Consider the following 57,671-nt stretch of genomic DNA (forward strand, 5'->3'; position numbering starts at 1 on the left):
GAGGGCAAGGTCATGCCTACGGTGGGCTTTTTGCAGTTCTGCACGGAAAGCTGCCATCTTACGCCACCTCCCCGCTGGTCTGGGTCAGGCTGAGGAAGATGTCCTCAAGGCTCTTTGTCTGTGCAGTCAGTCCAACCACGCCCACGCCGCTTTCGGCAAGGGTACAGACCAGCGCCGCCAGCGCTTCGTCCGGCAGCGGGGGCAGCTGCAGGGTGTCCGGCTGGTCTGCCGGTGCAGCATCCTTTACCCCTTGCCGCTGCAGGACGGCTGCGGCTTTGGGTGCATCCAGCACCCGCAGCAGAATGCCGCCCCGGCTGTGCTTTTGCAGTTGCTGCAAAGAACCCTCGAACAGCAGCCTGCCGTGGTTCAGGATGCCCACCTGATCCACCATCTGCTCAATCTCGCCCAGCAGGTGGCTGGAGATCAGCACGGTGGCTCCGGTGGTCTGGGGCATGGAAGCGATCAGACTGCGCATCTCCTGAATGCCTGCCGGGTCCAGACCATTCGTAGGTTCGTCCAAGATCAGCAGTTTGGGGCTGCCCAGCAGCGCCATGGCAATGCCCAGCCGCTGCTTCATGCCAAGGGAATACTGCCCCACCTTCCGGTCAGCGTCTTTGGTCAGGTGCACGATCTCCAGCACCCGGCTGATGTCCTTCCGGTCTACGTCTTTCAAGTCAGCCACGATGGAAAGATTTTCCCGGGCGGTCAGGTGCAGGTAACCGGAGGGGGATTCGATCAGACTGCCGGTCTGCCGCAGCAGGGCAATGCGGTTTGCTTCGTTCAGGGTGCGTCCCAGCAGTTCCACACTGCCGCCGGTGGGGTGTACAAGCCCCAGCAGCATCTTCATGGTGGTGGATTTGCCCGCACCGTTGGGGCCTAAAAAGCCGTAAACACAGCCCTCCGGGACAGCCAGGTTCAAATGATCCACCACCGGACGGCCATGGTAGCTTTTGCAAAGAGCATGGGTCTCGATCACAGGTTTCATAAAAGGTCTCCTTTCGCATTCATGGATTTCGGAACGATGCCAGAATACACCCGCTGCCTTAAACTGACCGGAAGCGCAGCTTAAATTCCCCTTAAATTTGCAGGCGTTTTCCGCTGCGGCGCAAAAAGTGTGGTATAGTAAAGGCGGGAAAGGAGAACTGCCCTTATGGATACCATTTATGATGCAAAGCTCCTGCTTGTGGACGACAACGCCGAACTGCTGGCACTGCTGTGTGAGCAGCTGCGGGGCGCAGGATATGGCCATATCAGAACCGCCCAAAGCTGCGCCGCTGCCCGCATCTGCTTTGCGGCAGAACAGCCGGAGCTGATGATCCTGGATATCAACCTGCCGGATGGGGATGGATTTTCGCTGTTCCGGGCGTTGCGGGCAAAAGCGGACGTTCCGGCGCTGTTTCTCTCTGCACGGGATGCGGATGCCGACCGTCTGTTTGGGCTGGGTCTTGGCGCAGACGACTACCTGACCAAGCCCTTTCTGATGCAGGAACTGCTGCTGCGGGTGCAGCATATTTTGCAGCGGGCGTACCGGGCAGAGCTGTCCCGTACAAAACCGGCACCTTTGCAGCTGGGGGAGCGGTGCGTAGACCTGAACGATGTCATTGTTACCCTGCCAGAGGGCAAAACACTGGCGCTGACTGCTACCGAGCTGGCGCTGCTGCGGAAATTGGCAGAGAACCGGGGACACATCGTTACCTACGATGCCCTTTGTGCGGCGGTCTGGGGCGCAGATTATTATGGCTACGAGAACAGTCTGGGGGTACATATCCGGCATCTGCGGGAGAAGCTGGAAGCCGAACCCGGTGTGCCGCAGTTTCTGCGGACGGTGCGGGGCATTGGCTATAAGCTGACAAAGGGGGAAGAAGTATGAAAACCTTTGTGCGCCTGATCCGGCGGTATGTGCTGGCGGCGGTGGGCATTGTTCTGCTGCTGTTGTTTTCCGGTGTTGCGGTGCTGGGCTGGCTGGGCTGGCAGGAGAGCTGCCGCCTGCCGCAGCGGGAGTATTCCTCCAGCGAGATAGCGGATTCCATGGTGGAGACCGCCGAAGGACTTGCCTTTGGGGCAGAACGTACCCCGCAGGAGTGGATGAACGGCTACGAGTGGGCGATGGTGCTGGACGATGTGGGAAACATCCGTTGGAGCTACGGCCTGCCGCAGGAACTGAACCATGCCTACACTCCCGGCGATATCGCCAAATTTGCCCGCTGGTATCTGGCGGATTACCCGGTGTTCTGCTGGACAGAACCCTACGGGCTGTTCGTCATCGGGCTGCCAAAGGGGAGCCTGTGGAAGTACAGCATTTACAGCTCACCGGACTTTGCTCTGAGCATGGTGCGGGTGCTCCCGGCGGCAGCACTGGGAATGCTGCTGCTGGGTCTGGCGCTCTGCTTCTGGCTGAGCTGGCGGGGGGCAAAGCGGCTGGAGACCGTGGCAAACGGTCTGGATGCTCTGGCGCAGGGGCAGACCGTCCGGCTGCCTACCGACGGTTTTGCCGGGGAACTGGCAGAAAAGCTGAACCAGACCGGGGCGCAGCTGCAAGCCAAAAACGAGATGCTTTCCCGGCGGGACAACGCCCGCACCCAGTGGATCGCAGGGGTCAGCCATGACGTGCGCACCCCGCTGGCGCTGATCTTAGGCTGGGCGGAGCAGTTGGAACAGGATGCACTTTTGCCGGACAGTTCCCGGCAGAAAGCGGCCGGCATCCGCACCCAGTGCGAAAAGCTGCGCACCCTCATTGATGACCTGAACCTGACCAGTAAGCTGGAATACGGTGCCCAACCCCTGCGCCGGAAAGACCTCCGGGCAGGGCCGCTGTTCCGGCAGTTGGTGGCGCAGTTCTGCGAAAGCCCGCTGGCAGAGCACTGCGAAATCACGCTGGAACAGGAAGACCCGGCAGAGCAGACAGTGCTTTCGGTGGATGAGGCGCTGCTGGCACGGCTGCTGGAAAATCTGCTGAACAACAGTGTCCGGCATAACTCAAAACCGGTGAACATTACCGTGTACACCCGGCGGGCAGGGGAGCGCTTCTGCCTGACCGTGGCAGATGACGGCATCGGCTATCCGGCTGCCGTTCTGGCGGCGCTGAACGCTGTGGAGCCTGCCGAGAATGCGCCCCATATCCTTGGCTTATATGTAGTGCAGCAGATCGCCGCCGCCCATGGCGGCACGGCAGTGTTCGGGCAGAACACCCCCCACGGTGCCAAAGTGGTGGTGTACCTGCCGCTGGGCTGAAAATTGATCGGAATCCTTGCTTTTCCCGGCCGGATTTCTTATACTTTGAACAAAGAAATCTTTTTTGGTGCAAAACACAGGAGGAATCATGGCTGAAATCTCAAGTCTGCTGACATTGCAGGGCCAGCTTGCGCTGCTGACCCTCATTGGCTTTTTTCTGGCCCGCAAGGGCATCATCAACGCGCAGGGACGCAAGTGCCTGACCGACCTGCTCATCAATGTCATCCTGCCCGCGAACATCATCCAGTCGTTTCTGGTGGAGTTCAGCTGGGATGTGCTGAAGAGCAGTGCATCGATCCTTGTGATCTCGCTGGCGCTGCAGATCGGCTGTGTGGTGCTGTGTGCCCTGGGCTACAACTGGCTGCCCTTTGCAAGGCGGAGCGTCTACCAGTATGGCACGGTCTGCTCCAACGGTGCGTTTCTGGGCAGCGCACTGGTGGACGGCATCTGGGGCAGCAGCGGCCTATTGCTCAGTTCCATCTACCTCATCCCCCAGCGTGTGGCAATGTGGTCGGTGGGCGTGAGCTACTTTCTGCAGGACGAAAAGCCCGCTTCCAAAGAGGAGATGCGGGCAGACCGCAGGGCTGTGCTGCGGAAAACATTCACCCACCCCTGCATCCTGGCGGTCGTGGTGGGCATGGTGCTGATGGCCTCTCAGCTGCCGCTGCCCGGCTTTTTGGGCCGCACCGTCAAGAGCCTGAGCAATTGCAACATGGGTGTTTCCATGATCCTGATCGGTGCCATCATCGGCAGCAGCCGGATGGGCAAACTCTGGGATAAGGACTGCTTCCTCTACTGCCTCATCCGGCTGGGGCTCATCCCGGCGGCGGTGCTGCTGGGCTGCAGGCTCTGCGGCGCGGAGAGCCTTGTGACCGGTGTTTCCGTGGTATTGGCCGCCATGCCCATGGGCGGTGTGACCGCCGTTCTGGCGGAAAAGTACGGCGGGGATTCCGCCTTTGCCAGCAAGTGCGTTGCGGTCTCCACGGTGCTCTCCCTCATCACCACACCGCTGTGGTGCATGGTCGTGTAAGGGTGGGGCCGACCGCTGCGCCCGCAGCGGAATGTGAAAAACACCTTGTCAATGGCAATCATGGCCGAAGAATCACGGTTCTTTTTGTCCAATCGGCGAATAGCCTTTGCCGCCGGATGGTGATACAATAGGCAAGGTGTTGCGCGGCGGTGCCGCAGAATGCCATAACATGACAAAAACAAGGAGAGCGCGTGGAAAATGGAACCATTTTATCTGATGCCCGGGCAGGAACGCTGTGAACAGTTTAAGGATGCGAACGGTGTGCCCAAAGTCCGCTACTCCTATTGTTCGCTGAACGGGGCGCTGTTCCGCTGTGTGAGCCGCAGCGTGGAAGAAGCCGAGCGCCTGTGCGAGGACTGGCTGGTGGGTCAGGACCGCTGCTACATCAACTGAAAAATGCACCCTCTGCTCCTTTGCGGAATAAGCTGTAAGAGAATCAGCTTATCGGCAAAGGAGTTTTTTTATATGATGAATGGCATCCTGCGTATCCAGACCTATCGGCCCCGGCAGTCGGCTCCGGTGGAGGGAGTGACTGTTGTGATCACCGGCAGCGGCTTCACGGCTCACCGCATCACCGATGCCGAGGGCAATGCCGAGGATGTGGCCATCTGTGCCCCGGCCTGCGCCCTCTCGCTGGACGAGAACAACACCACGACCCTGCCCTATGCCGTGTGCAGCCTGACGGCCAGAAAGCCGGGCTACCGCACCGTCCGCATCCAGGGCATCCAGATCTTTGCCGGGCAGGTCACGCTGGCCCGGCCTGAAATGATCCCGGACACCGAGGAGGGAAAAGACATTGCCAACCCGCCCGTGATCATCCCCACCCACGCTTTGTTTGCGGGGAACGGCGGCAGCGGCCCGGCCCCCACCGAGCACTGCACCGGCGGCCGGGTGCTGGACCGGGTCATCGTGCCAAAAAATATCACGGTCCATCTGGGCAGGCCCGCCGCCTCGGCCCGGAACGTGACGGTGTCCTTCCGGGATTATATCGCCAATGTGGCTTCCAGCGAGGTCTACCCCACTTGGCCCATTGAAGCGTTGAAAGCGAACATCCACTGCCAGATCTCGCTGGCGCTCAACCGTATTTACACCGAGTGGTATCCCAGTAAGGGCTACACCTTCAATATCACCAATTCCACCAGCTACGATCAGTATTACGTCCATGGCCGCACTGTGTTCGATGTGATGGTAAAGCTGACGGATGATATCTTCAACACCTACATCCGCAAGACCGGCACCGTGAATCCCTACTACTCCGAATACTGTGACGGAAAGTCCGTTACCTGCCCGGGGCTCAAGCAGTGGGGCACGGTCACGCTGGCAAATCAGGGCCGCAATGCCCTGAGCATCCTCAGATATTACTACGGCAGCGATATCGAGATCGTCCGCACCAGCAACATCCAGTCCATCCCCAGAAGCTATCCGGGGTCTCCCCTCCGGCAGGGAGACCGGGGCACGGCGGTGTTCACCCTGCAGCGGCAGCTGAACCGCATCACCAAGGATTACCCCTTCCTCGGCCTGCTGACCGTGGACGGAGTCTTTGGCAGCAGGATGACCGAGACCGTGAAGAGATTCCAGAAGCAGTTCAATCTGACCGCTGACGGCGTGGTGGGGCGGCAGACCTGGTATAAGATCAGCTATATCTATGTTTCGGTGAAAGACCTTGCAGAGCTGACCAGCGAGGGAGAAACGGCCGCCGGCACCCTCTCGGACGGCACCTGGGGCGGCACTGTCCTGCGCGTCGGCTCTTCCGGCAGCGCTGTGGAGCAGCTGCAGTTCTGGCTGAACACTCTGGCCCAGTACGAGAGCAGCATCCCCTCCGTGACAGTGGATGGCGTGTATGGCAGCGGCACCGCCAGTGCTGTCCGGGCCTTCCAGCGAAGATACGGCCTGTCTGTGGACGGTCTGGTGGGCCGCGCCACCTGGACAGAACTCTACGATCAGTTCCGCAGCATCCAGTCCGACAATGGCAGGCCCAACGCTTACCCGGGTACAGCCCTGCGGCAGGGCAGCAGCGGACAGAACGTCCGGCTGGTGCAGTTCTGGCTCAAGATCGCCCGTACGGTGTATCCCAGCCTGAACACCCTGGCCGTAGATGGGAAATTCGGCGCAGGCACGGCGGCGGCAGTGCGGAGATTTCAGAGCTACTTCGGCCTGACCAGTGACGGCGTGGTGGGCCGCACGACCTGGAACAAGCTGTATGAGGTCTACAACGATATCGCCAACCGGCTGCTCACAGCCAGCCTGCGCCCCGGCGAGTATCCGGGCATTCTGCGCCGGGGCAGCACCGGAACGGCAGTGCGGGAGCTGCAGTTCTACCTCTACCTGATGAGCGCTTACGAGAGCAGCATCCCCGCTGTTTCCATCGACGGCAGCTTCGGTGCGGCGACCGAGAATTCCGTGCGGGCCTACCAGCGCTTTGCGAAGCTGACGGTGGACGGTGTAGTAGGGCGCACGACCTGGAATTCTCTCTACGGCAAAGCCAGCATCCTGCGGGTGTCCGGCCCGGTGGTTACGCTGAAGCGCCTGCCCTACCCGGGCACAACGCTGACAGTGGGGGCCTCGGGGGACGCGGTGCTCTACTACAACCTCCTTTTGCAGCGCATTGCCTACTATTTCGACAGCGTGGAAAGCCCGCCCCTGTCTGACCAGTATACCGACGAGACGGCGGCCTCTACCCGCAGTGCGCAGGCCCTGCTGGATCTGCCCGAGACCGGGGTCGCGGATGCGGAGACCTGGACGGCGGTGGAGGCCCTGAGCCTGCAGCTGGCCGCCGTTTCCCCCAACCCTGACCGGGATGCAGGGCAGGCCGATGTTTACCCGGGCCGCGCCATGAAAGAGGGGAGCGTTGGCCCGGATGTGGGGCAGATCGAACAGTGGCTCAATGGACGCTATATGCGGATCTGCGGCGAGGACTATGTGACCGAGAACTTCCGCTTCGGCCCGAAGGAAACAGAAGGGGTCCGGGCAGCACAGGAGCGGGCGGACCTGCTGGTGACGGGCACGGTGAACGAGGAGACCTGGGCTGCGCTCCGTGCCCAGAGCTGCGAATGCGAGGAGGGATGACGGATGGCACGGCTGCTGATCTACGATGCCTATGAGAACAAGGTGTACACCTACAACAGCCTGAACGAAAACGACCCGATGCCTTACAGCACCGAGCGCACCCTGACACTGCGGGAGTTCCGGGGCAAATCGGGGAGCCCGGTGCTCTGGACGACTATCGCCGCCATGGAGGCCTGGAACCTGACCCGCCGCAAGTACGGCAAGGGTATCCCGGTGGGGTATGCCTTCCGGCGCATCTGGGAAGGCGGCCACGGCACCCGCAGCCAGCATTACGCCGGCGTGGCCTTTGATGTGGGCCAGAGCCTGACCCAGAGCCGGCGCACGGCCATCTATAAGGCCGCCCGGTCTACCGGAGCCTGGGGTTATGTGGAGCCCCTGAGCCAGACCCCCACCTGGGTGCACTTTGACCGCCGCTACGGTACCCCGGCCTGCGGCGGCACCACAGCGGGCTACCCCACCCTGCGGCGTGGGAGCCGGGGCTGCTATGTGATGATCCTGCAGGACGCGCTTTCCACACTGGGGTACCAGACCGGCAGCCGCATCGACGGCCTGTTCGGCACCCGCACCGAGGAAGCCCTGAGGGGCTACCAGCGCCGCACCAGCCTGACGGTGGACGGCGTGTGCGGCTGCAACAGCTGGAAAAAGATCACGACAGCAGTGCTCGGCATCGGCAGAACAAAAACGACGATCGACTAAAAACAACCCTCTCCGTCATTGTGAAGCAATGACGGAGAGGGTTGTTTCTTGTTATCTTCTATGGATCTTTCGGTTCGGTCTGCGCCCGTTCCACAGGTTGATGAACACCCACAGGCCGTAGACCGCCAGAGTGAGCAGGGAGAGGACGATGACCACCTTGAGATACAGGCTGTGGAAGAAGGCCTGCACCTTGGAGACCGTGAAAAGCAATGGGTTCTGGTGGACATCCTGCCCGGCAATGAGGTTCACCACGCCGATGGTCTCGCCTGCCAGCTTGAGCTCCACAGTGCCCACCACGTCGCCCTGCTGGATGGGGGCCGTGGCGTAATCGGGCAGGTGGAAATATTTCTGCGTCACCGAGCCATCCCCCGTGGAGGGCAGCAGGGTCATCATGCTGTCGGCGGGGTAGAGCTGCAGGGTGTCGGTATCAGAGGAGTATTTGACCGGGATCTCCGCCAGCGCCTGGTCGGTGTCCAGCGCGGCCTGGATGGAAAAGCTCTCGAACACCCAGTCGATGAGCTTGGTGGTCTCGTACAGAGCAGGGCGGCGGTTGGAATAGCCGTAATCATCGCAGGTGTCGGGGCTTTGCATGATGCAGAAGATGTAGGTGGCCCCGTCCTTGTTGGCCCACGAGACATAGCTCTGATCGCCGCTGTCGTTCTTGTAGGCCATCACGTCGCACATGCCGCCCTGCATGGCGCTGCGGTAGAACCTGCCGCCGCTGGTCTTGTTCAGGGCCACGTTCTGGCTCAGCAGCACAAAGCTCTTGGCGTGCTTTTCCTTGGCCGGCATCGTGAAGGTGGGGGCGGCGGAGATCTCCTTGAAGGCATCAAAACTCATCAGGTAGCGCAGGATCAGGTACATGTCCACGGCGGTGGTGGTGTTGCCGCTGTCCAGTCCGCAGGCATCTGTCCAGGTGCTGTTGGTGGTGCCGATGCGCTGGGAAAGGGCGTTCATCTGGCTCACCCAGCCCGCCAGATCGCCGCCCGAGAGCTCGTAGGCCAGACCCATGGCGGCCTCATTGGCGTTGCGCGTCACCATGGCGTAAAGGGCTTCCCGGTAGGTAAAGGTCTCGCCCGAGCGCATGTCGGCGTTGTCGGTGTTGTGGACATAGTCCGAGATGGCAAAGGGCATCGTGAACGTGTTGTCCAGCTGGTCGGCATAGTTGGTCAGCACCAGCGCAATGGTCATATATTTCGTCAGGCCCCCGGCAGACACCTGCTTCTCGCTGTCTTTTTCGTAGACGATGATGTTGGTGTCGGTGTTCACGATATAGGCGCTCTGGGCCTTGACATCGTAGACCGTGCTGGGGTCAAACATGGCTCCGGCCGTCACGGCAAGGCAGCTGAACAGGACGGCAAGGGATAAAAGCAGTGCAAAAATACGTTTCATGTGGACAATTCCTTCAAAAAGCGATAATATATAAAATACGGGCGCTGCGCCCGGAAATGACAAAGAATGGCGAACAAAGATTCGCTCCTTTAATAATAACAGGTTTGCCGCGCAGAGACAAGGGTTTTGCCACGGTTTCACAAAGCGGCAGGAGGGGACTATGGTATATCTGACAGGCGACACCCACGGCGAGCTTGACCGCTTCAAGCACGGCAGGCTCCGCTGGCTGGGCAAACGGGACATTGTGGTGGTGCTGGGCGATTTCGGCTTTGTGTGGGATGGCAGCAAGGAGGAACAGAAAAAGCTCGACTGGCTGCGCAAGCGCCCCTATACCCTGCTTTTCCTTGATGGTGCCCACGAGAATTACGACCTGCTGGGCCAGTACCCCGTCGAGGAGCGGTTTGGCGGCAGGGTCCAGGCTTTGGGCGGCAATGTGTACCATGTCTGCCGTGGCAGCGTGCTGGAGCTGGAGGGAAAGAAATACCTCTGCTTCGGCGGCACTGAGAGTCCCGACAAGGAAGAGCGGGAGGCCGGATACAACTGGTGGCCGCAGGAGATGCCCAGCGATGAGGAATACGCCGCCTGTGAGACCAATCTCGAAGCAAACGGCTGGCAGGTAGATTATGTGCTGACCCACGATGCCCCAAGCAGATTCCTTGATTTTACTTCCCTCGCGGTGGGCGAATCCAACCGCCTGCACCTGTTTCTTGATAAGGTCCTGCTGAAGCTGACCTACGAAAAGTGGTTCTTTGGCTGCTACCACAAGGATGTGGCCCTTTCCACCAAGAGCCGGTGCGTCTTTTGTGATGTCATCCCCATGGGCGAGCGCCACGCGAAGCGGTAAAAAGAAAAGGTGCCCACGACTTTCAGGCCGGTGGTGTACATCATAAAAAGACGAAGAAGATCGTGAACACTCTATTGGGTTCACCAATAAACAGCAGGAAGCCCCCTTGACAGTGTAATCGTCAGGGGGCTTTCTGCCTGCCAGGGGTTAGTTCTTGAGTGTCTGCGCCTTGCGCCAGATCTGGATCACTTCCCAGTAACTTACAGAAGCATCTGCAGTTTTATTGGAAGGAAGCAGCTGGTTCTCAGAAGCCCAGGTGAGTGCCTTCTGTGCATTGGTGGCATCGTTGTCCAACGCAGCAGCGGGAGCAGGCTTGCCGGCATCATCCCACACCAGTTCGGCAAGTTCGGTGGCATTGGCGGGGATCGCTGCGCCATCGGGGAGAATACGCTTCAGATAAAGCTCCGTACCGATTCGGCAGCCCTGCCATGTCAATACGGCGGCAGCACCAATGACCATAACGGTGCCCAGAATGCCAGAACTACCATCTTCGATGGAAGCATCTTTTGTCATGGCTTCAATCGTTACACCCTTTTCACCTGCGGGCATTTGAAAGCGCAATGGATTTTGTTTGACATCGGTCGAATCGTCCAAACCGCTGACCAACCATTGATCGAACGCAATGGCATCGCTCTGGCTGATGTAGGTGACAGTTACACTGGCGTTTTCAGGCACCTTTGCAACCAGATCACCAATCTCGTTTCTCTCAGCATGAATCTCTTCGCCATCATGCTCAATAAAAACGTCAGCATTCTTAATGGTCAGGGGATAAAGCTCTGCAGTGGGAACAATGGGAGCAGCTTTTTGGCGAATTTCAAACGTGCCTCCGTCCACGATGGCAGAGATCAGATTGGGACTATTGGAATGAATCTTTACCTTTACGGTATACCTGCCTGCTTTTGTGGGAGTGATGACTTCTTCTCCCATATCGTTGAGATAGACAAGCTCAAGTTTGATCTCGTCAGATTGTAAAAGAGCATTCAGCCTGCTGTCTGCCCGGACAGTCACTGTGGCCGTATGATCATTGCCTTCCTCTTCCACAGCATCCGCTGGAAGGGTGACAGCGAGTTCGTTCTGGAAAGTATCATTGGTGATGGTAACGGGGTGGATCGTAATCTTTTCCGGAATGTCGATTCGGACGGTATCACCCTGAATGATTCGCAGGGTGTATGTTCCGGCATCTTTTGGAAGCTCATTGAATTCTTCTTCGTTTGAGGTGCCTGCGTTCCTGACATATCTTACAATGTAATCTGTGATGCGTGTATCCTTGGGCTCGATCCTGATATCGATATTGTCCCCATAGGAATAGTCCGCTAGACCGCTGATGGTGAAATCACCGGTGTCATAATTTGTGTGTTCGACAGTGGTCAGAGTTACGGCTGTATCATCCTGACCTGCAACAAAAGTATAGGTGGTATTGTCTGCACTCACAGTGCCGCTGCCCCCTGCCCAGGTATAACGATCTCTGTACTGGGGATCGCTGACGGTCAATTCCACAGTTTTACCGATCGTGACAATGAATTTGCCATCGTTGATGGGAACGCTGCTGCCATCAACCTTGGCGGTAACGGTACGGATGTCGCTGGTTACCGTAACATCAATAGAACCAGGTGCTACAGGGACATTTTGTAGGCCAGAATTCGTGGAAATAGCGTTCCATTGAGAACGAGAGCCTGAATACTCCACAGTTTTCAAACTTTCACAAGAGGAAAATGCCGACTCGGGAATTTTGGTTACACTGCTGGGAATTGCAATCCGTTTGAGCCGCGCGCAGCCAGCAAAAGCATAATCGGGAATCTGTGTGATACCCTCTGGAATATCGATGCTCTCTAAGCCTATACAGTTTTCAAAAACTGATTCTGGAAGTTCCGTTATCCTGCATGAAAATTCAATGTCGTGTAGCTTTTGACAATTCATAAAGGCACCGGTTCCAATAGAGACCACGGAGTCTGGCATCTTCACAGAGGCCAGATACGAACAACAGTCAAAAGCATGAGTTTCAATTCTTGCCACACCATTGGGTATTTTGAAAGCAGGATCCGCCCTTCGAGAAGGATAACGAATTAAGGCGTAATCGCCATTTGCTGATTTTTCGTACAACACATTGTCTATTGCCGGATAGCTTTCGCTGTCTGATGTGATCGTTGAGAGAGCGAAACATTCGGAAAATGCATCAGTTTCGATCCGTGTCACATTGGCAGGAATATGAATTTGAGTCAATGCAGTTCCGGTAAAAGCCCGCTCTTCAATGGCAGTTATACTATCTGGAAGAGTAACGGTGTGCAAGCTGTAACAATAACTGAACATGCCGTCTGCAACGGATGTTACACCCTCTGGAATGGTGACAGTATCTAATTTTTCGCATTGATGAAAAGATTCTGAACCGATCTCTGTTACAGAATCAAGAATGGAAATATCTGATAATACGCTGCAAAACATAAAGGCCTGGCGGCCGATCTTTTTCACGCAGGATGGTTTATTGTCCTGGATAGTAACGCTTTTCAGTGAGGTGCAATTATAAAAAGCATTGCTGCCAATTTCTGTTACAGTGTCGGGGATCTGGACACTTGTCAGGAAGTACTTGTAATTGCAGAATACCCGGTCTCCGATTTTTGATACAGGATATGTTTGAGTACCTTGTGCTACCTGAACAGGGATCGTGATCCTACGTTCCTTGCCCGTATACTTTGTTATTGTTGCAGTATTGTCAGCATTGAGGATAAACTGATAAGAACCATCTGTATATGCCATAGGGGAATCGCTTGCAAAAACAGTGAAAGTGCCCACAGGGAAAAAGGTCAGCAGCATACTGAATGTCAGAAATAAGCTGAGTAGACGCTTTTTCATAAGAAAATCCTCCTTTGCATTTCGTAAAAGACTTGTCCGATGTGCGTCATAATGCGAATGAATATGACGCTTTACGCAAAATATTTTACAGTAGATGAAAATACAAAGTCAATATAATGGGACATGCTTTGTGAGAGAACACAAAAACAGAGAGTTTTTTTATACGGAAGATACAAAAAGAACCGAGTCCTGTGATATATATGGGCTTTTGCGCACTTCCAGATCAGGGATTCACGGGCATTGGGGGAGTGATTGGTACGTGCAGAGCTTTCCTGGAGCCTGTTGCAGCAGGTTCATTGAAGGCTCAGCATACAATAAAAAAAAAATGAGATAGGCAACCCCTTTCGGGGAAGTCTATCTCATCTTTTCGTTGGCACTGTTTTGCAACAGCCCCTTCTCATTATCTTTTACATTTTTTCGGGGACGTTGATCTTGAACATGGTCAGCACATTGAAGATAACGTTCTTCACACCGATGCACAGGGCCAGGCGGGCCTGCTGCACGGCGGGATCTGCACCCTGGATGCGGCAGTTGCCGTAGAAGCGGTGGAAGGCGCTTGCCAGATCAATGACAAAGCGGTTGATGCGGCTGGGGTCGTACTTCTCGGCAGCCATAACGATCTCCTGCGGGAAGGCGGCCAGCATCCGGATCAGGTCCATTTCGCTGGGGTCGGTCAGCAGGGTGGCATCTACCTGCTCGGCACCGGCAAAGGCCACGCCCTCGCTCTCCATCTTCTTGAGGATGGAGCAGATGCGGGCGTGAGCATACTGGACATAGTACACGGGGTTGTCGTTGTCGGTCTTGACGGCCTGATCCAGGTCAAAGTCGATGCCGCTGCCTGCGTCGTGCATGTTGAACAGGAAGCGTGCGCTGTCGATGGGCACTTCCTCCAGCAGGTCGGTCAGGGTGATGGCGTTGCCGGTGCGCTTGGACATCCGGACAGGCTGACCGTCACGCATCAGGTTGACCATCTGCATCAGCACAACATCCAGATCGTTGCCGTTCAGGCCGATGGCATCCATGGCACCCTTCATGCGGGCAACGTGGCCGTGGTGGTCGGCACCCCAGACATCAATGGCCTTGGCAAAGCCGCGGGTGGCCAGCTTGTTGTAGTGGTAGGCAATGTCGGCGGCGAAGTAGGTGGGGATGCCGTTTGCGCGGACGAGGACTTCGTCCTTGGCTTCCTCCTCGGTGCCGTCCTCGGTCTTTTTCTTGTTCACGGTGCCGTACTTGGCAGCATACTGGGCGCTGCGGTACATGATGGCACCATCCTCGGCCTTGTAGCAGGCACCCAGCTCCAGCAGCTTGTTCACAACATCCAGGACAGCGCCGGATTCGTGCAGGGTGCTCTCGTGGAACCAGACATCGTAATCGATGCGGTACTTGCCCAGGTCGCGCTTGAGGGTTGCAATGTTCTTGGGCAGGGCGTAATCCACCAGGGCGTTCTTCAGGGTCTCAAAGGCTTCGCTGGCAAAAAGGGCCTCTTCGTCCAGCCCAGAGCAGGCTGCAACGTACTTGTCGCCGTTGATCTCGGCAAACTCACCGGCCAGCACCTTGATGTCGCCGCCCTGATAGCACTCAGCGGGCAGGGGATAGGCTTCCTCGCCGCAGAACTGCTGCAGGTAGCGGACGGCCAGGCTCTTGCCAAACTTCTGGATCTGGTTGCCTGCATCGTTGATGTAGAACTCGCGGGTCACATCATAGCCGGACCAGTCCAGCACAGCGGCCAGGCAGTCGCCCAGAGCGCCGCCGCGGGCGTTGCCCATGTGCATGGGGCCGGTGGGGTTGGCAGAAACGAACTCCACGTTGTACTTGGCACCCTTGCCGTGGTCGGTGCGGCCATACTCCTTGTTGGAGCAGGCACCCAGCACCACGCTGGCCCAGAAGGAGGGGGCGAGGAACAGGTTGATGAAGCCGGGGCCGGCCACTTCCACCTTGGCAAACACGCTGTGCTCGATGGAAGGCAGGTGGGCCAGAAGGTCATCGGCGATCATCTTGGGGGCCTTGCGCCAGGTGCGGGCACCGGCCATGGCCAGATTGGAAGCGATGTCACCGTTCTTGGTGTCGGCAGGGATCTCCACGATAAAAGCGGGCAGCTCGGCCTCGGCCAGAGTGCCGTCGGCCATGGCGGCCTTGGCAGCCTCAGTCAGCAGAGCGCGGGCCTCAGCCAGTGCCGCTGCCCGGGGGTTGTAGTTCTGATAGGTCTTTTCAAAGTCTGTCATAATTTTTATCCTTTCACGGGCTCACCCTCTCAGGCCGCTTCGCGTCCAGCTCTCCCAAAGGGCGAGCTTTTGACAAAACCACAAACTCTATAATTTCTGTCAAGACCTCCCACTTTGGGGGAGGTGGCATCGCGCAAGCGATGACGGAGAGGGTGAGGATGTTCAGTTGATGTGCTCGACCTGGATCTCAAGCGTTGTCCGATTGATGAGTGCCGTGGGGTCATCGGCATCCAGCAGGTAGCTGAACTTTGCCGTGCCGCCCGCAGGCTCCGAGAGGTCGCACGCGATGCCGTCGCCGGTCACGCCCAGCGTAATGGGGCCGACCTCGGTCTCGTAGTAGCAGATGTTCCGGTAATCCCGCTGGATGACCAGCTGGGTGTTGACCTTGCCAAAGCGGAGCAGGGCCACCCGGCTGCCGTCCTCGGCGATCTTGATGGTGGTGGTGCAGCCTGCAAAGCCGATGGTCTCCGTCTCCTTATAGCTAATATAATAGGAACCGGCTTTTTTCAGGAAGCTGCCATAGGTCATCAGCTCGATCTTGTCTGTCTCCTCGGCGGGGAGAGGCTCCGTGTGCTCGAACTGCTCCGAGACGCTCCGGATCAGGATGCGGTAATCTTCGTTGTGTGCAGTGCTCACAGTTTTGTGTTCCTTCACTTTAATATTTGTCAATGGCGATCTGCTCCACCTCGCCGCCCTTGTACTCGCCCAGGAACAGGTCGGCTGTCTGCACGAACCCGTCCGGCGCGTCACTGACATAGAAATGGGCCTGCCCGGCGGGGTGGTCGGCCTTGAGCCCCCGCTCGCTCAGGATGCGTTCCAGATGGTGGGCGGCAGTCTTGGCCGGGTCCACCAGCACCACGTTCCGGCCCATGAACTCACCGATCATGGTCTTGATCAGGGGATAGTGGGTGCAGCCCAGGATCAGGGTGTCCACCCCGGCATCCCGGATCTCCGTCAGGTACTGGGCAATGACCAGCTTGGTGATCTCCTGCTTGTCCGGGGCGCTGTGATCCACATAGCCCGCTTCCACCAGCGGCACAAAGAGCGGGCAGGGACGGGCTGTGATCTCCACACCGGGCACCAGCCTGCGCAGGAGTGCCTCATAGCTGCGGGAGCGGATGGTGGCCGCAGTGCCGATGACACCGATGCGCCGGTTCCGGGTGGAAAAGGCAGCCTCCCGGGCGGCGGCATCCACCACGCCCAGATAGGGCACCGGGAGCTTTTCGGCCTCAGCGGCGGGGTAGGTGCTGGACACCGTGCCGCAGGCCGCCATGATGCACTTGACATCCTTGGAGAGCAGGAACGCGATGTCCTGCCGGGCATATTGCAGGATGGTCTCCGGGCTGCGGCTGCCGTAGGGCACCCGGCCGGTGTCGCCAAAGTAGACGATGTTCTCGTGGGGCAGCCGCCTGCGCAGCTCCCGCACGCCGGTCAGGCCGCCCAGGCCGCTGTCAAATACGCCGATGGGGCGGTTATCCATGCTGCTTTTCCGTCCTTTCCAGCGCAAGTTCGATCAGGTGATCGATCAGGGCGGGCACGGGAGTGCCCTCGTGCTCCATGAGCTTGGGGTACATACTGATGGGGGTGAAGCCGGGGAAGGTATTGATCTCGTTGATCATCACCCGGTTGGTACCATGCTCCACAAAGAAATCGCAGCGGGCCAGGCCCTCGCAGTTCAGGGCGGTGTAGGCCATGGCGGCGTAGGTCTTGACCTCGTCCAGCTTTTCCTCACTGAGTCTGGCCGGGATGACCACCTGGCTTACACCGTTCTTGTACTTGTCGTCATAGGTGTAAAACTCGGCACCGGCCAGGATCTCACCCGGGCGGGTGGCCACGGCAGGGTCAGAGCCGATGACGGCGCACTCGACCTCGTGGCCGTCCACAAAGGCCTCGAACACCACCTTGTGGTCGTTTTCAAGGGCCAGTGCAATGGCCTGCTTGAGCTCATCCCGGTTGTGGGCCTTGGTGATGCCCACGCTGGAACCGGCGTTGGCAGGCTTGACGAAGATGGGCCAGCCCAGCTTGGCAATGGCACCGTCACACACGCCGTCCAGGTCGCTCTCGATCTCCCAGCGGCAGGCACTCAGCCACTTGGTGTGGGGGATACCGGCGGCATCAAACAGAGCGTTGGCCACGGCCTTGTCCATGCAGACGGCGCTTGCCAGCACGCCGCAGCCCACATAGGGGATGCCGGCCAGCTCCAGCAGGCCCTGCACGGTGCCGTCCTCGCCCCACAGGCCGTGGAGTGCGGGGATGACCACATCCACATGCAGCTTTTCCACCTGACCGGACGGGGTGAACAGGATCATGCCGTGGTCGGCGCGGTCGGGGCTGATGACGCAGGGCATATTGCCGGGCAGCTCTTCCCAGCTGCCGTCGGCCATCTGGGCGCTGGTGGCCTCGGTGCACAGCCAGCGGCCCTCCCGGGTGATGCCCACGGTCAGAATCTCGTAGCGGGCGCGGTCCAGGTTGTCCACAAAGGTACCGGCGGACACGCGGCTGACCTCGTGCTCGCTGGACATGCCGCCAAACAGCACGACAACACAGAGTTTATCTTCAGATTGCATCATGATCTCTCCTGATTTTATGGCCGGAAGGGGCGCTTTGCCCGGGGCCGGATTTTCTATAAGCAGTTATAGACACTTTATTATACTATATCTATGCGGCGGATTCAAGTATGCGGCGGATTCAAGGCGTAGGCCAAAACAGGCAGAAGAGAAAAAATTCAAAAAAGTCTCAAAAAACGCAAAAAATCCGCTTGACGGATGGCAAAACGCGTGATACAATGATATCACCTCTTTTGCGGGGTTATTAAGTGCGCCCTGTTTTTAGGGCGTGCACCGCAAGCCGAGGGAGGTTCAAAACAACCGTTATAATGGAGGTGTCAACAAATGACCGTTAAAATCACTCTGGCCTGCACCGAGTGCAAGCAGCGCAACTACAACACCACGAAGAACAAGAAGAACAACCCCGATCGTCTTGAGATGAAGAAGTACTGCCGTTTCTGCAAGAAGCACACGGTTCACCGCGAGACGAAGTAAGAAAGGCGGACGCATCATGGCAGACAAAACCGAGAAAAAGCCGGGCTTTGCAGCCAGAATGAAGGGCTTTGGCGCAAACATCGCCAAGTTCTTCCGCGACACGAAGAGCGAACTGAAGAAGGTCGTGTGGCCGTCTAAGGCGGACGTTAAGACCAACACCATCGTCGTGCTCGTGACCGTGGCGATCGCAGCCGTTGTGATGATCGCGCTGGATGCCATTTTCGGCGGCATCCTGGGCCTGATCATCGGCGCATGATTCATCTTGAAACGGAGGCTTAACCAAAATGGAAGAACAGACCAATGAGGCCCTTTGGTATGTAGTCCACACCTATTCCGGTTACGAGAACAAGGTTGCAAATGACTTACAGACCATGGTGGAAAACCGCCATCTGCAGGACCTGATCTGTGACATCAAGGTTCCTACCGAGATGGTGCCTGAGATCAAGGACGGCAAGGAACGTATGGTGGAGCATAAGCTGTTCCCCGGCTACGTTCTGGTCAAGATGGTCATGAACGACGATACCTGGTATGTGGTGCGCAACACGCGCGGCTGCACCGGTTTCGTCGGTCCCGCATCCAAGCCCGTTCCCCTCTCTGCTGAGGAAGTGGAGAAGATGGGCGTTGAAAAGGCGGCTCCGCTGACCGTCGATTTCAATGTCGGCGATACCGTGCAGATCACCGCCGGCCCGCTGGAAGGCTTTATGGGCCTTGTGGAGGGCATCGATACCGAGAGCTTCAAAGTTAAGCTCAAGGTCAACATGTTTGGCCGCGAGACACCCGCAGAAGTGGATATCGCGCAGGTCGAGCTGCCGTAACCAACCGGCATCCGTTTACCAAGGTAAGACCGCAGTGCGGTTCTTATAGAGCGTGTGCATCGTGTGCGCGCTCGTGGGAGGCGTGGGGAGACCACGCCGCAACTCACCACAGATTTTTGGAGGTGCATTTACTATGGCACAGAAAGTTACTGGCTACATTAAGCTGCAGATCGAGGCCGGCAAGGCGACTCCGGCTCCCCCTGTTGGCCCTGCTCTGGGTCAGAAGGGCGTTAACATCATGGCCTTCACCAAGGAGTTCAACGAGCGTACCAAGAACCAGATGGGTTATGTTATCCCCGTCGTCATCACCGTTTACGCTGACCGCTCCTTCAGCTTCATTACCAAGACTCCTCCGGCTGCCGTTCTGATCAAGAAGGCTGCTGGCATCAACACCGCTTCCGGCAAGCCCAACAAGGAAAAGGTTGCAACTCTGACCGCTGCTCAGGTGGAAGAGATCGCCAAGACCAAGATGCCCGACCTGAACGCTGCTTCTCTGGAAGCTGCATGCAGCATGGTCCGTGGCACCTGCCGCTCCATGGGCGTTACCGTCGAGGGCTGAGACACAAACAGTGGGAGGGCATAACACTGCCCGCATGACCACATAGGAGGATATACAATGAAACATGGCAAGCACTATGTCGATGCTGCTAAGCAGGTCGATTTTTCTAAGCTGTATGATATGAACGAGGCTCTGGAGCTGGCTTGCAAGACCGCTTCCGCCAAGTTCGACGAGACCGTTGAGCTGCACGTCCGCCTGGGCGTTGACGGCCGCCACGCTGACCAGCAGGTCCGCGGCGCTGTTGTTCTGCCCAACGGCACCGGCAAGACTGTCCGCGTCTGCGCCATTGCTAAGGGCGCTGCTGCCGCTGCTGCTGAGGCAGCCGGCGCTGACATCGTGGGTGATGACGAGCTGATCGCACGCATCGCCGGCGGTTTCATGGACTTCGACGTTGTTGTCACCACCCCCGACATGATGGGCCGCGTTGGCCGTCTTGGTAAGGTTCTGGGCCCCCGCGGCCTGATGCCCAACCCCAAGGCCGGTACCGTTGCTCCCGACCTGGGCAAGGCTGTTACCGAGGCTAAGGCTGGTAAGATCGAGTACCGTCTGGACAAGCAGAACATCATCCACGTTCCCGTGGGCAAGGCATCCTTTGGCGCTGAGAAGCTGTACACTAACCTGGATACCGTGATGAGCGCTATTGCAAAGGCAAAGCCCGCTGCTGCAAAGGGTACCTACTTCAAGAGCGCTACCATCGCCACCACCATGGGCCCTGGCATCCGTCTGAACACCCTGAAGTATGGTGTCTAATTTGAAGCTTTGAAGTTTTTTCTGTCATCCTGACGGATGACAGAAAAAATCTTTAAAAATTCAAAAAAGCGCTTGACAACACCGCGCGTTTGCGGTAAAATAATGATGCTGTTTTTGAGACAGCAGGTGCTGGAGTCCAGCGTAAGGTGCAAACCGCCTGCCGAGAAACGCGCGTAAAGTTGTTTTATGCCTCTTTCTCGACACAGTGCGGGAAAGAGGCTTTTTCGTTGCTCCGGCTTTCGATACAAGTTTTTGAAATGAGGTGAAACCGAATGCCCAGTGCAAAGATTCTTTCTGAAAAGCAGGCTTATGTCGCTGATCTGAAGGCAAAGTTTGAGAGTGCGGTTTCCGGCTGCGTCGTCGCTTACGGCGGTATCAACGTCGAGAACGACACCAAGCTCCGCAAGGAGCTGCGTGAGGCAGGCGTTGATTACATGGTCGTGAAGAACACCATGCTGCGTCTGGCTGTCAAGGGTACCTCCCTGGAGGGCCTGGCTGAGAACTTCAAGGGTGACACTGCTGTTGCCTTTGCTCACGAAGAAGACCCCATGTCCGCTGCCCGCATCCTGTGCAAGTACCAGGATGGCGATAAGTCCAAGAAGTTCGTCGTGAAGGCTGGCTTCATGGAAGGCAAGGTCATGGACGCTGCCGAGACCAACGCCATCGCAAAGCTGCCCAACCGCGAGGGTATGCTGTCCATGTTCGCAGGTGCTCTTACCAGCACTCTGTCCGGTCTGGCTGTTGCTATGCAGGCCTACGCCGACAAGCAGGAGGAGCCCGCTGCCTGATGGCTGCGTGACCGCTGCTTAACACAAAATTGAAACAAACAAAAACCATTGATATTGGAGGGTTATTACCATGGCTTCTGAGAAGATTACTGCCATCATCGAGTCCGTCAAGGGCCTGACCGTTCTGGAGCTGAAAGAGCTGATCGACGCTTACTGCGAGGAGTTCGGCGTTTCTGCTGTTGCTGCTGCTGCTCCCGCTGCTGCTGGCGCTGCTGCTGCCGCTGAGGAAGAGAAGACCGAGTTCGACGTTATCCTGGCTGAGGCTGGCGCTACCAAGATGCAGGTCATCAAGCTGGTCAAGGAGATCACCGGTCTGGGCCTGAAGGAAGCAAAGGCTATCGTTGACGGCGCTCCCAAGGCTGTCAAGGAGAAGGCTTCCAAGGCTGAGGCTGAGGACATCAAGAAGAAGCTGGAAGAGGCTGGCGCTAAGGTCGAGATCAAGTAATTTGATCCCTTCTGAACGTTCTTTCTTGAATTCTTATTCTTGAAACAAAAGGCACTCTCGCTGAAAGGCGAGGGTGCCTTTTTGGCTGTGCGCCCGCAGCAGGGCAAAAAGCTCCCGGAGCAGTGGCACTGAATGCCGCACCGCTCCGGGAGCTTTGGTTTTGCTTCGTTTATTCGTAGTCGATGGGCAGGGTGGGCAGACCGTTCAGATCAAGGCCTGCCGTGTGGCCCGCCATGTACTGGTAGTAGCCCTGCGCCGCGATCATTGCGCCGTTGTCGCCGCAGAATTTCAGTTCCGGCAGATAGACCTTGGCCCCCAGCTTCTGGGCACCATCGTTCACCAGCTGACGCAGGCGGCCGTTGGCGGCCACGCCGCCGGCCAGACAGACCTGCTTGGCCCCGGTGTCGGCAGCAGCCAGCAGCAGCTTTTCGGCCAGAATACCCGCAATGCGCTCCTGAAAGCTTGCCGCCAGATCAGGCACGTTGATCTCCTCGTTCTTCATCTGGGCCTTGTTTACCTCGTTCAGCACGGCGGTTTTCAGGCCGGAGAAGCTGACGTTGTACTTGCCGTCCACATGAGGCACCGGCAGGCGGTAGGCCTTGGGGTCGCCTGTTTTGGCGGCATTTGCCACGCTGGGGCCGCCGGGATAGGGCAGACCCAGGGTGCGGGCAACCTTGTCAAAGGCTTCACCGGCGGCATCGTCCACGGTGTGGCCCAGAATGTGGTAGTGGGTGTAGTCCTGCACCTCCACGATATGACTGTGGCCGCCGGATGCCACCAGACAGAGGAAGGGCGGCTTGAGCTCCGGATGGGTCAGGTAGAGGGCCGCAATGTGGCCCCGCAGGTGATGCACCGGAACCAGCGGCTTGTTGGCAGAATAGGCCAGCCCCTTGGCAAAGTTCACGCCCACCAGCACTGCGCCGATCAGGCCCGGCGCAAAGGTGACAGCCACCGCGTCCACATCGTCCATGGTCTTGCCAGCATCCAGCAGGGCTTTTTTGACCGTGGCGCTGATGAACTCGCAGTGGCGGCGGCTGGCGATCTCAGGGACCACGCCGCCATAAAGAGCCTGCTCCTTGACGCTGGTGGAGATGACGTTGCTCAGCAGGCGGCGGCCATCCTCCACAAGGGATGCGGCGGTCTCGTCGCAGGTGGATTCGATTCCTAAAACGATCATAATTCAGTGGGCCTCCAGCCAGTTTTTGCCAGTATGCACATCGGTGCTCAGGGGCACCGCGTAGTGCACGCAGCCTTCCATTTCCTCCCGCAGGATCTGCGCGGCCTTTTCGGCCTCCGCCTCCGGGGCTTCCACGATCAGTTCATCGTGGACCGTCAGGATCAGGCGGCTTTCCATTTTCTCGTCCCGCAGCCGCCGCCAGACACGCACCATGGCCAGCTTGATGACATCAGCGGCCGTGCCCTGAATGGGGGTGTTGCGGGCCATCCGCTCACCGCTGGCCCGGATGTTGTGGTTGTTGCTGTTCAGCTCCGGCAGGGCGCGGCGGCGGCCGAACAGGGTGGAAACGTAACCGCACCTGCGGGCATCCGCAATGGTCTTTTCCATATAGCCGTCGATATTGGGAAAGGTGGCCAGATAGGTCTGCAGGAAGGCCTCTGCCTCCTTGACGCTCACGCCGATGTCCTTGGAAAGGCTGTAAGCGCCCTTGCCGTACATGATGCCAAAGTTGATGGCCTTGGCGCTGGAGCGCAGGCGGGGCGTGACATCCTCAGGCCGGATGTTGTAGATCTTGGCTGCGGTGCTGCGGTGGATGTCGGCACCGGAGAGGAACGCCTCCTGCATGTGCGCATCGCCGGTGACATGGGCCAGGATGCGCAGTTCGATCTGGCTGTAATCGGCATCCACCAGCACGCAGCCGGGCTTTGCCACAAAGTAGGCGCGGAGCTTGCTGCCCATCTCGGTGCGGATGGGGATGTTCTGCAGGTTGGGATTGTCAGAGGAGAGCCGCCCGGTGCGGGCCTCGGTCTGATTGAAACGGGTGTGGATGCGGCCATCCTCGCCAATGACCTTGAGCAGACCCTCCACATAGGTGGAGTTCAGCTTCTGGCAGGCACGGTACTGGAGAATGTCCTCCACCAGCGGGATGTCCCGCAGCTTTTCCAGTGTCTCGGCATCGGTGGACCAGCCGTTCTTTGTCTTTTTGCCGTGGGGCAGGCCCATGGTATCAAAGAGCAGGGTGCCCAGCTGTTTGGGGCTGTTGGGGTTGAAATCGGAGGTACCTGCCTCCATCTCGATGCGGGTCAGCACCTGATCCAGCTCCTGCCGCAGCTGCCCGCCGAAGGTTTCAATGCCCTCACGATCTACAAGGATGCCGGTGCGGGTCATATCGGCCAGCACCTGTGCCAGCGGAAACTCGATGTTGTTGTAGAGGTCGTCCTCGCCGTTTTCAGTGATCTCCGCCTTCATTTTGGCGAACAGGTCTGCCAGGAAACCGGCATCGGGGTATTCCTCACAGGAGAACGCCGACCTTGCATGGTAGCTGGTGGCAAGGGTGGTGAGCAGATAGTGGGAAGCGGAAGCGTCCAGCAGGTAGGCGGCCAGCTTGCCGTCCCAGACGATGCTGCTGCCCCAGCTGCCTGCGGCCATGGCTCTGGCGTAGAGGGGGGCGGAATCGAATACATCCAGCGTCACCTTGGGGTCGTCCAGCAGGGAGACCAGCTCCTCCTCGGAGAGGGGATACACGGTGGTGTCCTGCACGGCGTACCAGGCCTCCGGCTGCACGATCGCGCTCTTTTTGCCCAGAACGGCGGGGCGTGCGGCCACCAGATAGTGGCCGGAGGGCTCTGCGGGCAGGGACGCAATGGCTGCGTCCACCTCCGGCAGGGTGTCGGGGTCCTGTTCCGGAACGATGTCGTCCAGCCCGAACCGGGTGATGAGGGTCTGGATCTCCAGCTCCTGCATCAGACGGACAGCGGCGGGCTTGTTGCCCTCGGTCACCTTGTAGGCCCCTTCCGCTGTGTCGATGGGAGCATCGGTGCGGATGGTGCCCAGCGTGTGGCTGAGGTAGGCATCCTCCCGGCAGGCCAGCAGATTTTCCCGCTGCCGGGGCTTGATGATCGGGCTGTCCAGATGGTCGTACACGCTGTCCAGGGTGCCGAAGTTCTTGACCAGGGTCATGGCGGTCTTTTCGCCGATGCCCTTCACGCCCGGAATGTTGTCGGAGGTGTCGCCCATCAGGCTCTTCACCTCGATGAGCTGCTTGGGCTCGATGCCGTACTTTTCGTGGATGGCATCCAGATCCATGGTCTCCGTTTTGCTGCGGCCCATGGCGCTGGTGGCCAGCAGCACGGTGGTGGTTTCGCTCACCAGCTGCAGGCTGTCGCGGTCTCCCGTGGCCAGAAAGCAGTCGTCACTGCGGGCCTCGCAGGCAGCGGCCAGCGTGCCCAGAATATCGTCGGCCTCCCAGCCTTTTGCTGATACCTGACGGTAGCCCAGGTCGGTGAGCAGTTCTTTCAGGATGGGCATCTGCTGGGCCAGCTCGTCCGGCATGGCGTGGCGGGTGCCCTTGTAGCCGTCATACATTTCGTGGCGGAAGGTGGGGTGCTTCAGATCGAAAGCAATGGCCACCTCGTCGGGCTCACACTCCCGGAGCAGGGAATTCATAATATTCAAAAAGCCGAAGATGGCATTGGTATAGCGGCCGTCCTTGGTGGTCAGCAGCTTGATGCCGTAAAAGGCACGGTTGGCAATGCTGTTGCCGTCAATGACCAGTAAACGCATAGTCAGTCTCCTCCATTGCATTATAACTCAATTTATAGTATAACACAAAATGAGGGCCAGCGGGGGATTTTTGCAGAAAAAACAAAAATGCCCTCCCGTGTTGGGAAGGCAGGTGAAGGTGTTACTCCGAGATGGTGATGGCACTCACCGGGCAGGCCTGTGCGGCTTCCACGGCGGTGGGTACGGTGTCGGGCGGCAGCTCGCCCGGCACAGCGACGGCCAGGATGCCTGTCATCTGGAACACCTCGGGGCAGATCCCGGTGCACTGGGTGCAGCCGATGCAGAGATCGGGGTCAACGAATGCTTTCATGGGAAGTTCCTCTCTTTCTGAAATGGCCCGCCCTTCGTTCAATCTCAGGGTCGGCTTGTGATAAAGCAAGTATGGACGGAAAGAAGATGAATTATCCCTAGGTTTTTTCCGGCAGATATGATACAATAGAGCACACAGGATCCAGGAGGAAAAACGATGAACATTCAGATCTTTGGCACCAGCAAGTGCTTTGATACCAAAAAGGCCCAGCGCTATTTCAAGGAGCGGGGCATCAAGTTCCAGATGATCGACCTGAAGGAAAAAGAGATGAGCCGGGGCGAGTTTGAGAACGTGGCCCGCGCGCTGGGCGGCTGGGAGCAGCTGGTAAACCCGGCGGCAAAGGATAAGCAGACGCTGGCCCTGCTGGATGCACTGGTGGATTGGCAGAAGGAGGACAAGCTGTTCGAGAATCAGCAGCTCTTCAAAACGCCCATCGTGCGCAACGGCAAAAAGGCCACCGTGGGCTACCAGCCCGAGATCTGGAAAACGTGGGAATAAATCGCGCTTTCACAAAAAATCCACGCCCCGGGTTTTGCACCGGCGGGCAGTTTGTGGTATACTGAAAGCTGGTATTTCCCCAAAAGATGACCTGATTTAGGAGACGATAACGATATGAAGACCTATATGACCCCGGAAGAACACGCCCGGCTCCACCGTCGCCGCGCCCGGCAGACCCTTGGCCTGCTGATCGCCGTGCTGGCGCTGGTGGGCATTGTAACGGTCGTGCGGGCCGGTGTGAAGGGTGTGGCCACCCTGTTTGACGACACCCAGCAGAAAGCGGAATATGAGGACCGGCTGGAAGGTCTGGTCCTGTTCGATCCGCTGCCCTTTGACGGCATTGAGAACATCAATGACCTGACCCTGCGCGAAGCCGCTGTCTGGGGCTGCGTGTACAGCATCCAGGAGACCCAGGGAGGCTTTGACAACTACAATACGGACCCCGACACCGAACAGCTGCTGCTGCCCTCGGTGGATGTGGATGCCTATCTGGCAAAGCTGGTGGGCCCCAGCTTCAAGCTGACCCACAGGAGCTTTGAGATGGACGATATGACCATCGAGTTTGACGAGACGACCCAGTGCTATAAGATCCCCGTCACCGGCAGTGTGGGCATCTTCCGTGCTACCGTCACCAGACTGTTCAAGAAGGACGGCCTGCTCCACGTTACCGTGGGCTATATCCCCACCCAGAGCAGCGATGACAGCATCCTGAACAACTTGTCCGACACGCCCACCAAGTATATGGACTACCTGTTCAGCCGCCAGAGCGGCAGCTGGTATCTGACCGGCCTGACCGACAGCGAGACCAAGCCCGAATCTGCCGACAGTGCAGCCTCTGCTGCGGAGCCCGCCCCGCTGGCTGAGAGCGAGGTCAACGATGCCATCCTTGCAACCGCAGGCGATTCTGCCGCCGCCAGCGCCGTTGCTGACGAGGCTGCCCCGGTGGAAGGGGCGGCGGAGAGCACCCCGGCGGAGAGCACCGAGGCTCCCTCTGAGAGCCCGGCAGCATAAAGCGAAAACCAAAATCTGACAGAACACCCCTGCACGGAATGTGTGAAGCATTCCACGCAGGGGTGTTTTTGTTTCCAGATTATTTCAGATCGAACCTGACCACGACCAGCCGATACCACAGGTAGGGCACCATGTTCCAGATCATCCACAGCTCCATGAGGATATAGTTGGGCAGGTCCTTCAGGCGGAAGGGGCGCTTGCCGAGCCGCCCCTCTTTGAGCAGGGCAAAGGCTTCGTGCATTCCCTTGTCCCAGGCTTCGCCAAAGCCCTGCTTGTGGAACTTGTAGCACTTGAGCAGATAGCCCAGCGCCAGCGGGAGAAAGTTCAGGATGAGCATGAGCAGCGGCTCGTTCTTGAGGGGGAGCAGGATGCTGTTCCGGCCGCTCTGCTGGCTCTTGAAGGCGTTGTACTTCACCGCGCCGGTGCTGGCACCGCAGATGTGGTAGCATCTGGCGGTGGGGCAGAGGACGCACTTGTAGCCTGCGTTGTTGGCACGCCAGCTCAGGTCCACGTCCTCAAAGTAGGCAAAGAAGTTCTCGTCAAAGGTGCCGATCTCCTCCAGAATGCTCTTGCGGTAGAGCGCCGCGCCGCCGCAGGCCGAGAAGATGCGCTTTTGCCTGGTGTAACGGCTGGCCCGGCGGCCGTCGCCGGTCTTGCAGGCAAAGCCCATCCAGGTGACGTAATCACCGGCATCGTCGGCCAGCTCCCGTTCAAAGTGGCGGAGCATCAGGCTCTGCACGGCAAAGATCTTGGGATCGGTCTCGGCGGTGCGGATGAGCTCGGCCAGCCAGTCGGGCTCGGCAAAGGCATCGTTGTTGAACATGACCACATACTCGCCCCTGGCCCGGGCAATGCCCTGATTCACGGCGTGGGAGAAGCCGGTGTTGGTGCCGTTTTCGATCAGGGTGAAGTTGGGGCGGCCGCAGTAGCTGCGGGCCTGCTCCAGACTTTCATCGGTGGAACCGTTGTCCACGATGATGAGCTCAAAATCCTGCTCTGTCTGGGCATAGACCGACTCGATGGAGTCCTTGAGCCAGCCTTTGCCGTTGATGTTGGGGATGACGATGGTTGCTTTCATATATAAATGCTCCTGATATAAATGCTCCTGAAAATTCAACTTCAGGGCAGATTATACCATAATTGCGTTGAAAAAGAAACCGGCAGTTGAGAGAAGGCGTGGGAAGCACGATGAAAAACTTTTCCGGACTTTTGTAGCAAATATCCAACTACTTCACTGTACGATTGTGCAATCTGCCCTTGAATTGTGACCAAAGCGTGTAAATATTGAGAAAATGGCTGCAAAACTGTTTACAAAAGAGTAACAGAATGATATACTTTACACCAGTGAATGAAACGCTCTTTTGTGAAGAAAGGATACTGACGTGGAAACAGCCAAGCACTTTGGAAGCAAACTTCGGAAAACTCTCGCTGCCCTGCTTGCAACGATGGCTCTGATGGCCGTGCTGCTCCCCGGGGCACTGGCCGTGGACCTGAACGTTGATGTTGGGTTCTACTTCAAACAGAGCCGGGGCGGCACCTGCACCCTGGCCTCTGCCGCAATGATGCTTCGCCGCCGGGCCTATCTGGACGGGATGGACAGCTGGGTGGATGTGACCGAAAACGGCATCAAGAGCACGGCCTGGTCGGGCGGGCTCTCCCACAGCTTTACATACAACGATATGCATGTGGGTTATGCGACCCTGCCCTCGGGCAAGGCGGCCAAGACGGGAGCGCTGGTCTCCATTCTGGCAGAGCATCCGGAGGGCATTGTGCTGTACGACCGCACCAGACCCCATGCCGTGCTCCTGACGGACTACACCGACGGCGTGTTCTACTGTTCCGATCCTTCCAACGGGGTTGCCTCCGGCCGTGTGCCGCTGTCTGCCGCCAGCATCTCCATTGGCGGCGCGTCCTGCTACTGGTACATCACCGAGGATGGCAATGACGATGGTCTGGAGCTTCTGGAAGAGGCTGTGCAGGCGGAGGAAGCCGCCGCAGAAACTGAGACTGCGGCGGAGACAGAAGCCGCTGCTGGCGAGAAAAGCGGCAGTCAGGATTGGTGGACGAGCCTGTTTGGCTGAATATTGATCTTCTGGGCGGCTGGCCGTTGGGTCAGCTGCCTTTTTTTGTTAGCATCCTCACCCTCTCAGGCCGCTTCGCGTCCAGCTCTCCCAAAGGGAGAGCTCTTGACAAAACCGCAAACCTTGCATTTACTGCCAAGGCCTCCCACTTTGGGGGAGGTGGCATCGCGTAAGCGATGACGGAGAGGGTGAGCCCGTTCACCTCCGCAGCTCTGTCCCCGGGAAATAGTGCGCCAGAATTTCTTCCGCGCTCTGTCCCTGCTCGGCCAGCGCCTTGGCACCCCACTGGCTCAGCCCCACACCGTGGCCATAGCCCTTGGTGGTGAGGAGAAAGCTGCCCTCCTGATACTGCACCGTGAAGCAGGCGCTCCGCAGGCCCAGCGCCTTGCGCAGGGCCGGACCGGTGACGCTCTGCCCGCAGACAGGCAGGGAGGCTACATAGCCCGAAGGGGTGAGCGCGGCCTCTCCGAACCAGCCTGCAGGTGCGGCAGGGTCAGGGAGCAGGCCCAGCCCGGCGAGAGCCTGCTGCATCTGCTCGGTGGTGAATTGGACGGTATAAAGGTAGTTGTCCGCATTGAGGTCGGTGGAGCTGTCCACGGCCACAAGATAGGGAAGGGCGGTGCCCCAGACGTTTTCGCTGGCCTCAGTCATGCCGTTGGAGATGGCAAAGTAGCTTGTCCCGGCGGGGGCGCTGCCATAGTAGAGCACATCGGTCAGCACACTGTCCACCAGCGCCGAGAGGCGGGCATAGTTTTCCTCATAGGCGGTGCCCCAGTAGCTGCGGAGGACTGCATCTGTTAAGTATCCCTGCCGCCGGACGGGGTCCACGCTCAGCCAGCCGGAAGCCGGTTCGGCGGCATGGTCGCGGCAGTAGAGGGCATAGCTGTGGGCCGCGATGGCCTGCGCCTTGAGCGCCTCGTCCGGCCAGCTGATGGGCATTTCCGCCGCCACGGCACCGATCAGATATTCCCGCCGGGGCACCGAGACCACGGCCCCGGCGCTCTGGTCGGCCAGCAGAAAGCTCTCGCTGTCCTGATCGGAGGGCGGCACGGCGGCGCTGTCCGGGGCGGCTTCCGAAGCCGCAGTGCCCGGCAGGGGAGCGGAAGAAGCCCCCTGTGCCGGGCCGAACACCGCCAGTGTCAGCCGGTAACCGGCGATCGGCAGGAGCGTGCCCAGCACCAGCAGCAGGGCGCAAAGGAGAAAGAATGTCTTTTTCATCGTAGTTTTCCCTCCCGGACAGGCATTTTTCTGGGCATAGTGTACCAGCCCGGCGGGGTGAAAAAGCGCACATTTCATCCAAGACTTGAATTTACTTCACAAAAGCGCTATCATAAGGGTGTGCCATCATGGTGGATGGCCGGAAAGTATATAAGAGAGAAATAAGAGAAAGGGGAAATTCGCGCATGAACTATACCCATGCAGAAGTAGCGTCGCTGGACCCGCAGACCATGCGGACGCTGTGTGAAGAGTATCTGGCAAACAACTACATCGACCCGGAGACGAGCGAACGTCTCGGTGTCAAGCGCGGCCTGCGCAACCCGGATGGCACCGGTGTGCTGGCAGGCCTGACCAATGTCTGTGACGTTGTGGGCTACAAAAAGGATCAGGAGGGGCATGTCATTCCCATTCCGGGCCGTCTGATCTACCGCGGTGTGGACATCAACGAGATCGTGAACGAGGCCTACCGCAACGACCGCTTTGTGTTTGAAGAGGTCATCTGGCTGCTGCTGTTCGGCAGCCTGCCCACCCAGGAGCAGCTGGACGATTTCTGTGAGCTGCTGGCAGAGCACCGCGCCCTGCCCGATGGCTTTATGGATACCATGAATGCTCCTTCGCCCAATATTATGAATAAGATGCAGCGGTGCGTGCTGGGCCTGTATTCCTACGACGAGCACGCCGAGGACCTGACGCTGGAGAATATCCTGAACCAGAGCATCAATCTGATCGCCAGTATGCCCACCATGATGGTGAACGCTTACCAGATGAAGCGCCGCTATTATGATAAGCAGAGCATGTTCTTCCACATGCCCAAGCCCGGCCAGAGCACGGCGGAGCACATCCTGAGCACCTACCGCCCGGACCAGAAATTCACCCACGAGGAAGCCAAGCTGCTGGATATGTGCCTGCTGGTCCACGCCGACCACGGCGGCGGCAACTGCTCCACCTTTACCGCCCGTGTGCTGTCCTCCTCGGGCACCGACACCTACTCGGCCATTGCAGCCGCCATTGGCGCGCTGAAGGGCCCCAAGCACGGCGGTGCCAACCTGATGGTCAACCGTCAGCTGCAGGATATCCTCAAGCATGTGGAGCACCCGGAGGATGACGACGAGGTGCGCGAGTATCTGCGCCGCATCCTGCGCAAGCAGGCGGGCGACGGCTCCGGCCTGATCTACGGTATGGGCCATGCGGTCTATACCATGAGCGACCCCCGTGAAGTCATCCTGAAGGAGCGCGCCAAGCACCTGGCCTACGAGAAGGGCTTTGAGGAAGAGTACAACATGCTGTGCAGCATCGAGCGGCTGGCTCCCGATATCTTTGCCGAGGAAAAGGGCAGCAGCAAGCCGGTGTGCGCCAATGTGGACCTGTTCAGCGGCCTGATCTACAACATGCTGGGCATCTCTGAGGATATCTACACCCCGCTGTTCGCCATTGCCCGTGTGCCGGGTTGGTGCGCACACCGGGTGGAGGAAGTCATTTTTGCCAACCGGATCATCCGGCCCGCCTATAAGTATCTGGGCGTGCGCCAGAAATATAAACCGATCGAGGAACGCTGATGAACGCTTTATTTGTGCTGATTTTCACCTGTGGTGGTGCCCTTGCCATTGGGCGCGGGCTTGATCTTGCCCTGTGGACGGACTGGAACACCGGCCTGTGTACGGCGGGCTCTGTCTGGCTGCGGTACGGCAGCCTGTGGGCGGCGCTGGTCGTTGGCGTCATTGCCGCCCGGAAGCTGGCCCGCCAGCCCCTTGTTCTGCGCAGTGCGTGCAGGCCGGTGGGAGTTACATCGGTGCTGGGCGGCGTGTGTGTCGGCCTGGCCGGTGCGGTGCGTCTGGCAGTGGGCATGACCGGCGTTGGCGCGCTGGTGCGTGCCGTGCTGGAGCTGGTGTGCTCTGTCTGGCTGATCCGACTGGGCCGCAGCTGGACGCATAAGGGAGAATACCGTCTGCCCGGCCGGAGCATGACCCCGGCGGTGCTTGGCACGGCGGTGTTCTACTGGGGGGTGCTGAGCCGCTTTATGGAGAACAGCTCCAGCTGGCACCGGGTGGAACCGACTGCCATGGTCTGGCAGATGCTGGCCGCGCTGGTGTTTCTTTCGGCGATGGTCCGCGCCCTTTGGCTGCCGGAAACTTCCAACGGCCGCCAGCTGTGCGAGGCCGGGATCTGCACGTTCCTGCTCTGCTTCTGCTGGGAACTGCCCCGGGTGCTGGTGCTGCTGTTCCACGGCATCACGGCAGCCGACCTGCCCGAGGTGCTGTTTGGCTTTGGCATGTGCTGCATCGGCGCGCTGGGGCTTTTCACTGTAGCGCGGGTGGCAGGAAGTGACGGAAGGCCTGCAATACCCCGACACGCCGTTGGTTGAATTGCTGAAAAGATTCCCATAAAAGCTGTGAAAATCGTTCAAAAACAAAAAAGTGTGAAATTACCTTGTTAATTTTTTGGCGGGCACTTGAAGGTTTCCGCGATTTGGTCTATAATAAAGCTACCGTGATTATTATCCGATAAAAGGGTAAGAACATTTAGGAGGTACTATTAACATGGCTGTTAGAGTTGCTATCAATGGTTTTGGTCGTATTGGCCGTCTGGCTTTCCGTCAGATGTTTGATGCTGAGGGTTACGAGGTCGTTGCAATCAACGATCTGACCAGCCCCAAGATGCTGGCTCACCTGCTGAAGTACGATACCGCTCAGGGTTCCTTCTGCGGCAAGATCGGCGAAGGCAAGCACACTGTCGAGGCTACCGAGGATTCCATCATCGTCGACGGCAAGGAGATCAAGATCTACGCTGTTAAGGACGCAAAGGATGCTCCCTGGGGCGAGCTGAACGTTGATGTCGTTCTGGAGTGCACCGGCTTCTACACCAGCAAGGAGAAGAGCATGGCTCACATCCAGGCTGGCGCAAAGAAGGTCGTTATCTCTGCTCCCGCAGGCAACGACCTGAAGACCATCGTCTTCTCCGTCAACGAGAAGACCCTGACCGCTGAGGATCAGGTCATCTCTGCTGCTTCCTGCACCACCAACTGCCTGGCTCCCATGGCTGATACCCTGAACAAGACCTACCCCATCGTTTCCGGCATCATGACCACTGTTCATGCTTACACCGGCGACCAGATGATCCTGGATGGTCCTCAGCGCAAGGGCGACCTGCGCCGTGCTCGTGCTGGCGCACAGAACATCGTTCCCAACAGCACCGGCGCTGCTAAGGCTATCGGCCTGGTCATCCCCGAGCTGAACGGCAAGCTGATCGGCTCTGCTCAGCGTGTGCCCGTTCCCACCGGTTCTACCACCATCCTGGTTGCCGTTGTCAAGGGCAAGGATGTCACCAAGGAGTCCATCAATGCTGCTATGAAGGCTGCTACCTCTGAGTCCTTCGGCTACAACGAGGATCCGATCGTTTCTTCCGATGTCATCGGCATGCGTTACGGCTCTCTGTTCGACGCTACCCAGACCATGGTCGCTAAGATCGACGACGACACCTATCAGGTTCAGGTCGTGTCCTGGTACGACAACGAGAACTCCTACACCTCTCAGATGGTCCGTACCATTAAGTACTTCGCTGAGAACTGCTGATCACAGCTCTACGCTCAAAAGTGCTTGAGGTGTTGTGCTGAGTAACAGCTTGTTTTAACCTTTCTGGTACGAACATGCTGTGATTGGTACGACAACAGGATAATGAGTTCAACACCCTTCCTTTTGCGGGTTTCCGTAAGAGGAAGGGTGTTTTTTATGTGTTTGAAGGATCTCCGCGATGAATTTCTGTATTATGTTACTGTTCGACACCGGGATGCGCTGTAATGAGATGATCCTGATGGAGCCGGAAGATATCAAACCGGACTATATTCTGGTCAAGCATGGCAAGGGTAGCAAGGAACGCGTGGTGCCAAAGTCGCCTGCGCTGTCCAAGCAACTGATGAAGTATCGTACCCTACGGGATGCCCATTTAAAGGAATACCCCAGTCCCTTGGACGCAAGCGAGCTTTGGATGCGGACGATACCTGCACTGTTTATGCGCACCTGAATCAGCCGATGAATCCAGAGAAGATGACAGCAGAAATCATGGAGTTTGGATATATTGAACGCTATTACGATAGAATGACGGGACAAGTGAAGTTGAATGACTGGCTTCAAGGGTATGGAGTCAAGATTGTAAGTGACAGAGATAGAAAGCGCGGCGAAAATTATCAGAAAATGTTCGGTCGTTCCTCTGGTTGATTTTTTACTGACAACGTGAGATTCCTGCGTCCACAACCGTATGAACCACATGATTCATGAAGCAAAACCCCGGTGGTGCGGATCACCAGCACTCCGGGGGTAGTTAAAAATATGGAAGGGGACACTGACCCGGTAGAATGAGATAGTTGTTCCATCTCCCCAGACCTGATTAAAATCTATCAACAGAAGGCCTCTGCCTTTCACAGAAATGTGATGGGCAGGGGTCTTTTTTGCGTTAAGAAGAAGGTTGCTCAAAAAAGAAAAAAGTATCCTCCACATGGAAAATGGAGGGCCATGAGCAAAATATAACGTTATTCCATTAAACTTGGCGTTTTCCTACTCCTCATTGACACCTGATGGGAGAATATCCGGTTCATCTCCCTGCGCTTTCGGGTCAGGTCAGAGTGCACATAGCGCTGCAAGGTGATGTTGGCGTTGGCATGTCCCAACAATTCGCTGAGGGTCTTTACATCGCACCCCGCCTGCAGGCAGGTCGTTGCAAAGGTGTGGCGCAGCGCGTGCGGGCGCACTTGACGGACAGTCGCCTGCTTCAGATATGCTTTGATGCTTTTCCGATAGCAACGGGGTTCGGTGGGCTTGGACTCGCTGCCGGACAGGAACCATGCAGCATTGTTGGTGCTTCCGCGCAGCTTTTTCAGCATAATAAGCAGCTGTTTCGGGATTGGAATTTCCCGGCGGGAGGTGCGGGTTTTAGGCGTTTGAATGACTACCTTTGTATGACCGTTTCCACAGGAAATTCGGCAGACAGTCCGATTGATGTTCAGCGTGCCGAGTTTCAGGTCAAAATCGCCCCATTGCAGGCCGCAGATCTCACCAATTCGGAGCCCCAATTCCAGCCCCAGTAGTAAGCCGATCTTGCGAGGCGTGGGGTTCGCCTGTACATATTGATGAAGTCGCTGTTGTTCCGCCGGGGAGAGAGGCGCAGAAATTTTGTCGATGGCTTTTGGCAGCGCAACTTCCAGCTCCATTGGACGAATCAGACGTAAATGAGCGGCATATTTGCAGATACGTCGCAGCATCGAGAAGCATTCTCGGGCAGAGGAGCTTCCCAGTGGCTTGTGTGACGCATCTGTGGGCGTGATGATTTGCTGCATGGCCTGCTCCAGAAAGCTCTCCTCAAGAGATGCAACGGGTACTTTGCTCAAAACCGGAAGAAGATATTTGTGCATTGTGTACGAATAATGCGCATAGGTGGATTCTTTTATAGCGTTTTTCAGGGAGTACAGCCACACCTCGGCCAGTACTTCAAAGGTTAGGTCGGTTTGATTCAGGTTGTAAAAGCCTGTCTCGGCTTTCCTTTGAATCAGCACCCGTTTGACCTCCGCATAGGCCGTTCCGTAAACGTAACCCCACTGGATCTTCCCCTCCGGTGTGCGCGCCTTGATGTATCTGCCTTCCCATCGACCGTCCTTACGCTTGCGAATGTTTTCTCCCCGTCGCGCCATCGCTGTTTCCTCCTGCTGTTTAGACCCTCATCTGACCCCTTATTTTCTCCATCTTCGTTTATAGCTGGAATTATTATACAGAACTGGGCATAATACAAAAAACGATCCGGCCTTCGCGATGCTTTTTCAGGGTCAAATGTGATACATTTATGATGTTTTCTATTGAATCCCAGATATAACCATGATAAAATAAGATGAGATTCTAGACAACGATGTCAAAGGAACGGTATCCTCCATTTTCCATGTGAAGGATACCCCTTTACTGCGGAAAGGGGTGAACAAGGTGGCATTGCGTCTGTTTGAGCACAACGAGAAAGCATATCATGCGGCAGTCCGGATGATGGAGCAGTACGGCAAGGCTGCTATTGTCCACCCCACCGGCACCGGAAAGAGCTACATTGCGTTCAAGCTGATCGAGGACAACCCGGACAAGGTTGTGATCTGGCTTTCTCCCAGTGAATATATCTTCAAGACACAGCTGGAGAGCCTGAAAAGGAACGACCCGGATTTTCCGCTGGCGACCGTCCATTTTTACACCTATGCGAAGCTGATGTGCTGTACCGAAGGCCAGCTTGCAGAAATCGCAGGACTTCAGCCCTCTTATATCATATTGGACGAGTTCCACCGTGCCGGTGCGGAATGCTGGGGCGAAAGCACGGTGGCTTTGTTAAAGTTATGCCCGGAGGCAAAACTGCTGGGGCTGACGGCGACAAACATCCGATATCTGGATAATAACCGCGACATGGCCGAAGAGCTTTTCGATGGCCGTGTTGCAAGTGAGATGACCCTTGGCGAAGCAATCGTCAGGGGTATTTTGCCTGCTCCGAACTATGTGACCACTGTCTATCAGTACCAGAAAGACTTGGCACGTTATCAGACAAGAGTGGATAATCTGCGTTCTGCTGGGATTCAGGACGTAAATCAAAAATATCTGGATGCCCTGCGCCGCGCCTTGGAACAAGCAGATGGATTAGACAAGGTTTTTGAACATCATATCACGAACAAGTCCGGAAAGTACATCGTGTTCTGCGCCAACAAGGAGCACATGGACGAAATGATCTCTCACGTGCCGGAGTGGTTTGCAAAGGTGAATGCGGAAGTGGCGGTGTACGAAGCTTATTCCGATGACCCTGGTACAGACAAGGCTTTTGCAGACTTCAAGACGGATGAGAGCGACAAGCTGAAGTTGCTGTTCTGCATCGACATGCTCAACGAGGGCGTTCATGTAGAAGGCATTTCAGGTGTCATCCTGTTCCGGCCCACCATTTCACCCACCATCTACAAGCAGCAGATTGGACGCGCTTTGACCGCTGGGGAAAATTCTACACCGCTTATCCTCGATGTAGTCAATAACTTCGAGGGTCTGTGCAGCATTGCGGGGTTACAGGGCGAGATGCAGGAGGCGGTCTACCGCCTGAATGCCAACGGTGAGGGCAACAAAATCATCACCGAACGTTTTGAGGTCATCGAGCAGGTGCATGACTGCCGGGTGCTGTTTGAGCGGCTGCAAGCAAGTTTGTCCTCTAGTTGGGACCATTATTTTTCGGAAGCAAGCATTTACTATGCGGAGCATGGCAATCTGAATATTCCAAAACGTTATACCACCCCGGCGGGATTGAGCCTTGGCGAGTGGCTGACGACCCAGCGCCGTGTTCGTGCGGGACAGATTCCGGGGAACTTGACCGAACAGCAAATCGCACGGCTGGACAGCATCGGGATGGAGTGGGGCAACCGCAACGATGCCGCATGGGAGCACGGCCTGGAAGAAGCGCGAAAATTTCGGGAACAGTTTGGGAATTTGCAGGTCCCGGCGAAATACAAAACGAAAAATGACTATCCTCTGGGAAAGTGGATCAACAATGCGCGGAAACGCCGAAACGATGGAAAGCTGACGGAAGAGCGCATTCGACAACTGGATCAGTTGGGAATGACATGGAGCGTATTTGATGCCAAATGGGAACAGGGATATGCACTTGCTATGAGTTATGCCGCCGAACACGGCAACTTGAATGTTCCTGTCAATTACACGACTGAAGAGGGCGAAAAGCTGGGTGCGTGGATTTTGAACCAGAGGGCAGCATATACAAAAGAAATGCTTTCCCAAGACCAAATCGGCCGTCTGGAAGAAATAGGAATCTATTGGGGAAACCGTAATGATCGCCAGTGGAACGAGGTCTATGGTGCCGCCAAGCGTTATTTTGAGGCAAATGGAAACCTTGATGTCCCGGTGGCCTATGTTTCACCGGAGGGCTATGCTCTTGGAAAATGGGTGCGGCGGCAGCAGTATGCGTATCGAAAACCAGAGAAAAGCAATGCAATCTTATCACAAGAGCGTATTGAGTTGCTGGAAGCTATTGGAATGCAGTGGGAGAAACCTGACCCGTGGCAGCACCGGTACGAGCTGGCGCAGGAATATAAAAGAGTTCATGGGAATCTGGATATTCCGGCAAAATACAAGACTGCGGATGGCATTTGGCTGAGCCGGTGGGTATATAACCAGAAGCGGCTGCTGCAAAGCGGGTCGGAAAAGTTGAGCGAAGAGCAAAAGAAAAAGCTAAAGGAGTTATTGGGGTATTATGTCAAAATTTCAGCATGATGTGATGTTGAAGATCGTAAAAATCATCGATCTGGTAATGATTACGATTCCGTTTGCACTTTGTTGGGAGCTGTATTATTCGTATCAGGTCTATGCAAAGTTTGGTTGGAAGGGCAACTGGGCCATGATCGGTCTGTTTGCGGTGTTGTTCTTTCTGTTAGGTAAAGTCTACGATGCGTTCTGGATGTCTTTGCAACGCATTTCAGAGTTGATCTACGGACAGGTACTGGCAGCCATGGCAACCGATGGCATTCTGTACATTGTCATCTGCCTGATGGCCCGGCGGCTCTGCAATATTCTGCCGGGCATCGCGGCGATTGCAGGACAGGTCGTGATGGCCTCAATCTGGGCGAAGTTGGCGCATGGATGGTACTTTAATACATTCCAGGCCCAGCCGACTGCAGTCGTTTATGATGTTCGTCATGGATTGGAAAAGCTCATCAATGAGTACGGTCTTTCAAAAAAATACGATGTCAAGATGACCTTGAACGTTGAGGAATGCCTGAACGACCTGAGCCTGCTGGATGGAATGCAGAGCGTGTTCATCAGCGGTGTCCACAGCCATGAGCGCAATATCATCCTGAAATACTGTGTGGGACAGGGCATCAATGTGTTTGTGATCCCTCGTGTGGGTGATGTGATTATGAGCGGTGCTCAGCCGATGCATATGTTCCATCTGCCCATGCTGCGTGTGGGTCGCTATATGGCAAGCCCGGAATTTCTCTTTGTGAAACGGGCAATGGACATTGTGATCTCACTGGCAGCACTGGTTATCCTGAGTCCGTTGTTTCTGATTACGGCTATTGCCGTCAAGTCCGATGGTGGTCCGGCTTTTTACAAGCAGGTTCGCCTTACCAAAGATGGCAAACCGTTCGAGATCCTGAAGTTCCGTTCTATGCGAGTGGATGCTGAAAAGGATGGTGTAGCACGCCTTTCCACCGGTGATAAAGATGACCGCATCACGAAGGTGGGCCACGTCATTCGTGCCTGCCGTCTGGACGAGCTGCCCCAGCTTCTCAATATCTTGAAGGGTGATTTGTCTATTGTAGGCCCTCGTCCGGAGCGCCCGGAGATCGCCGCCCAGTATTGTGAGGAGATGCCGGAGTTTGCGCTGCGCTTGCAGGCTAAGGCTGGTCTGACCGGTTATGCACAGGTATACGGAAAATACAATACGACACCGTATGATAAGCTGCAGATGGATCTGATGTACATTGCGCATCCCAGTTTGATTGAGGATCTGAAGATCATGCTGGCAACGGTGAAGATTTTGTTTATGCCGGAGAGCACGGAAGGCGTGGCAGAGGGTGCGACTACGGCGATGGGGCAGAAAAAGTGTGAGGAGAGCAGCAAATGAAAAAAGCAGTCATGTTGATCAACGATACGACCTATGCATTTAATTTGCGTGGTGCTGTTATCGAGAAGTTGGTTGATGAAGATTTTGAAGTGGTAATTGTCGGTCAGCTGTTGAAGCATCAGGATAGACTAAAGGCAATGGGTGCCAAGTTGATTGGCGTTGAAACTGGCCGTCATGGCACCAATCCTATCTCGGATCTGCAGTTGATGCATGCCTACAAGAAAATTCTGAAAGCTGAAAAGCCTGATGTTGTTCTTACATATAATATCAAGCCGAATGTGTACGGTGGTATGGCGTGCCAGCAGTTAAAGATTCCGTATCTTCCGAATGTAACCGGTCTTGGTACTCCGGTGGAAAATCCCGGTCCTTTGCAGGCACTGACGACCCGGCTTTACAAGATGGGCGTGGCTGGTGCAAGCTGCATTTTTTTCCAGAACAGCGAAAATCAGCGCTTCTTTGAAACACACAAGATGATGCCGAAGCATGCGAAGATCCGGTTGCTGCCGGGTTCCGGCGTAGATCTGGAGAGCCATCCGGCGTTCCCGTATCCGGAAGGCGAGACGGTGCATTTCCAGTTTACATCCCGAATCTTGAAGGAAAAGGGAATCGACCTGTATCTTGCTGCGGCCAAACGAATCCATGCGGAGTACCCCAACACAGTGTTCCATATCTGCGGCGGTTGTGACGATCCTGCCTATGAAGAGATCTTGAAGCAGGCACAGAAAGCTGGAGATGTGGTCTATCATGGCCAGCAGAAGGATATGATTCCATTCCTGAAACAGGCGAGCTGCATCGTGCATCCGTCCTACTATCCAGAGGGAATGAGCAACGTGCTCTTGGAGGGTGCGGCCAGTGCCCGACCCATCATTGCCACAGACCGTGCAGGCTGCCGGGAAACAGTGGAAGATGGAGTGACCGGATTCCTGATTCCCATTCAGGATGAGGAAGCTCTAGTCCATGCATTGGAACGATTTATGCAGATGACGCCAGAGCAGCGGAAAGCCATGGGTCTGGTCGGCCGTGCAAAGATGGAACGGGAATTCGACCGAAAAATCGTTGTGAAAGCATATTTGGAAGAGATTCAAGCGTTGGAGGGTAACGATGAATAAATACATCAAGGCGGTATTTTGTGTTCCGCTTGCAGGAATCAAGTATGCCATTCTGAAGATTGAGAATGGGGGACGATTCCATGCTGCCTTTCCGGCAATTATGTCGCCGATGACTGAAGTCACCGTAGATGGAAAATCCGAACTGCGCATTGCGAAAAAGTTGAAAATGCATAATGGCGCAAAGATCCGCGTTCGCAAAGGCGGAAAACTGGAAATTGGCAAAAACTTTGGAATGAGCAATGGCTGTGTTGTTACTGCCTACGACCATATTAAAATCGGTGACAATGTGATGCTTGGTCCCAATGTTCTGATTTATGATCAAGATCATGATTATCAGGCTGAGGGAGGCGTTTCAGCTATGAAATTCAAAACTGCACCGATTACGATTGGTAACAATGTCTGGATCGGTGCCAATGCCTTGATTCTCCGGGGAACAACGATTGGGGATAATACTGTCGTCGGGGGAGGAACAGTCGTCAAAGGGGACTTCCCGGCAAACAGCGTGATTATTCAAAAACGGACAACGGAGGTTCGGCAGCAGCATAATGGAATCAATCAGAGTATTACATAATATCGCAAGTCTTCACTTTGGCGGGTCACAGGCATTTGTGATGAATATTTATAACAACATTGACCGAGAAAAGGTTCAATTTGATTTTGTTGTTACGCCAGAGGAAAGGAAAGATTTATACAGTCAGGTGGAACAAATGGGAGGACGAATTTTTGTCTGCCCAAAGTATACTGGGAAAAACCATTTTGCATACTGTAAGTGGTGGGATGATTTCTTTACGGAACATCCGGAATATCATGTGATTCATGGACATGTGCGGAGTACGGCATCTATCTATCTGAAAATTGCAAAAAAGCATGGACTGGTAACAATTGCACACAGCCATAGCACCTCAAACGGAAGTGGCATTTCTGCTATCGTGAAGGATATGTTGCGACTTCCAATTCGGCATACAGCGGATTATTTGTTTGCTTGCTCCGACAAAGCAGGCAAATGGTTGTATGGAGAAAAGGCTACGGAACAGCCGAATTACCGGATGATTCCAAATGGCGTAGATTTGAGGCGCTTTGCGTTTTGTGAGGAAAAGCGGCAGCAGATGCGTCAGGATCTTGGAATTGCCGAAGATACTTTTGTTCTGGGACACATCGGGCGGTTCACAGTTCCCAAGAATCATCAATTCTTGATGGAGTTGTTCGCAGAGTACCACGAAGAGAACCCCAATAGCAAATTGCTCTTGGTAGGTGATGGCGAGTTGTTTGGAACAGTGCAGCAACAATGCACGCAACTCGGGATACGAGATGCTGTCATCATGGTCGGAAGTAAAACCAACACAGAGGATTATTATCAGGCTATGGATGTATTTGTGTTTCCATCCTTGTGGGAGGGACTTCCGGTTTCTGTAGTAGAGGCTCAGGCAAACGGTCTTCACTGCCTCCTTTCTGATGTGATAACGCACGATGTTGACTTGACAGACCAAGTGAAGTATCTTACATTGGCTAATAAAAAGGTATGGCTTTGTGAGGTTGCGAATCTTCAGAGAAAACATCGAATTGCTGCCACAACAGAGAATATGGCGAAGCTGCAACCGTTTGATGCAACAGTGGTTGCAAAGCAACTTCAAAGTTTTTATCTGGAACAGGATGAAAGGGCAAGAAAATGAGTCAATATATATTGCGCCTGGACGATGCCTCCGATTATATGGATGTTAAAAAGTGGCAGCGGATGGAGGAACTTTTAGACCAGTATGGAATTAAGCCGTTGGTCGGAGTTATTCCGGACAATCTGGATTCATCTCTTACCGATACGTATGAACAAGACCCTGAATTCTGGGATAAGACTGCACGCTGGAAAGAAAAAGGCTGGGAGCTGGCACTTCATGGTTGCTATCACAAGTACACGACCAAGGAAGGTGGCATCAACCCGGTAAACCAAAGAAGTGAATTTGCAGGTGTCCCACTGGACAAGCAGAAAGAAATGATTCGGCACGGTGTTGATGTTTTGAAAGGCCATGATATTGAGCCGAAAGTGTTTTTTGCTCCTTCACATACATTTGATGAAAATACACTGGTGGCTTTGAAGGAAGAATCCGATATTCGAATCATCAGCGATACTATTGCAAATGATGTGTATTTTGAAAACGGCTTCTACTTTATTCCACAGCAGTCCGGGCGGGTAAGAAAGCTACCGTTTAAAGTGGTGACGTTTTGCTATCATCCCAATATGATGAAAGATGATGATTTTGATGTTCTTGAACGGTTTCTCAAAAAAAACGCCGAGAGTTTTAGAATATCGATTACTGTAGGCAAAAAAAGAGGGCGGAATCTGTTGGACAGGGCTTTACGGGAACTGTATTTCCTGAGAAGATGACACATAGCTTGTCAGATGGAGCTTATTATGGATATGGACAAAAACAAAATAGATTGCATACACGTTGCCGTGATTGGAGGGGCTCATCATAATACACTCGGCGTGATTCGATCTTTAGGTGAGCAGGGTATCAAAAGAGAAAATATACATGTGCTCCTAATCGGAGACCATATTACAAATAGAAACATTATTTCTACCAGTAAATACGTGTTAGCACGGAATGTCAGTCACAATGAGTCTTGCGAAAAAATAGTCATGTGGTTAAGAAAACTGGCGGAGGATGGAAAAAAAAGGGTGGTTGTGTGCTGCTCTGATGGAGCCTCTGAGGTAGTAATATCAAATAAGCAAGAGCTATCGGACAACTTTTATTTACCATCGAGCAAAATTGACATTAGTCAGTTAATGGAAAAAAATGTACAAGATGCAGTTGCAATAAGTTGTGGACTTCATGTTCCTCAAAGCACCGTTATTACACAGGGAAACGATTTTAAATGGAATCGGTTTCCGTGTATAACAAAGCCCTTAAAAAGCGTTATTGGTGCGGGGAAATGCGATATTTGCATTGCGTCTTCTTATAGTGAATTGGAATCCATACTTGGGAAAATTGAAGCCAAAGAAGTTCAAATTCAGGAGTTCATTTTAAAGAAAATGGAATTCCAGTTGATTGGATGCTCCCTAGATGGTGGAGAGACGATTATTATCCCCGGGTACACGAGGATTTTGCGGCAGCCACGCAATACAAACACGGGTTATCTAGAGTATTCGCCGATTGAAGGTCTTGATTATGATTCAGAAGCAGTTCATGAATTCATAAGAAAGATAGGTTATAGCGGCTTATTTAGTGTTGAGTTCATCCGTGATGAAAATAATAAGGATTATTTTCTTGAAATTAATATGCGCAACGATGGAAACGCCTACTGTGTAAAGAGTGCTGGCGTAAACCTCCCGTTTATATGGTGCTACTATTCGGTGTTTGGGCAACTACCGAAGTTGTCACTGACTTTTAGCAACTCAATTCGATTTATTCCGGATTTTAATGACTTAAAGGTTGCACTGTCGCAAAAAAAGATTTTGGAGTGGTTTGCTGATTTTGCTAAAGCTGATTCGCATTCTATTTTCAATTCAAAGGATATTAGACCTTTTTTTGTCGAAATCGAGAATCAAATAAAGAGACATATTTAACAGTTTGATTGTAAAAATTATACGAATATTCACAAGAGAGAACAGACATGAGTAAGATTGTATTTTATGTAAATGCTATAAATGGCGGCGGCGCAGAGCGTGTCATGGTAAACTTGGCAAAATATTTTTCTGAAAATGGATACGACACTACTTTGGTCACGTCTTTCCGGGATACATGGGAGTATCCGCTTGCGGCGACTGTAAGACGACTTACGCTGGAAGAAGAGGAAATCAAGCAATCCAGAATAAAAAGAAATTTTAGCAGAATCAAGAAATTGAGAGATTTATGCAAATCTGAGAAGCCCGACATACTTGTTTCTTTTATGGAAGAGCCGAATTTTCGTACAATATTAGCGACAAGAGGATTGCCTGTAAAAACACTGGTTTCTGTTCGGAATGATCCTAACAAGGAATATGCAGGAAAAATAGGGCAGTTTGTAGGCAAAGTGTTGCTTCCGATGGCGGATGGCTGTGTGTTCCAGACAAGCGATGCACAAAAGTGGTTTCCGGAGCGCTTACAGAAAAAATCACGAATCATCTATAACGCCGTTAAGGAAGAGTTTTACCAAGTGGAGCGCACACCAGTGCGAGGTGAGATTGTTACCTGCGGTCGCCTGACGGAGCAGAAAAATCATAAGTTGCTGATAGACGCATTTGCGGAGGTGCAGAAAATCTATCCCTTTGCAACACTAAAAATTTATGGAGAAGGCGTACTTCGGGAAAAGCTCCAGAATCAGATCGAGTCACTGAATCTTAATGAAAAAGTTTTTCTGATGGGAGCCACCAATGATGTAGCAAAAGCGCTCCAAACGGCAGATTTGTTTGTGCTTTCTTCTGATTATGAGGGAATGCCCAATGCACTGATGGAGGCGATGGCGGCTGGCGTACCGTGTATCTCTACAGATTGTCCTTGTGGTGGGCCAAGGGAGCTATTTGGAGAGGATGCTTCCGATAAACTGGTTCCGTGCAATGATTCTGCACAACTGTCGGAAGCGATTTGTAAAGTTCTAGAAACCACTAAAGATGGCATGACGGAAAAAAGGCATGCCGAAACATTTAAGCCAGACAGGGTTAATCAAATGTGGAAAGATTATGTCCACAATATAATTTGTTTATCTAGATGAGATCAAGAGGGCTACAATGTGAAAAAATCGTTACGAGGAAATGATAATGGAAAATAAAAGAACTGGCTTAAAAAAAATTGTCGGAACAGTTCTGATTTTGTTTTTTTCGATGTATACATGCAGGAGCCTTTATCTGGCATTCGATAAAGACAGTTACTCGCCAATATATGCGTTTCTTTCGCTAAGCATTGCAAGACTATGTGTGCCGCTTGGATGTCTGTTTCTATTGTGTGAACGAAAAGTAAAGCAATATGATTTGGCATTGGTGATACTGCCTTTATCATACTGGTTGATGCAAATGGTACACACTTACGGCAGCTATCAGGGCGGTGGAGAACTTACCTTCATCACGTCCGTAATATTTGTTCTTTTACCAACAAGAGTAAAGAAACAAATATTTCAATGTGTCTATCAAATTATCCAGCTTAATAATATCATATCTATTATTTTATGGATTGATTTTTTTCTATTTAATCATGCCGGATTTCAAAGAGTTCTTTTTTATGCTCAAAGTGGTTTGGAAACAGCATATTACTATAAATGTGGTATATTTGCAATTTATACCTATGGTGATCACACTTATCGGTTGTGCGGAATATTCAATGAACCTGGTGCGTTGGGAACTGCATGCGCTTTACTTTTTATCTGTACATTTAGCAAAACTAAATGGTGGGAAAAACTTCTTCTTCTTACTGCAGGAGCGCTCACTGTTTCATTTGCTTTTGCACTGCTGATTTTAGGATTCGTGGCTGTTTATCTTTGTCAAAAAAAGCCTTCCAATATTATTTATATTATAGGTATTATTTTGATGGTTTTTCTCGTGTTGCCAAACATAGATTTTCATAATAATGCGATAAACGAGCTTGTGGGGAGATTTGCCATCACAAAGTCTGGATTGGCAGGGGACAATCGAACGAACAGTGTATTTGATGCAGAATATGCAGAATTTTCAAATTCCATCTATTATTGGCTTGGAATGGGAAGCGGAGCGGTATTGGCTTCCGGTGTAGCAAGCTATAAAAGCAGTTTTATGGTTCCCTTTGGAATTATAGGAACCAGCTGGTTATTGGGCAGTTGGCTGTTTGCGGCATTGAAATGTAGCAAACGAGATAAAATGTGTTTGATCTACGTAATGTTCTTTTTTTTATCCTTGTATCAAAGGCCGTATGCTATCATATCAATTTGGGGATATATTTTTCTTTTTGGCGGAATCGAGTGGCTGAAAGATTCAACAAACAATATTGTAGGTGAAACCTAATGATTAAAGTTGTCCATTTTATTCATGGCTTAAATATGGGTGGTGCGGAGACTTTAGTGAAAGACTATGCATTGTTGATAGATAAAAACAAATTTGAAACTATAGTGCTTTGTTTGAATCATGAAAATTCACCCTATGAAAAGATGCTGGAAGAGTCTGGAATCAAGGTAATTTGTTTACGAGACCGGATGCCATTGGGATATAAAAAGGGACTTGTGGCAAAGGTTGTAAATCACTATGAACTTTATTTTGAAGTACGTAAAGTTTTACGGACATTAAAACCTGATATTTTGCACGTACATTTGGAACTAAATAGATATGTGAGCTTTTGCCGACTGCCAAAGACAACCCGTATTTTTTACACAAATCATCACACGGTTGCCAGATGGAAAGAAGAAAAAGCAGACGTTCGTGCGATGAGAAAGCTGATTCGAACCTATCCAACACGAATCATTGCCCTTACGCAGGAGATGAAGAAGGAAATCGATACATTATTTAATGTGGAGAGTACAGCTGTCCTAAATAATGGTATTGATTTAAGCCGGTATGAAGAATGCATAGATAGGAACAAAAAGCGTAAAGAATTAGGGGTGCCGGTAAATGCGTTTGTAGTGGTTCATATCGGACGGTTTAATCCTATCAAAAATCATATGTTTTTAATTGACGTGTTTGAACAAATCAAGAAAAAAAAGCCCGAAGCATTCTTGTTGATGGTTGGCAAAGGAGATACGGAAAAGGAAGCCTGGATAGAGCTGAATAAAAAACATCTAGAAAAGTCAGCAATGATATTGCACGATCGCAAAGATGTGCCAGAAATTCTTCTTGCTTCAGATGCAGCGCTCTTCCCATCCATTTCGGAAGGTCTCGGCATTGCAGTAATTGAAATGCAGGCAGCAGGCTTACCATGTGTTGCATCAAAAGGGGTGCCTCAAACGGCAAAGGTCTCAAATAAAATACGTTTTCTGGGATTAGATCAAGGGCCAAAGGCTTGGGCGAATGAGTTACTTGTGTTGACAAAGGAAGATAAACCTATTCAATATGAGAATCTGCAAGAATGGGACATCAGGCAAAATGTGAAAGAACTAGAGAAAATGTATGAAGAGGCCATGAGAAATGTCTGATAGTAGAACTAAAAATACAACACGAAATATCTTTTCAGGATTGATCTATCGAGGAGTCACAATTTTACTTCCTTTTATTAACCGAACCGTAATTCTTACAGTTCTAGGTGCGGAATATACAGGTCTTTCCAGTCTCTTTACATCAATTCTGGGGGTGTTGAATCTAGCCGAACTTGGGTTTAATACAGCTGTTGTCTATTGTATGTATAAACCAATGGCGGAACAGAATTGGAATCAGATTTGCTACTATCTGACGTTGATTCGTAAAGTTTATAATATTGTTGGAACCGTTGTCTTTGGCAGCGGTCTCTGCATTATGCCATTTCTTCGTTATTTGATTAGTGGAAATTATCCACAGGAAATCGATCTGTACGCTTTGTATTTCTTGTACCTTGTAAATTCAACGATTAGTTATTATTTATTTGCATATAAAGAAACTCTCCTTTTAGCAGATCAGCGTAGTGATATTACGAACAATATCCGCACGGTAGTAGATACACTCCGTTATCTGATACAATTTACATTTCTGCTGATTACAAAGAATTTCTATAGTTATGTAGTGATTCAAATTGCAGGAACAATTTTTTCGAATTTGCTGATTCAGAAGAGTACGAAAGCGCGTTATCCTAATATTGTCTGTCAGAAAAATCTGAAGCTAAAGGTTCCAGAAGAGATGAAAAAGCAGACAAAGGCGTTAATGATTGACAGGCTCTGCAACACCTTTCGTAATTCATTTGATAGCATTGTCATCTCCTCTTTTTTTGGCCTTGTAGAAACAACTGTTTATGGAAACTATTATTATATTTATTCTGCCGTATATGGTGTTCTCTCGGTTATAGGAAACTCATTGGCAGGAAGTGTCGGTAATAGTATTTCTTGTGAGTCTGCAGAAAAAAATTATCATGACCTTAGAAAATTTCAATTTCTATTTTCTGGCTTGAACATAATTTGCACAACATGTATGGTAGCAATGTACCAACCATTTATGCAAATTTGGGTCGGAAGAAGACTGATGCTTTCGGATAGAGATATGCTGTTGTTTTGCCTGTATTTTTATTTAATCAATATGAACAATATTAGGAACCAGTATATTGATGGAACAGGAATGTGGAACGCTTTAAAATGGAGTTATATTCTAGAGGCATTTGGAAATTTATTCTTGAATATTATATTGGGAAAGTTATTTGGCGTTACTGGCATTCTGTGTGCGACGATATTTACAATTGCTATATTCAATTATTCCGTTCGGACACATAAACTATTCAAAACATATTTCATGGGAAAAGATGAAATACGTTACAACTTAGATCAGGTTCAATATGCGCTAATTGCATTGACATCATCAGCAATCGTATATGTAATTTGTACCTGCTTACCTTTTGACGGAATCGTACAGCTCGTAGTGTGTGGGCTGATTGCAGTGGTTGTTGCAGGTACGCTGTTTTGGGTTGCGTTTCTGAAAACGAAACGATTTACAGAAGCAAAGCAAATGATAGTTCAAATTATATTAACAATGGTGACAAAAAAATAAATAGGAGAGTGTGAGGCAAATTTATAGTAAAGGAAAATTATTTGTTTCCAATCGAGTTTGGTTTGAAACAGCAGAGAGTGTTAAGACAGGGTATGACAATTTGTTTGTCAATGTAAATCCAGTTAAGCTTTCACAAACTTGAAAATATCCGTGTGTCGCGCGGAAACAAATGACATTAATTTCGGATATTTCAATGTGAAATACAGTTGGACGGGCAAATAAATATCTTCACTGGAATGATTGGCTTTTGCTGAAAGAGATGGGAGTAAAGGAATACGACTGGGGAGGGATTGCTTCATGCGATGAACCAAATGGAATTGATCGATTTAAGATGCCATTTGGTGGACGATACAACGAGGATTATAAACTTTATGCTGCTTTTTTTTTTACGTGCAAAAGTATAGCAAAAGATGCGAAAAATGATGAGTAAGTGAGCGCAAATTAATAGAATTGCAATTTTTTTGGGGAAACAAAAATGGAACAGTACAAAAACAAATATTGGGATGAAAATAGGGATGTAAAAATAACTGTTTTGACCCCGACATATAATCGAAAAGATACGCTGTTAAGGACAATCCGGTCAATCGAAAACCAGGTTTTTTCAGACTGGGAGTATATCATTGTAAATGATGGGTCGACAGATAGTACAGATAAAGTGGTAGAACAATTTATGCAGACCACAAAACATCCAGTGCTGTATATTAAGAAGGAGAATGGTGGAGTACATACAGCAAGAAATATTGGCTTTAAAAATGCGCGAGGAGAACTTTTGATAAATCTGGATTCAGATGATGAGTTGGTTCCAGAAGCGTTGAAGGTCTTTTGGGATACATGGGAAAAAATTCCACATATTGATAAGGCAAAGTACCGGGAAGTGGTTGCACAATGCAAAGATGAATCTGGAAAGAGAGTAGGTCAACCTTTTCCCCAAAATATAAATCAGCTTCCATGGGATAAGGCGCGGAAGATTTGTTATGAATCTGGTGAAGAACATGTTGCGTGCTTTGTAGCAGATGTTATGAAAAGAAATCTATTCCCGGAACCAGAGGGTGTAACCTTTATGACGGAGAATATTCTGTGGCGAAAGTTGGATCAAACATATTGTGCGTATTACATTAATGATATGTTGAGAATTTATCATCAAGAAGGTAATGATCACTTGTCGTCTGGACTTTCCGCAGGGCATAAAAAGACAATTCAAAATTGTAAAAATGCACTATGGGAGAGTACACAGTTTCTTAATGATTGGAAAATTTATCAGGATGGCGGAAGCTATGCAAAAGAGTTGCTGAGATACTGTATCATGAACCATATTTTGCGTCAGGATGCGACACAACAGAAATTTCGAAAAGGATGTGCACTAAAGGGAGTAAAAAACAAGTGTCTGTTTTATCTGATGTGGTTTCCCTCAATATCTGCGGCAAAGCTCTATCAAAAGAAAAAAATGAAGAGATGAAATTTAAAGATGAGAAAAATTTTAGTTCGATTTGATGATATCTGCCCAACGATGGATTGGAGTCAGTGGAATCGTGCGATGAAAATTTTGAAGCTGTATCACGTGAAACCGCTGATAGGTGTAATTCCAGACTGTCAAGATCCAGATTTATTAATTGATCCACCGCAGAGGGATTTTTGGGATTACCTTAAGTCGTTACAGGCTGATGGTTTTGCAATTGCAATGCACGGATATCTTCATGTATATGACACAGCTGTACGTGGAATTGTGAATGATACATTCCGTTCGGAATTTGCTGGACATAGCTATGAGGAGCAATATGAAAAAAATCGAAAAGGAAAAGAAATACTGGCTTCTCATGGAATCCAAACAGACATTTTCTTTGCACCAGCACATTCCTATGATGAAAATACTTTAAGGGCACTATCCGCAAATGGCTTTAAATACGTTTCAGACGGAAAAAGCAGTAAGCCATTTGTTCATGAAGGGATTATATGTATTCCGTGTCGATCAGGTGGGTGCCCTCGAATTGGAAAATATGGATGTTATACGGCTGTATTTCACGCGCATGAATGGAAACGACCAGATAAGAAAGATTGCTATGATCAGCTGAAAACTTTATGCGAAGAATATTCTGAGGAAATTGTAGATTTTAAAGAATATGCAAAACAAAAGACTGGAATTCCGTTTGTGGAATATATGGATGAAAAAATGTATATTTTCTATGAAAATAAGATAAAGGTAGCATTGCGCCCAATGGTTCATGTGATTAAATCAGTGTTAAGAAATATAAAAGAAAAAAATCAAAGGCTGGCTTGATAAATGGGTGTGTAAGAGAGCTTATATCACTGCCAATGGTCAATCCAAAAGTTTAAAAGGAGTTGTTTATATGCAGAGTAATGTTGTTTTCATTACCGGTTCCTCCGGTTTTATCGGCTCCAACCTTGCCAAACGCATCCTGACCACTGAGCCGGATACCAAGGTCATTGGTTTGGACAACATGAACGATTATTATGATGTTCGTATCAAGGCGGCTCGTCTGGCAGAGCTTCAGAAGTTCGAGAACTATACCTTTATCAAGGGCAACCTTGCGGATAAAGTTCTCATCAACAGTATTTTTGAGCAGTATCACCCAGACATTGTGGTCAATCTGGGCGCTCAGGCTGGTGTTCGCTATTCCATCACCAACCCGGATGCCTACATCGAGAGCAACGTGATTGGCTTCTATAACATTCTGGAAGCCTGCCGCCACTATCCCGTGGAGCATCTGGTGTATGCATCTTCCAGCTCCGTCTACGGTAGCAATAAGAAGGTGCCCTACTCCACCGACGATAAGGTGGACAACCCGGTATCCCTGTATGCGGCCACCAAGAAGTCCAATGAGCTGATGGCACACGCTTACTCCAAACTCTACAACATTCCCTCCACCGGTCTGAGGTTCTTCACGGTGTATGGCCCTGCCGGTCGTCCGGACATGGCATATTTTGGATTTACCAATAAGCTGGTGAACGGCGAAACCATTAAGATCTTCAACTACGGCAACTGCAAACGTGACTTTACCTATGTGGACGATATCGTAGAAGGCGTTGTCCGCGTGATGGCAAAGGCTCCGGAAAAGAAGAACGGCGAGGATGGCTTGCCCATTCCGCCCTATGCAGTCTACAACATTGGCAACTCTAATCCGGAAAACTTGCTGGATTTTGTGCAGATTCTGTCTGAGGAGTTAGTACGTGCCGGTGTGCTGCCTGCGGACTATAATTTTGAGGCACATAAGGAACTGGTGCCCATGCAGCCCGGCGATGTGCCTGTCACCTTTGCAGACACCGAGCCGCTGGAGCGTGATTTTGGCTTTAAGCCTCATACTCCGCTGCGCGATGGCCTGCGGAAGTTTGCTGAGTGGTATAAAAAGTTCTATATGGAATAAAGCGGTGGGAGGAATTATATGCGCTGCGAGGAAAGATTCTACGAAATATATGGAAAAGATCCCGTGGGCATCAGCTTTTGCCCCTATCGGATTTGCCCTATTGGTGCCCATAGTGATCACAACTTAGGAAAGATCACAGGACTTGCGATTGATAAAGGAATCCATATTGCATACAAGCCAAAGATGAATGGCGTTGTTGAAATGTGCAGCCTGCAATTTCCCAAACGTGCGCAGTGGCACATCCGTGAAATTGGGGAAAAGACGGGTGACTGGGCAGATTATCTGCGAGGTGCAACCTGGGCTTTGAGCAATCGGTTTCCGCTGACAGTTGGTCTCTGTGGAGTGATAGAAGGTTCTTTGCCTATCGGAGGGCTTTCTTCCTCTGCAGCTGTGATTCTGTCTTTTTTGGAGGCGCTATGTCAGGTCAATGGAATCAAGCTGAGTTCTTCAGCGCTGATCAGCATTGCGTTCGAGGCAGAAAAAAAATATGTGGGTGTTAATGTAGGAACCCTGGATCAGAGCTGCGAGGTTCTGAGTAAAAAAGACCACTTGCTGTATCTGGACTGCAAAGATAACAGCTACGAGCTGATTCCCACGAATCCCAACATGAAGCCCTACAAGATTGCGGTATTTTTCAGCGGTTTGGAGCACAGCTTGGCTGGCTCTAAATACAATATGCGAGTGGATGAGTTGCGTTCAGGCATTTACGCCTTGCAGGCTTTTGCGGGTCTTGACTACGGAAAGTTCAATGAAGCTAACGCCCGGGATGTTTCGTATGAGATCTACCAGACCTATAAAGATAAGCTGCCGGTGCAATGGGCAAAACGTTGTGAACATTGGTATACCGAGTTCAAGCGTGTGGAAGCTGGTGCGGAAGCATGGCGGCGAGGCGATTTGGAGGAGTATGGACGCCTGTCCTTTGAATCTGGCTGGAGCAGCATCCACAACTGGGAGTCCGGTGCGCCGGAGCAGATCAAACTCTACGAGATTATGAGGGAGACCGCTGGCATTTACGGTGGACGTTTCAGTGGCGCTGGCTTCAAAGGATGCTGTATGGCGCTGATTGACCCCAACAAGGTGGATAACATTCAGGAGGAAGTGGAGCGAAAGTATCTCACTGCATTCCCGGAGATGTGTGGTAAGTACAGTTTCCATCTGTGCGAGAGTGCGGACGGCGTAGGGCATAAGACGGAGGACTAATATGAAGTGCTTGATTTTGGGCGCGGGATACGCAACCCGCCTATATCCCTTGACCGAGAACTTTCCCAAACCCTTGCTGAAGGTAGGGGATAAGACCATCTTGGACTGGCTGGTGGATGACATTGATACCGCTGGTTTGGTAGATACCTATGTGGTCATCAGCAATCACAAGTATGCCCATCATTTTGAAAACTGGGCGGCTACCAAGAAGCAAAATATTCAGGTGGTAGACGATGGAACCAGCAGCAATGAGACCCGGCTTGGTGCTGTGTGTGACGTGCAATTTGCCATTGACCAGCTGGGGCTGGACGATGACCTGCTGGTGATCGCCGGCGACAATGTGCTGGATTTCTCTCTTTCCAAATTTGTGGCTTATGCCCAACAGAAGAAAACCTCCTGTATAATGCGCTATTATGAACCAGAGGAAAAGAAGCTCATAAAGTGCGGTGTGGTGGAGCTCGACGATCAGGACAAGATCCTTTCCATGGAAGAAAAGCCTGCCCAGCCCAAGAGCCACTGGTGCTGCCCTCCCTTCTATGTGTACACTCGGGCAGATGCCAGAAAGGTCAAAGATGCAATTGCACAGAAGAAGTGTGGTACCGATGCTCCGGGCAGCTTTATTGCATGGCTGTGCACGGTAGCGGATGTGCATGCTATGGAGATGCCGGGCAAGCGGTATGACATTGGCAATCTGGAAAGCTATCAGCAGGTTCAGCAGGAGTATCAGGGAATCAAGGCATAAAAGACAACACAGTGAGATTCTGTGGCTAGAATATAAGTTGAAATTATTAGATTTGAATTGATACTAGAGGGCTTCAGATGATTACTATTGATGAGGCGGCAAAGAAGTGGAGCTGCAGCAAAAATACGGTTTTGTCTTATGTTTATAAAAGATACATTACTGGCATGTGTGTAGATGGCGAGACGCTGCTGTTACCCGATATTGAAAAGCCTTATATTCCGCGCAAACGTATCGACGGCAGTTTGGATTATTACAGGGCACTCTTGCGAACAATTCAGAGAGAACGGTTTATTGATGAGCATATATTAGGCATATCCAAAGAAAAGTTTAATGCATGCATAGAAGAACTCGAGAGTGCGGGATATATAAAAAAAGTGGAGCCGGATGCAGGCATATCGGGACATATTTTGACGGCAAAGGGAAACGATGAACTAAACAGGAAAAGAGAAATATCAATTATAAAAGAGTTGAGTCTCCAGCCTCAGATTGGTTTAATAAATGTTCAAAATTCGTTCAGTGGATCTGTTGTATAAGATAAGATCGTTATCCCTGTGAAAGGGAAACTGAGAAAATGTCGGCCAGCGGTGTAAGTGCAGATGAGATCCTCGCAAAGCTGAAATAAATATTTTAGAGCCGTGTGAATCAGTCGGAGCGTAGAGTTATAGCTCTGGCAGTTCACGCGGTTTTCTTATATAAATGGTAATTGGTGTGACTCGGAACGAATAGAACTGTTCCATATCGAACGAAATGATTACATTTCCCGCACCATGGCTCAAAATCACGTCCGGAGAAATTTCAGTTAATCAGCAGGAACATGTTGGCAATCTAGCTGTCATAGAGCTTCTGGGGAGAGTGCCTGGGAGAGCTGCTGCCCCGGCGGAAGCCCTAGGCCTCAGGCGCTCGAACCGTGGAATACCGTAAGAATATACGCTGAAATCTGAAAAATGCAGGTCAGAAGCGAAACGGATTGAATCCTTGCAAATGACGCTGAAACGTGATATAATCGTAGTACGAACAAACCGGTTTTGGTACGACAACGGTATGTTCTGGTACTGTAACTGTTGTTACGAAACTGTGAAGAACTACTTGGAAAAGTGCAAAAATTCAGCGTAGCTGCGACGACACCTATCAGGTTCAGGTCGTGTCCTGGTACGACAACGAGAACTCCTACACCTCTCAGATGGTTCGTACCATTAAGTACTTCGCTGAGAACTGCTGATCGGAGTTTCTCCTGAGCTGAATAAAGCTTGACTGCGCCCTTTCTCTTGTGTGATGCGAGAGAAAGGGCGCTTTTTGCTGACCATTTTGGGCGCGATAAGGCGCTTTCGTAAAATGGCGCGATCCATTTGTAGTGATCCGACAAATGCAGCACGCATTCGATCTCCATCTATTGCAACCCTTCTCCCGATATGATAAAATGGTAAAAATAAATGGAGACAACGAAACAGTATGATTACGAAACGTGAAAAACTGCAGTATGGATACCTGTTTCTGATTGATCTGCTCTCTCTGGTTCTCAGCATTGGGCTGGCGTGGGGGCTGACCGCAGGTGTTCTGCACAAGATGGGAGACTTCCAGCTGGACGATCTGGTAGAGGCCTGTTTCTTGTTGCTGCTGGCCTATATTCTGACTTTTTTTACATTTGATCAGAGCGAAAATATCGTGAACCGCACGCCGGTCCGTGAAGTTGAAATTGCGGTGCGGTTCAATTTTTTGCTGACCCTCATTGATGCGGCCTGTCTGGCGCTGACCAAGGCTCCCATGCTGCACTCCCGCTATTTTCTGGTGTTTGTGCCCGTCATCGATGTCTTTGTGATGACGGGCGCTCATGCTGTCCTCAAAAAGATGCTGGTGCGCTCCCGCTATACCAAGGGGATCCAGAGCCTTGTGGGGGTGGTGACCACGCAGGAAAACGCAAGCCCTATCCTGGAAGAATTGAAAAAGGACTGGTCCAAGCGTGTGACCGGCCTTGCCATTCTGGAAGCTGCCCCGGAGCAGCTTCACACTGAGATCGATGGGGTGAAGATCGAGGCGAACTTCGATAATTTCATGGACTGGCTGCGGCAGGCAGCGCTGGATGAAGTGTATCTGGATGTGGCGCAGGAGAGCGAGGAAAACATGCTGCCCTACCTCGAGGAGATGGAGAGCATGGGCCTGACGGTCCATTTTCGCCTGCCGGTGCTGGATCGGATCGAAAAAGCCTGCTGCGATGAGACCAGTGCAGTGCGCATCAGCCGGGAACTGAGCCGCTGTGCGGGCGGCAATGTTGTGACGATGGGCACGGTGGAACTCAAGCTGCGGGATCAGGTGCTGAAGCGGACCATGGATATCGTAGGCGGCATCGTGGGGTGTATCATCAGCATCCCCATCATTGCGTTGGTGGCCATTCCGCTCAAGCTGGAAAGCCCCGGCCCGCTGATCTTCAAGCAGCGCCGGG

At 52.8% G+C, this 57,671-nt stretch carries 55 protein-coding genes and 1 other annotated feature (2 of these 56 cut by a window edge); of the genes, 41 read left to right on the forward strand and 14 right to left on the reverse strand.

The annotated features are described in order from the left end of the window. Positions 1 to 57, reverse strand: the start of a protein-coding gene (locus D3F01_RS04235; RefSeq protein WP_242886064.1) for an ABC transporter permease. Its footprint begins 693 nt before the window's first position; 57 of the gene's 750 nt are visible here — the first part of the coding sequence; the start codon lies at positions 55 to 57; its stop codon lies off the left edge, out of view. Between the two features lies 1 nt (position 58). Then, the gene (locus tag D3F01_RS04240) at positions 59 to 985 is read right to left on the reverse strand and encodes an ABC transporter ATP-binding protein (protein ID WP_242886073.1); all 927 of its coding nucleotides are present in this window, start codon (positions 983 to 985) and stop codon (positions 59 to 61) included. 165 nt (positions 986 to 1,150) lie between these two features. On the opposite strand from D3F01_RS04240, the gene D3F01_RS04245 reads away from it, so the two are divergent. The 6 genes from D3F01_RS04245 to D3F01_RS04270 all read left to right on the forward strand — a co-directional run bounded on the left by D3F01_RS04245 (position 1,151) and on the right by D3F01_RS04270 (position 8,023). After that, a complete protein-coding gene (locus D3F01_RS04245) occupies positions 1,151 to 1,870 on the forward strand; it encodes a response regulator transcription factor (RefSeq protein WP_242886075.1) in 720 nt (239 codons plus the stop codon). Further along, entirely contained in the window at positions 1,867 to 3,231 is a 1,365-nt protein-coding gene (locus tag D3F01_RS04250) for a HAMP domain-containing sensor histidine kinase (protein WP_242886077.1), read from the forward strand. Before D3F01_RS04245 ends, D3F01_RS04250 begins: the two co-directional genes overlap by 4 nt. An 88-nt stretch (positions 3,232 to 3,319) precedes the next feature. Next, positions 3,320 to 4,261 (forward strand): AEC family transporter, encoded by a 942-nt coding sequence (locus tag D3F01_RS04255; RefSeq protein WP_156075957.1) that lies wholly within the window; start codon positions 3,320 to 3,322, stop codon positions 4,259 to 4,261. 198 nt (positions 4,262 to 4,459) lie between these two features. Beyond that, positions 4,460 to 4,654, forward strand: a complete 195-nt coding sequence (locus tag D3F01_RS04260; RefSeq protein WP_005931230.1) for a DUF3873 family protein — start codon at positions 4,460 to 4,462, stop codon at positions 4,652 to 4,654. A gap of 72 nt (positions 4,655 to 4,726) precedes the next feature. Beyond that, a complete protein-coding gene (locus D3F01_RS04265; protein ID WP_242886079.1) occupies positions 4,727 to 7,327 on the forward strand; it encodes a peptidoglycan-binding protein in 2,601 nt (866 codons plus the stop codon). Positions 7,328 to 7,330: 3 nt separating this feature from the next. After that, on the forward strand, positions 7,331 to 8,023 hold the full coding sequence (locus tag D3F01_RS04270) for a peptidoglycan-binding domain-containing protein (protein WP_242886081.1): 693 nt from the start codon (positions 7,331 to 7,333) through the stop codon (positions 8,021 to 8,023). A gap of 51 nt (positions 8,024 to 8,074) precedes the next feature. On the opposite strand, the gene D3F01_RS04275 is transcribed toward D3F01_RS04270, so the two are convergent. Next, positions 8,075 to 9,415 (reverse strand): D-alanyl-D-alanine carboxypeptidase, encoded by a 1,341-nt coding sequence (locus D3F01_RS04275; protein WP_242886083.1) that lies wholly within the window; start codon positions 9,413 to 9,415, stop codon positions 8,075 to 8,077. A gap of 160 nt (positions 9,416 to 9,575) precedes the next feature. Between D3F01_RS04275 and D3F01_RS04280 the strand changes: the two genes are divergently transcribed. Further along, a complete protein-coding gene (locus D3F01_RS04280) occupies positions 9,576 to 10,259 on the forward strand; it encodes a metallophosphoesterase (protein WP_097773554.1) in 684 nt (227 codons plus the stop codon). A gap of 147 nt (positions 10,260 to 10,406) precedes the next feature. Here the strand turns inward: D3F01_RS04280 and D3F01_RS04285 are convergent, their stop codons facing one another. From D3F01_RS04285 to D3F01_RS04305, 5 genes are all read right to left on the reverse strand, one after another. Beyond that, a complete protein-coding gene (locus D3F01_RS04285; RefSeq protein WP_242886085.1) occupies positions 10,407 to 13,106 on the reverse strand; it encodes a leucine-rich repeat domain-containing protein in 2,700 nt (899 codons plus the stop codon). 407 nt (positions 13,107 to 13,513) lie between these two features. Continuing rightward, positions 13,514 to 15,328 (reverse strand): arginine--tRNA ligase, encoded by a 1,815-nt coding sequence (gene argS, locus D3F01_RS04290; protein WP_242886093.1) that lies wholly within the window; start codon positions 15,326 to 15,328, stop codon positions 13,514 to 13,516. Positions 15,329 to 15,490: 162 nt separating this feature from the next. Continuing rightward, complete coding sequence (locus tag D3F01_RS04295) at positions 15,491 to 15,964, reverse strand: DUF1934 domain-containing protein (RefSeq protein ID WP_227611447.1); 474 nt, start codon at positions 15,962 to 15,964, stop codon at positions 15,491 to 15,493. 19 nt (positions 15,965 to 15,983) lie between these two features. Further along, positions 15,984 to 16,808 carry a glutamate racemase gene (murI, locus tag D3F01_RS04300; protein ID WP_005931199.1) on the reverse strand — a complete coding sequence of 275 codons (825 nt, stop codon included), beginning with the start codon at positions 16,806 to 16,808 and terminating at the stop codon, positions 15,984 to 15,986. After that, positions 16,801 to 17,895: a D-alanine--D-alanine ligase family protein gene (locus D3F01_RS04305; protein ID WP_242886418.1), complete on the reverse strand. Its 1,095-nt coding sequence runs from the start codon at positions 17,893 to 17,895 to the stop codon at positions 16,801 to 16,803. Before D3F01_RS04305 ends, murI begins: the two co-directional genes overlap by 8 nt. Positions 17,896 to 18,219: 324 nt before the next feature. On the opposite strand from D3F01_RS04305, the gene rpmG reads away from it, so the two are divergent. The 7 genes from rpmG to rplL all read left to right on the forward strand — a co-directional run bounded on the left by rpmG (position 18,220) and on the right by rplL (position 21,726). Continuing rightward, complete coding sequence (gene rpmG, locus D3F01_RS04310; RefSeq protein WP_005920501.1) at positions 18,220 to 18,369, forward strand: 50S ribosomal protein L33; 150 nt, start codon at positions 18,220 to 18,222, stop codon at positions 18,367 to 18,369. Positions 18,370 to 18,385: 16 nt separating this feature from the next. Then, a complete protein-coding gene (gene secE / locus D3F01_RS04315) occupies positions 18,386 to 18,625 on the forward strand; it encodes a preprotein translocase subunit SecE (RefSeq protein WP_242886095.1) in 240 nt (79 codons plus the stop codon). A 28-nt stretch (positions 18,626 to 18,653) separates the two neighbouring features. Beyond that, positions 18,654 to 19,184, forward strand: a complete 531-nt coding sequence (gene nusG, locus D3F01_RS04320; RefSeq protein ID WP_005931184.1) for a transcription termination/antitermination protein NusG — start codon at positions 18,654 to 18,656, stop codon at positions 19,182 to 19,184. A 133-nt stretch (positions 19,185 to 19,317) separates the two neighbouring features. Further along, positions 19,318 to 19,743: a 50S ribosomal protein L11 gene (gene rplK / locus D3F01_RS04325; protein ID WP_005931181.1), complete on the forward strand. Its 426-nt coding sequence runs from the start codon at positions 19,318 to 19,320 to the stop codon at positions 19,741 to 19,743. A gap of 57 nt (positions 19,744 to 19,800) precedes the next feature. Then, the gene (gene rplA, locus D3F01_RS04330) at positions 19,801 to 20,493 is read left to right on the forward strand and encodes a 50S ribosomal protein L1 (RefSeq protein ID WP_005931176.1); all 693 of its coding nucleotides are present in this window, start codon (positions 19,801 to 19,803) and stop codon (positions 20,491 to 20,493) included. Positions 20,494 to 20,588: 95 nt separating this feature from the next. Next, positions 20,589 to 20,728 (forward strand) — a sequence feature (ribosomal protein L10 leader region). 37 nt (positions 20,729 to 20,765) lie between these two features. Further along, positions 20,766 to 21,281, forward strand: a complete 516-nt coding sequence (gene rplJ, locus D3F01_RS04335) for a 50S ribosomal protein L10 (protein WP_005931168.1) — start codon at positions 20,766 to 20,768, stop codon at positions 21,279 to 21,281. 70 nt (positions 21,282 to 21,351) lie between these two features. Then, entirely contained in the window at positions 21,352 to 21,726 is a 375-nt protein-coding gene (gene rplL / locus D3F01_RS04340; RefSeq protein WP_005931165.1) for a 50S ribosomal protein L7/L12, read from the forward strand. Between the two features lie 169 nt (positions 21,727 to 21,895). Here rplL and tsaD read toward each other — a convergent pair whose 3' ends face one another. The 3 genes from tsaD to D3F01_RS04355 all read right to left on the reverse strand — a co-directional run bounded on the left by tsaD (position 21,896) and on the right by D3F01_RS04355 (position 25,775). Next, positions 21,896 to 22,903: a tRNA (adenosine(37)-N6)-threonylcarbamoyltransferase complex transferase subunit TsaD gene (gene tsaD, locus D3F01_RS04345; protein WP_005931163.1), complete on the reverse strand. Its 1,008-nt coding sequence runs from the start codon at positions 22,901 to 22,903 to the stop codon at positions 21,896 to 21,898. Positions 22,904 to 22,906: 3 nt separating this feature from the next. Continuing rightward, entirely contained in the window at positions 22,907 to 25,465 is a 2,559-nt protein-coding gene (gene polA / locus D3F01_RS04350; protein ID WP_242886109.1) for a DNA polymerase I, read from the reverse strand. 121 nt (positions 25,466 to 25,586) lie between these two features. After that, positions 25,587 to 25,775, reverse strand: coding sequence for a ferredoxin (locus D3F01_RS04355; protein WP_005931159.1), 189 nt, complete (start codon positions 25,773 to 25,775; stop codon positions 25,587 to 25,589). A gap of 156 nt (positions 25,776 to 25,931) precedes the next feature. Between D3F01_RS04355 and D3F01_RS04360 the strand changes: the two genes are divergently transcribed. Continuing rightward, positions 25,932 to 26,273: an arsenate reductase family protein gene (locus D3F01_RS04360; protein ID WP_005931157.1), complete on the forward strand. Its 342-nt coding sequence runs from the start codon at positions 25,932 to 25,934 to the stop codon at positions 26,271 to 26,273. A gap of 114 nt (positions 26,274 to 26,387) precedes the next feature. Further along, a complete protein-coding gene (locus D3F01_RS04365; RefSeq protein ID WP_242886111.1) occupies positions 26,388 to 27,284 on the forward strand; it encodes an Ice-structuring protein in 897 nt (298 codons plus the stop codon). Positions 27,285 to 27,363: 79 nt separating this feature from the next. Here D3F01_RS04365 and D3F01_RS04370 read toward each other — a convergent pair whose 3' ends face one another. Next, positions 27,364 to 28,362, reverse strand: coding sequence for a glycosyltransferase family 2 protein (locus tag D3F01_RS04370; RefSeq protein ID WP_242886113.1), 999 nt, complete (start codon positions 28,360 to 28,362; stop codon positions 27,364 to 27,366). 304 nt (positions 28,363 to 28,666) lie between these two features. On the opposite strand from D3F01_RS04370, the gene D3F01_RS04375 reads away from it, so the two are divergent. Beyond that, positions 28,667 to 29,365 carry a hypothetical protein gene (locus D3F01_RS04375; protein ID WP_242886115.1) on the forward strand — a complete coding sequence of 233 codons (699 nt, stop codon included), beginning with the start codon at positions 28,667 to 28,669 and terminating at the stop codon, positions 29,363 to 29,365. Positions 29,366 to 29,563: 198 nt separating this feature from the next. Here D3F01_RS04375 and D3F01_RS04380 read toward each other — a convergent pair whose 3' ends face one another. After that, on the reverse strand, positions 29,564 to 30,583 hold the full coding sequence (locus D3F01_RS04380) for a SpoIID/LytB domain-containing protein (protein WP_242886117.1): 1,020 nt from the start codon (positions 30,581 to 30,583) through the stop codon (positions 29,564 to 29,566). Positions 30,584 to 30,768: 185 nt separating this feature from the next. On the opposite strand from D3F01_RS04380, the gene D3F01_RS04385 reads away from it, so the two are divergent. The 5 genes from D3F01_RS04385 (at position 30,769) to D3F01_RS04405 (ending at position 34,794) form a co-directional block, all read left to right on the forward strand. Continuing rightward, positions 30,769 to 32,139, forward strand: coding sequence for a citrate synthase (locus D3F01_RS04385; RefSeq protein WP_005931146.1), 1,371 nt, complete (start codon positions 30,769 to 30,771; stop codon positions 32,137 to 32,139). Then, complete coding sequence (locus D3F01_RS04390) at positions 32,139 to 32,945, forward strand: DUF6410 domain-containing protein (RefSeq protein ID WP_242886119.1); 807 nt, start codon at positions 32,139 to 32,141, stop codon at positions 32,943 to 32,945. Before D3F01_RS04385 ends, D3F01_RS04390 begins: the two co-directional genes overlap by 1 nt. Before the next feature lie 175 nt (positions 32,946 to 33,120). Next, the gene (gene gap / locus D3F01_RS04395) at positions 33,121 to 34,152 is read left to right on the forward strand and encodes a type I glyceraldehyde-3-phosphate dehydrogenase (protein WP_005931138.1); all 1,032 of its coding nucleotides are present in this window, start codon (positions 33,121 to 33,123) and stop codon (positions 34,150 to 34,152) included. Positions 34,153 to 34,345: 193 nt separating this feature from the next. After that, entirely contained in the window at positions 34,346 to 34,600 is a 255-nt protein-coding gene (locus tag D3F01_RS04400) for a tyrosine-type recombinase/integrase (RefSeq protein WP_242886121.1), read from the forward strand. A gap of 23 nt (positions 34,601 to 34,623) precedes the next feature. Next, positions 34,624 to 34,794, forward strand: a complete 171-nt coding sequence (locus tag D3F01_RS04405; protein WP_156072975.1) for a hypothetical protein — start codon at positions 34,624 to 34,626, stop codon at positions 34,792 to 34,794. 311 nt (positions 34,795 to 35,105) lie between these two features. On the opposite strand, the gene D3F01_RS04410 is transcribed toward D3F01_RS04405, so the two are convergent. Beyond that, positions 35,106 to 36,260, reverse strand: coding sequence for a site-specific integrase (locus D3F01_RS04410; RefSeq protein ID WP_242886123.1), 1,155 nt, complete (start codon positions 36,258 to 36,260; stop codon positions 35,106 to 35,108). A 283-nt stretch (positions 36,261 to 36,543) separates the two neighbouring features. On the opposite strand from D3F01_RS04410, the gene D3F01_RS04415 reads away from it, so the two are divergent. The 19 genes from D3F01_RS04415 to D3F01_RS04505 all read left to right on the forward strand — a co-directional run. Beyond that, positions 36,544 to 38,856 carry a Helicase associated domain protein gene (locus D3F01_RS04415; RefSeq protein WP_347567991.1) on the forward strand — a complete coding sequence of 771 codons (2,313 nt, stop codon included), beginning with the start codon at positions 36,544 to 36,546 and terminating at the stop codon, positions 38,854 to 38,856. Then, positions 38,837 to 40,210, forward strand: a complete 1,374-nt coding sequence (locus D3F01_RS04420) for a sugar transferase (protein ID WP_242886134.1) — start codon at positions 38,837 to 38,839, stop codon at positions 40,208 to 40,210. Before D3F01_RS04415 ends, D3F01_RS04420 begins: the two co-directional genes overlap by 20 nt. Continuing rightward, entirely contained in the window at positions 40,207 to 41,319 is a 1,113-nt protein-coding gene (locus tag D3F01_RS04425; RefSeq protein WP_242886136.1) for a glycosyltransferase family 4 protein, read from the forward strand. The genes D3F01_RS04420 and D3F01_RS04425 overlap by 4 nt, the downstream gene beginning before the upstream one ends. Continuing rightward, positions 41,312 to 41,890: an acyltransferase gene (locus D3F01_RS04430; protein WP_117476017.1), complete on the forward strand. Its 579-nt coding sequence runs from the start codon at positions 41,312 to 41,314 to the stop codon at positions 41,888 to 41,890. Before D3F01_RS04425 ends, D3F01_RS04430 begins: the two co-directional genes overlap by 8 nt. Further along, positions 41,865 to 42,989, forward strand: a complete 1,125-nt coding sequence (locus tag D3F01_RS04435; protein ID WP_242886143.1) for a glycosyltransferase family 1 protein — start codon at positions 41,865 to 41,867, stop codon at positions 42,987 to 42,989. Before D3F01_RS04430 ends, D3F01_RS04435 begins: the two co-directional genes overlap by 26 nt. 11 nt (positions 42,990 to 43,000) lie before the next feature. Then, the gene (locus D3F01_RS04440) at positions 43,001 to 43,696 is read left to right on the forward strand and encodes a DUF2334 domain-containing protein (RefSeq protein WP_242886145.1); all 696 of its coding nucleotides are present in this window, start codon (positions 43,001 to 43,003) and stop codon (positions 43,694 to 43,696) included. Positions 43,697 to 43,723: 27 nt separating this feature from the next. Further along, positions 43,724 to 44,878: a hypothetical protein gene (locus D3F01_RS04445; protein ID WP_242886147.1), complete on the forward strand. Its 1,155-nt coding sequence runs from the start codon at positions 43,724 to 43,726 to the stop codon at positions 44,876 to 44,878. A gap of 47 nt (positions 44,879 to 44,925) precedes the next feature. Then, positions 44,926 to 46,002, forward strand: coding sequence for a glycosyltransferase (locus D3F01_RS04450; RefSeq protein ID WP_242886149.1), 1,077 nt, complete (start codon positions 44,926 to 44,928; stop codon positions 46,000 to 46,002). Positions 46,003 to 46,048: 46 nt separating this feature from the next. Then, complete coding sequence (locus D3F01_RS04455) at positions 46,049 to 47,260, forward strand: hypothetical protein (protein WP_242886151.1); 1,212 nt, start codon at positions 46,049 to 46,051, stop codon at positions 47,258 to 47,260. Further along, positions 47,260 to 48,381 (forward strand): glycosyltransferase, encoded by a 1,122-nt coding sequence (locus D3F01_RS04460; protein WP_242886153.1) that lies wholly within the window; start codon positions 47,260 to 47,262, stop codon positions 48,379 to 48,381. Before D3F01_RS04455 ends, D3F01_RS04460 begins: the two co-directional genes overlap by 1 nt. Continuing rightward, entirely contained in the window at positions 48,374 to 49,912 is a 1,539-nt protein-coding gene (locus D3F01_RS04465) for a hypothetical protein (protein ID WP_242886155.1), read from the forward strand. The genes D3F01_RS04460 and D3F01_RS04465 overlap by 8 nt, the downstream gene beginning before the upstream one ends. A 247-nt stretch (positions 49,913 to 50,159) precedes the next feature. Next, positions 50,160 to 50,342 carry a hypothetical protein gene (locus D3F01_RS04470; protein WP_242886157.1) on the forward strand — a complete coding sequence of 61 codons (183 nt, stop codon included), beginning with the start codon at positions 50,160 to 50,162 and terminating at the stop codon, positions 50,340 to 50,342. A 45-nt stretch (positions 50,343 to 50,387) separates the two neighbouring features. Then, complete coding sequence (locus D3F01_RS04475) at positions 50,388 to 51,368, forward strand: glycosyltransferase family A protein (RefSeq protein ID WP_242886159.1); 981 nt, start codon at positions 50,388 to 50,390, stop codon at positions 51,366 to 51,368. 9 nt (positions 51,369 to 51,377) lie between these two features. Then, positions 51,378 to 52,187, forward strand: coding sequence for a DUF2334 domain-containing protein (locus tag D3F01_RS04480; RefSeq protein WP_242886161.1), 810 nt, complete (start codon positions 51,378 to 51,380; stop codon positions 52,185 to 52,187). Between the two features lie 70 nt (positions 52,188 to 52,257). Next, positions 52,258 to 53,292, forward strand: a complete 1,035-nt coding sequence (locus tag D3F01_RS04485) for an NAD-dependent epimerase/dehydratase family protein (protein WP_242886163.1) — start codon at positions 52,258 to 52,260, stop codon at positions 53,290 to 53,292. An 18-nt stretch (positions 53,293 to 53,310) separates the two neighbouring features. Then, positions 53,311 to 54,492 carry a galactokinase family protein gene (locus tag D3F01_RS04490; RefSeq protein ID WP_242886165.1) on the forward strand — a complete coding sequence of 394 codons (1,182 nt, stop codon included), beginning with the start codon at positions 53,311 to 53,313 and terminating at the stop codon, positions 54,490 to 54,492. Between the two features lies 1 nt (position 54,493). Next, entirely contained in the window at positions 54,494 to 55,234 is a 741-nt protein-coding gene (locus D3F01_RS04495; protein WP_242886167.1) for a sugar phosphate nucleotidyltransferase, read from the forward strand. A 77-nt stretch (positions 55,235 to 55,311) separates the two neighbouring features. Further along, positions 55,312 to 55,767 (forward strand): hypothetical protein, encoded by a 456-nt coding sequence (locus D3F01_RS04500; protein ID WP_156058405.1) that lies wholly within the window; start codon positions 55,312 to 55,314, stop codon positions 55,765 to 55,767. Positions 55,768 to 56,683: 916 nt separating this feature from the next. Continuing rightward, on the forward strand, positions 56,684 to 57,671 hold the 5' portion of the coding sequence (locus D3F01_RS04505; RefSeq protein WP_242886169.1) for a sugar transferase. The gene runs 464 nt beyond the window's last position; 988 of the gene's 1,452 nt are visible here — the first part of the coding sequence; the start codon lies at positions 56,684 to 56,686; the stop codon falls past the right edge of the window.

It is taken from the genome of Faecalibacterium sp. BCRC 81149, from assembly GCF_022750605.1.
Lineage (GTDB): Bacteria > Bacillota > Clostridia > Oscillospirales > Ruminococcaceae > Faecalibacterium > Faecalibacterium duncaniae.

Coding starts and splice junctions, on each gene's coding strand:
- D3F01_RS04240 (WP_242886073.1), bottom strand. CDS start 985: ATGAAACCTGTGATCGAGACCCATGCTCTTTGCAAAAGCTACCATGGC.
- D3F01_RS04245 (WP_242886075.1), top strand. CDS start 1,151: ATGGATACCATTTATGATGCAAAGCTCCTGCTTGTGGACGACAACGCC.
- D3F01_RS04250 (WP_242886077.1), top strand. CDS start 1,867: ATGAAAACCTTTGTGCGCCTGATCCGGCGGTATGTGCTGGCGGCGGTG.
- D3F01_RS04255 (WP_156075957.1), top strand. CDS start 3,320: ATGGCTGAAATCTCAAGTCTGCTGACATTGCAGGGCCAGCTTGCGCTG.
- D3F01_RS04260 (WP_005931230.1), top strand. CDS start 4,460: ATGGAACCATTTTATCTGATGCCCGGGCAGGAACGCTGTGAACAGTTT.
- D3F01_RS04265 (WP_242886079.1), top strand. CDS start 4,727: ATGATGAATGGCATCCTGCGTATCCAGACCTATCGGCCCCGGCAGTCG.
- D3F01_RS04270 (WP_242886081.1), top strand. CDS start 7,331: ATGGCACGGCTGCTGATCTACGATGCCTATGAGAACAAGGTGTACACC.
- D3F01_RS04275 (WP_242886083.1), bottom strand. CDS start 9,415: ATGAAACGTATTTTTGCACTGCTTTTATCCCTTGCCGTCCTGTTCAGC.
- D3F01_RS04280 (WP_097773554.1), top strand. CDS start 9,576: ATGGTATATCTGACAGGCGACACCCACGGCGAGCTTGACCGCTTCAAG.
- D3F01_RS04285 (WP_242886085.1), bottom strand. CDS start 13,106: ATGAAAAAGCGTCTACTCAGCTTATTTCTGACATTCAGTATGCTGCTG.
- argS (WP_242886093.1), bottom strand. CDS start 15,328: ATGACAGACTTTGAAAAGACCTATCAGAACTACAACCCCCGGGCAGCG.
- murI (WP_005931199.1), bottom strand. CDS start 16,808: ATGGATAACCGCCCCATCGGCGTATTTGACAGCGGCCTGGGCGGCCTG.
- D3F01_RS04305 (WP_242886418.1), bottom strand. CDS start 17,895: ATGCAATCTGAAGATAAACTCTGTGTTGTCGTGCTGTTTGGCGGCATG.
- rpmG (WP_005920501.1), top strand. CDS start 18,220: ATGACCGTTAAAATCACTCTGGCCTGCACCGAGTGCAAGCAGCGCAAC.
- secE (WP_242886095.1), top strand. CDS start 18,386: ATGGCAGACAAAACCGAGAAAAAGCCGGGCTTTGCAGCCAGAATGAAG.
- nusG (WP_005931184.1), top strand. CDS start 18,654: ATGGAAGAACAGACCAATGAGGCCCTTTGGTATGTAGTCCACACCTAT.
- rplK (WP_005931181.1), top strand. CDS start 19,318: ATGGCACAGAAAGTTACTGGCTACATTAAGCTGCAGATCGAGGCCGGC.
- rplA (WP_005931176.1), top strand. CDS start 19,801: ATGAAACATGGCAAGCACTATGTCGATGCTGCTAAGCAGGTCGATTTT.
- rplJ (WP_005931168.1), top strand. CDS start 20,766: ATGCCCAGTGCAAAGATTCTTTCTGAAAAGCAGGCTTATGTCGCTGAT.
- rplL (WP_005931165.1), top strand. CDS start 21,352: ATGGCTTCTGAGAAGATTACTGCCATCATCGAGTCCGTCAAGGGCCTG.
- tsaD (WP_005931163.1), bottom strand. CDS start 22,903: ATGATCGTTTTAGGAATCGAATCCACCTGCGACGAGACCGCCGCATCC.
- polA (WP_242886109.1), bottom strand. CDS start 25,465: ATGCGTTTACTGGTCATTGACGGCAACAGCATTGCCAACCGTGCCTTT.
- D3F01_RS04355 (WP_005931159.1), bottom strand. CDS start 25,775: ATGAAAGCATTCGTTGACCCCGATCTCTGCATCGGCTGCACCCAGTGC.
- D3F01_RS04360 (WP_005931157.1), top strand. CDS start 25,932: ATGAACATTCAGATCTTTGGCACCAGCAAGTGCTTTGATACCAAAAAG.
- D3F01_RS04365 (WP_242886111.1), top strand. CDS start 26,388: ATGAAGACCTATATGACCCCGGAAGAACACGCCCGGCTCCACCGTCGC.
- D3F01_RS04370 (WP_242886113.1), bottom strand. CDS start 28,362: ATGAAAGCAACCATCGTCATCCCCAACATCAACGGCAAAGGCTGGCTC.
- D3F01_RS04380 (WP_242886117.1), bottom strand. CDS start 30,583: ATGAAAAAGACATTCTTTCTCCTTTGCGCCCTGCTGCTGGTGCTGGGC.
- D3F01_RS04385 (WP_005931146.1), top strand. CDS start 30,769: ATGAACTATACCCATGCAGAAGTAGCGTCGCTGGACCCGCAGACCATG.
- D3F01_RS04390 (WP_242886119.1), top strand. CDS start 32,139: ATGAACGCTTTATTTGTGCTGATTTTCACCTGTGGTGGTGCCCTTGCC.
- gap (WP_005931138.1), top strand. CDS start 33,121: ATGGCTGTTAGAGTTGCTATCAATGGTTTTGGTCGTATTGGCCGTCTG.
- D3F01_RS04400 (WP_242886121.1), top strand. CDS start 34,346: ATGTTACTGTTCGACACCGGGATGCGCTGTAATGAGATGATCCTGATG.
- D3F01_RS04405 (WP_156072975.1), top strand. CDS start 34,624: ATGACAGCAGAAATCATGGAGTTTGGATATATTGAACGCTATTACGAT.
- D3F01_RS04410 (WP_242886123.1), bottom strand. CDS start 36,260: ATGGCGCGACGGGGAGAAAACATTCGCAAGCGTAAGGACGGTCGATGG.
- D3F01_RS04420 (WP_242886134.1), top strand. CDS start 38,837: ATGTCAAAATTTCAGCATGATGTGATGTTGAAGATCGTAAAAATCATC.
- D3F01_RS04425 (WP_242886136.1), top strand. CDS start 40,207: ATGAAAAAAGCAGTCATGTTGATCAACGATACGACCTATGCATTTAAT.
- D3F01_RS04430 (WP_117476017.1), top strand. CDS start 41,312: ATGAATAAATACATCAAGGCGGTATTTTGTGTTCCGCTTGCAGGAATC.
- D3F01_RS04435 (WP_242886143.1), top strand. CDS start 41,865: ATGGAATCAATCAGAGTATTACATAATATCGCAAGTCTTCACTTTGGC.
- D3F01_RS04445 (WP_242886147.1), top strand. CDS start 43,724: ATGGATATGGACAAAAACAAAATAGATTGCATACACGTTGCCGTGATT.
- D3F01_RS04450 (WP_242886149.1), top strand. CDS start 44,926: ATGAGTAAGATTGTATTTTATGTAAATGCTATAAATGGCGGCGGCGCA.
- D3F01_RS04455 (WP_242886151.1), top strand. CDS start 46,049: ATGGAAAATAAAAGAACTGGCTTAAAAAAAATTGTCGGAACAGTTCTG.
- D3F01_RS04460 (WP_242886153.1), top strand. CDS start 47,260: ATGATTAAAGTTGTCCATTTTATTCATGGCTTAAATATGGGTGGTGCG.
- D3F01_RS04465 (WP_242886155.1), top strand. CDS start 48,374: ATGTCTGATAGTAGAACTAAAAATACAACACGAAATATCTTTTCAGGA.
- D3F01_RS04475 (WP_242886159.1), top strand. CDS start 50,388: ATGGAACAGTACAAAAACAAATATTGGGATGAAAATAGGGATGTAAAA.
- D3F01_RS04480 (WP_242886161.1), top strand. CDS start 51,378: ATGAGAAAAATTTTAGTTCGATTTGATGATATCTGCCCAACGATGGAT.
- D3F01_RS04485 (WP_242886163.1), top strand. CDS start 52,258: ATGCAGAGTAATGTTGTTTTCATTACCGGTTCCTCCGGTTTTATCGGC.
- D3F01_RS04490 (WP_242886165.1), top strand. CDS start 53,311: ATGCGCTGCGAGGAAAGATTCTACGAAATATATGGAAAAGATCCCGTG.
- D3F01_RS04495 (WP_242886167.1), top strand. CDS start 54,494: ATGAAGTGCTTGATTTTGGGCGCGGGATACGCAACCCGCCTATATCCC.
- D3F01_RS04500 (WP_156058405.1), top strand. CDS start 55,312: ATGATTACTATTGATGAGGCGGCAAAGAAGTGGAGCTGCAGCAAAAAT.